The organism is Betaproteobacteria bacterium (genome assembly GCA_009377585.1).
In the GTDB taxonomy this organism is placed as follows: Bacteria; Pseudomonadota; Gammaproteobacteria; order Burkholderiales; family WYBJ01; genus WYBJ01.
Genome location: WHTS01000024.1, coordinates 1 through 57,671, shown reverse-complemented (window position 1 = coordinate 57,671; position 57,671 = coordinate 1). Strand labels below are relative to the sequence as shown.

The window sequence follows — 57,671 nt, the reverse complement described above, 5'->3', positions numbered from 1 at the left end:
TGCGCAAGAGTAGCGCATGGGCGGATTACTGCGAGGCGGAGCGATCGTTGCGCGCGGCGATCGAACGATTGGGCAAGTCGCGCGCCACAGCCTGAAGCTGCGTGGCACGAGCACGCGGTTCGTGCGCTGGCGGCCGGACAAGTCGCCGCGGCAAGGCACCTTCGTGCAGATCGCTCCGGTGCGCTCAAGTTCCGGACGATTCCGTCGATAACGCAGGTTTGCCGACAGGCGCCACACGGTGGTGGTGCGGCCGCGGCGGATGGTTCGGGATCGACGAACGGTGTCGGGCTCGGTGGACGGTGGCGGGCGCCACCGGTATGTCGAGCCCGACGGATGGTGTCGAAAATCCGTCCGTCGAATTGTCGAGCCGACTCGAGTCGTTTCGGGCGTGGCGAACGGCCGAAAACATGTCATCATTGCGGTGCCGTGCGCGTGCCATCATGCGTGCGCGGCGCATCGGGGGGCGCAAGTCGCGTGCGTGCTGCGGTCGTTGCAATGACGAGCGAGAGAGTAAACATCAAAACCGGCCTGTCCATTGCCGCTGCGGGGATCGTCGATGTCGGATAGCAACCGCGTCGCGTGGACCGAGGGCCTGTTCCTGCGGCCGCAACATTTCCAGCAATCCGAACGCTTCCTGGAAAAGCTGCTGCGCGATACGACCAGCCATCTGCTGGCGTATGCGTACGGCTTCACCCAGCTCGCCATCGACCAGGAGCTCGCCAAGCTCGGCAAGCTGGGACTGTCGGCTGCAAGCGGAATACTGCCCGACGGCACGCCGTTCGATATCCCGCGCGATTGCGATATTCCGACTCCGCTCGATGTCCCGGACGGCGCGAAGGATGCGCTGGTCGTGTTGGCCGTGCCGGTCCACCGGCCGGGCATGGGCGCGCTGGGGCTCGAGCGTACGCCCTCGAATGCGCTGGTGCGCTATTTCACCGCGGACTTCGAAGCGCGCGATGCCATCGCGGAGCTCGACAGCACGGCCGAGCTCAAGGTCGGGCGTCTGAATCTTTCGCTGCGCCTGGAGCAGGATCTGTCGGGCGCCTATGCCAGCCTGGGCGTGGCGCGGGTGGTGGAGAAACGCCCCGACGGGCGCGTGCTGCTGGACGAGGAATACTATCCGCCGGTGCTCGATTGCCGTGCCGCGCCGAAGCTGTTCGACTGCGTGAAGGAAGTGTACGGGCTGCTGCGCCATCGCGTGCAGGCGCTGTCGGAGCGCATCGCGCGCCCGGGAACGCAAGGCGTTGCCGAGTTCGCCGACTTCCTTCTGTTGCAGTTGTGCAACCGCATGCAGCCTGTGCTCGAACATCTGTGCAACCGCGCGCCGCTGCATCCCGAAGAGTTCTATCGCCCGCTGGTCGCTCTGGCCGGCGAGCTCGCGACTTTCGCCCGTAAGGACAAGCGCGCGCCGGAGTTCGAACCGTATCGGCAAGCGGCATTGTGGGAGACGTTTCGGCCGGTGATGGAGGAAGTGCGCGCCGGATTGACCGCGATCCTGGAAGCATCGGCGCTGGCGATTCCGCTCGAAGATGTCTCGCAAGGCTACTTCGTCGGCCGGGTGCAGGACGTGGAACTGCTGCGCAACGCCGTATTCGTGCTCGCAGTGAACGCGCAAGTGCCGCCGGAAATGCTGCGCGCGCGCTTTCCGCGCGAGGCGCAGATCGGCTCGCGCGAACGCATCCGCCCGCTGGTCGAATCGCAGCTTCCCGGCATCCCGCTGCGCCCGCTGCCGGTGGCGCCGCGGCAGATTCCGTATCACGCCGGCTACACCTACTTCGAGCTCGACAAGACGCGCCGGCTGAGCGATCCGGTGGATTACTGGAAGGACCTGGAAGCGTCGAGGATGCTCGTGATGCACGTGGCCGGCGACTTTCCCGAGCTCAAGGTGCAGCTGTGGGCGATCCGCGGCGGCGCGTGATGGGCAAGATGCGACCTTCGATTGTTACGTGGTGGATGATGGGTCGCTCCCCTCTCCTCCTGGGAGAGGGGCTGGGGGATGAGGCCGGGAATTCGCGGACCATGGTCCGCGCCGGCCGAACGGCATCGGCCTGCATGCCGATGCGCGCCCTGCAAGGGAGGGAAGTCGTGAGCACGACGCATGTCCCTCACCCTCGATCCCTCTCCCGAAGGGAGAGGGAAGACAAGCATATGGGCGCTGACAAGCGGGGCGCGCAGTGACCGAGGCCAGCCTGCCGAACGAAGATTCGGACGCGACCATCATCGCGAAACCGCAAGGGCGCAAGGTCTTCCAGCGCTCCGCGCTGCAGACCGAGGCCACCGTCGAGGCGGCCGAATCGCACACCATGGATCTCGCCGCGCTGGCGGGCATCAATGCGCTGGTGGCGGCCGCGAACCCGATCCTTTCGCTCGTCCCGCAGCTGCGCTCGTCGGTGTCCTATTCCGACGTGAACGGCTTGCGCGAATTGTTGCTGCGACAGGTGAGCGAGTTCGAAAAATCCGCGCGCGCGCACGCGTTGCCGGAGGAGCACATCCAGGCCGCGAAGTACGCGCTGTGCACGCTGGTCGACGAATCGATCTCGCTCACGCCCTGGGGGCATACCGGGCAATGGGCGCGCATGAGCCTGCTGGTCACGCTCTATCGCGAGACCTGGGGTGGCGAGAAGTTCTTCCTGCTGCTCGGCAAGATGGCCGAGGATCCCGCGAGGCACCTCGCGCTGCTGGAACTGATGTACGTGTGCCTCGCGCTCGGGTTCGAGGGCCGCTATCGCGTCGCCGACAACGGCAGAGCGCAGCTCGAGGAAGTGCGCGAGCGGCTCTACAACATGATCCGGCGTAGCCGCGGGGGTGCGGAGAGCGCGCTGTCGGTGCATTGGAAAGGGCTGCAGACGAGCATCGGGCGCACCGTCCGGTTCCTGCCGCTGTGGGTATCGGCTGCGGTAGCCGCACTGGTGCTGGCGGGCGTGTTCTTCTGGTTGAGCCTGAGCATCAACCAGCGCTCCGACGCGGCGTTCTCGGCCTTGGCCGCATTGAAGGCGCCGGCGCCGCCCGCGCCGCAGGTCACGGTGGTGCCGAAGCCGGTGCCGCCGCGGCTGAGCCGCTTCCTCGCCGAGGAGATCAAGCAGGGCCTGGTGGAAGTGATCGAAACGGAAACGACCAGCCTCGTGCGCATCCGCGGCGACGGCCTGTTCGATTCCGGCGCCGCCTCGGTCGAGCCCAAGGCCGAGGGGCTGCTGCGCCGGATCAGCCAGGCGCTCAACGAAGTTCCGGGGCAGGTGGTCATCACCGGGCACACCGACAGCCAGCCGATCCACTCTGTCCGCTTCCCGTCGAACTGGCACTTGTCGCAGGAGCGCGCCACCTCGGTGCTGCAGCTGATGAACAAGACGGTAACCGATCCCGGCCGCATGAAGGCGGAGGGCCGAGCCGATTCCGAGCCCATCGCTCCCAACGACACGCCGGCCAACCGCGCGCTCAACCGGCGGGTGGAGATCATTCTCAAAGTGGCCGAACAATGAGGCGTTCATTCTTTGCGACTCGCAGCAGGGCTGCAGGTTCGGCGCGCAGCAGGGCTGCAGTTGCGGTCTGCAGCAGGGCTGCAGTTGCGGTCTGCAGCAGGGCTGCAGTTGCGGCTCGCAGCAGGGCTGCAGTTGCGGCTCGCAGCAGGGCTGCAGTTGCGGCTCGCAGCGCCTGCGACCCCGGTCGGGGCAGTCCTTGTGATAGATCCGGGCGCAGGGCTGCGCGCCCCGGTAGTGGCATTCCATGCGCAAGCTGATCAAGAATCGGTGGTTCCTCGGCACCCTCATGGTGCTGGCGATCGCGCTGGTGGTGTGGTTCATCGGGCCGGCGATCGCGATCTTCGATGCGCGCCCGCTGGAACGCGCCAGCGTGCGCTTGATCGTCATCATCGCCGTGGCCGGCGTCTGGCTCGGCATCGAGCTCGGGCGCCTGCTGGCGGCGCGGCAAGCGAACAGGAAACTGCTCGACGGCATTGCGGGCGGCGGAGATGCGCCCGATCCATCGGCCGCGAAGTCCGCCGAAGAGGTGGCGTTGCTGCGCAGCCGCTTCGAGCAGGCCGCCGTCACCTTGAAGAAAGCGAAGTTCACCGGACGCAGCGGCGAGTCCCAGTTCCTGTACCAGCTGCCCTGGTACGTCTTCATCGGCGCGCCGGGCTCGGGCAAGACCACGGCCCTGGTCAACTCGGGCCTGCGCTTCGCGGTGGAGGAAGGCGCCGAGGGGCACTCGGTCAAAGGCGTGGGTGGCACGCGCAACTGCGACTGGTGGTTCACCGACGAAGCCGTCCTGCTCGATACCGCCGGGCGCTACACCACCCAGGAAAGCGAGCAGAAGGCCGATGCCGCCGCGTGGCTCGGCTTCCTCGACCTGCTGAAGAAGCACCGGCCGCGGCGCCCGCTCAACGGCGCCATCATCACCGTCAGCGTGTCCGATCTGCTCGCCTGGAGCGAGCCCGAGCGCATGCGCTATATCGATGCCGTGCGGCTGCGCGTGCTCGAGCTGTATTCGCGGCTTGGCGTGCGCTTCCCGCTGTACGTCATGGTGACCAAGTGCGACCTGCTCGCTGGCTTCAACGAGTTCTTCGCCCAGTACGGGCGCGAGGAGCGCGCGCAGGTCTGGGGCATGACTTTCCCGCACACGCCGGATGCCACCGCGAGTGTCAACTACGCGGCGCAGTTCGGAACCGAGTTCCAGGCGCTCGACGAGCGCTTGAACGGCCTGGTGGTCGATCGCCTGCAGCAGGAGCGCGACCAGCAGCGCCGCGCGCTCATCTATAACTTTCCGCAGCAGTTCGGTGGCATCAAACCGATGCTGGAGGAATTCGTCTCCGCGGTGTTCTCCGGCACGCGCTACGCCGAGCAGCCGATGCTGCGCGGCATCTACTTCACCAGCGGCACGCAGGAAGGCAGCCCGATCGACCGCGTGCTCGGAACGCTGGCGCGAAGCTTCCGGCTCGAACGCAAGATTCTGCCGCCGTCGGTGTCGAGCGGCCGCAGCTACTTCCTGACCGCGCTGCTGAAAGAAGTGATTTTCCCCGAAGCCGGGCTCGTGGGCGCCAATGCGGCGCTCGAGCGGCGCTTGCGCCTGCTGCTGTACGGCGGCTACGCGGTGCTCGCGCTTTTATGCATCGGCCTGCTGGCGCTGTGGGGCACGAGCTACTTCGGCAATCAGCAGCTGATCGCCGAGCTCGAAGACAAGACCAAGGCGGTGCAGGCAAAGATCGAGTCGCTGCCGCCGCCCCAGACCGGCGACCTGCCCGCGGTTTCCGCGCTCCTGTCGGACATGAGAACGCTGGGCGAGCCTTATTCGGATCCCAAGCACGACGTGCCGTGGTCGCTCGGCTTCGGCCTGTACCAGGGCGAGAAGCTGGGCTCGCAGGCGCGGCGCGCCTATGACAGCGCGCTGCGCGATGCTTTCCTGCCGCGCATCGCGCTGCGGCTCGAGCAGCTCATCCGCGAGGTGCCCAATCCGGTCGGCCTGTACGAGTTTCTCAAGGCGTACCTGATGCTCTATTCGGACAAGGTGCTCGATCCGAAAGGGCTCGAGGCACTGCTGGCGCTCGATTGGGAGCGCAATCTGCCGACCGGCGACGGCGGCCAGCTCGCGCAGAGCCTGCAGGGACATCTGCGCGCAGCGCTCGCGAATCGGCCGCTCGACATGACGCGTGCGCAGGAAACGCAGCTCGTGGCCGACGCGCGCGAGAAGCTCGCACGCGCTTCGCTCACCGACCGGATCTATTTCCGCCTGCGCCAGGAAGCCGAGTACAGCGATATCGCGGCGTTCTCGTTGAGCGACGCGGCCGGGCCGAGCGCAGCGCAGGTGTTCGAGCGCCGCTCCGGCGCGCCGTTGACGCAGGGCGTGCCGGGCTTTTTCACCTTGAACGGCTACTACAAGGCGTTCAAGCCCGCGGCCGCGCGCACCACGCAGCGCCTGGCCCAGGAGGAATCGTGGGTGCTCGGGCGCAAGAGCGCAGTCGCCGCGGTCGCCGAGTCGCCCCAGGCGCTGGAGGAAGTGCGCCGCCGCTACCTCGAAGACTACATCCGCACCTGGGACGAGTTCCTGAGCGACATCCGCTTGAAGCGGCCGCAGAATCTGTCGCAGACCGTTGCGCTGGTCCGCACCCTGTCGGGATCGGATTCGCCGCTGCGCCGGCTGGTGGTCGCGGCTGCCAAGCAAGTCTCGCTCTCCGAGGGCGACGGTTCGGTCAAGTCGGCCGCCACCCAGGCGATCACGGACAGCGTCGTGGATTCCACCAAGAAGGCGCTCTCCGGCATTCTGGGATCCGCGACCAAGATCGACACCGGCGCGCGAGAGCGGCCCGAGGCGATCGTCGACGATCATTTCCGCGAGCTGCGGGCGCTTGCGGAGGGCAAGGAAGGCGCGCCGTCGCAGATCGACCAGGTGATCGCGAAGCTGCGCGAATACTACAGCCAGCTGGTGGCGATGGAGGAGTCCGAGCGCCGCGGCGAGCCGGTGAAGCCGCCGCTTGCAGCGCGCGAGCTCGAAGGCGACGCATCGCAGTTGCCCTCGCCCGTGCGCGAGGCGCTGCGCGGCGCGGCACAGGCGGGATTGTCGCAGGGCGACCGGGCGAGCCGCGAGAGCGTGATGAAGTCGATCATGGCGGCGTCGGACTTCTGTCGCAAGGCGATCGCGGGCCGCTACCCGTTCAACAAGCAGGCCGCCAACGAAGTCACCGTGGACGATTTCAGCCGCGTGTTCGGCCCCGGCGGGGATCTCGACGAGGTGTTCAAGAGCCAGGTCGCGCAGTACGTCGACACCTCGGGGGCGACCTGGCGCAGCCGCGGGCGCGAAGGCGTGCAGGTCCCCGCCGGCGTCATCGCTCAGTTCCAGCGCGCGGCGATCATTCGCGACGCGTTCTTCCGGCCGGGTTCGAAGATGCCCGCCGCCGCAGCCGATCTGCGCGTGCTGTCGATGGACGAGCGCGTGAGCCACGTCACGCTCGAGATCGACAACCAGGTGATGCGCTTCGATCGCATCGCCGCCATCGCGGTGAAGATCGGCTGGCCGAGCCAGCGCCCCGGCGGAACGGTGCGCCTGCAAGCCTATCCGAGCGGCGCGGCGCTCACGCTGGAAGGCACCTGGGCGCTGTTCCGGTTGATCGATCGCGGCAACCCGCAGGTCGGCGCACAGCCCGACCGTCTGCAGCTGGCCTACAACTTCGGCGGGGCTCCGGTCACTTATGAATTGCGCGCGACCAGCATCTACAACCCGTTTCGCCTGCGCGCATTGGAGGAATTCCGATGCCCCGGGAGTTGAGCATGCAGGATCGCGGCCAAACCGGCTTCTACGGCAAGATGCCCGATCAGGGCGATTTCGTCAGCCGCCGGGTCGCGCACGTGTTCGTGCAGCACTGGGACGAGTGGCTGCAACACTGTCTGACCCATTGCCGCACGGCGCTCGCTGCGGATTGGGAGCGCCTGTATCGCGATGCACCGGTGTGGCGCTTTCTGCTCGCGCCCGGCACCTGCGGTGCGCCGGCGTGGGCCGGCCTGGTGCAACCGAGCGTGGATCGCGTCGGGCGTTATTTTCCACTCACCGTGGCGGCCGAATTGCCGAGCGATGTGGAAGTGCTCGACACCATGGTCCGCGCCAGTGCGTGGTACGAGGCGATCGAGCGCATTGCCGCACTGGCGTTCGACAACCAGATCACCGTGGACGGCATGGAGCGGCAGTTGTCCGCGGTCGCGTTTCCGGCGCACGCGATCGTGCACGCGGACAGTGCCGAGGACACCTTGCCGATTGCCGCGCGCGAAGTGAGCGCGCTGAAAGTGGGTTGCCCGAACGGGAGTGGCCTCGTGAACGTTGGCAACGCATTGCGCGAGGATCAGGTGAGCGTGGGCCACGATCATTGCGTATGGTTCAACGCCAACCCGGGCGACGTGGAGCGTGTCGTGCTCGTGACGCGGAGCTTGCCGCCGTCCGCGCTGTCGCAAGCGTTGTTCGACGGCCGCTGGGCCGCGCACGGCTGGCCTTCGGCGCGCTCGGACGCGCAGATTCCCGTATGAAATCGAAGGCGCGGACCGAGTCTTATTGCCTTGCGGCCCCATTTTGCCGGGCGTACACTTGTTCGACTCTGCTGCCGTGGCAAGCGTGCGCTGTGGCATGTCGGCAGAATGATCAGGGACGGCCGACGTAGTGCTCTCAGACGGAGATATCGAACAGCTGCTTGCTCCGGTAAGCGCGGAAGCTCCGGCTGGCGACAACCTCGAATACGACGCAGGCTTCTCCGAGCTGGAGCGCGCGGGCGCGGGCAAGGAAGAACGTTACTCGGGCGGGGAGCTCATCCCGGCAGAGGAGCCCGAATGGAGAACGGTGCGTGAGCTTGCCGTCGCGCTGTTCGCGCGAACGAAGGATTTGCGCGTCGCCGTACAGCTCGCCAAAGCGGAGACCGCGCTTTCCGGCATCGCCGGATTGCAGGCGGGCATGCAGCTGATGCGCGCGCTGCTGGAGCAATGTTGGGACGAGGTCCACCCCAAGCTGGAAGCGGAGGAGGACTACGACCCGGTGTTCCGCATCAACGCGCTCGCAGCCATCGACGATCCGCTCGGTCTGCTCGGCCTGTTGCGCAAGACCGCCCTGGTGGAGGCGCGCTCGGTCGGAAGCTTCACCTTCCGCGACCTGGATGTCGCCGAGGAGCGCGCCACGGCGGCGGAGAATGCAACCGCGCCGTCGCTCGATCTGCTGAAGGCGGCGTTGCGCGAGGCGGGTTCGGCCGAGGCCGGGTCGCGCCTCGGCATTCTGCAGAAGGTGCGCGAGGATCTGCGCGCCGTCGAAGCCATCTTCCGCAGCCGCGCATCCGGTGGCCAAAGCCCGGACATCGAAAAGCTCGACACCACCCTCGCTCATGGCATCGCGTTCCTGGAAACCGGAGTCGAGCGAGCCGAATCCGGCGCAGGAGCCGGCGATGCGGATGTCATGAGCTCGGGGCCGCAGGCCGGGGCGGGTGGCGCGGGTCCGGGCCTGGGTGCGTTGCGCAGCCGCGAGGACGTGAAGCGCGTGCTCGAGCAGGTGTGCGAATACCTGGAAAAGGTGGAGCCGAGCAATCCCGCGCCGCTGCTCATCCGGCGTGCGCGCCGCCTGCTCGATCGCAGCTTCATCGACATCATTCAGGACCTGGCCCCCGATGCCTTCGGACAGATCGAGAAGCTCGCCGGCACCGAGCAAGGGGCTTCGCAGGAATAGCGCGCCGGCCGCAAGAACGGTGAAAGCGCGGTGAAAACCCGGCGCGGCCACGCAACAGCAGTCGTCATACTTTTGCAACAAGGAGACAGGCCATGGCCCAGAGCAGCCAGAAGTTCATTGCCCGCAATCGTGCGCCGCGCGTGCAGATCGAGTACGACGTGGAGCTCTATGGTGCGGAGAAGAAGGTCCAGTTGCCGTTTGTCATGGGCGTCATGTCGGATCTCTCGGGGAAGCCCACCGAGCCGCTGCCGCCGGTGGCGGACCGCAAGTTTCTCGCGATCGACGTCGACAACTTCGACGAGCGGCTGAAGTCGATGAAGCCCAGGGTCGCCTTCCAGGTGCCCAACACCCTCACCGGCGAGGGCAACATCAGCGTCGACATCACCTTCGAGAGCATGGACGATTTCTCGCCGGCGGCGGTGGCGAAGAAGGTCGATGCGCTCAACAAGCTGCTGCAGGCGCGCAACGAGCTTGCCAATCTGCTCACGTACATGGACGGCAAGACCGGTGCCGAGGAGCTCATCGCCAAGGTGTTGCACGACCCCGCGCTGCTGCAGTCGCTTGCTCAAGCGCCCAAGCCCGAAGAGAGCGGCCAGGCCTAGTGCACGGCTCAACAATGAACTCATTCTCGAAGGTGGCATATGGCTGAAGCTCAGACCCAGACCCAGGCGACAACCGGCGAAGCGCAGCTGGACGAGTTCTCCGCGCTGCTCAACAAGGAATTCAAGCCCAGGACCGATCAGGCCAAGGATGCGGTCGAGAGCGCGGTTCGCACCCTCGCCGCGCAGGCCCTGGTCGACACCAAGCTCGTCTCCAGCGACGCGATCAAGTCGATCGAAGCGATCATTGCGGCGATCGACAAGAAGCTGACCGAGCAGATCAACATGATCATCCATAACGAGGACTTCCAGAAGCTGGAAGGCGCATGGCGCGGACTCAACTACCTCGTCAACAATACCGAGACCGACGAGCAGTTGAAGATCCGCGTGATGAACATCTCCAAGGCGGAATTGGGGCGCACGCTCAAGCGCTACAAGGGCACGGCCTGGGATCAAAGCCCGATCTTCAAGAAAACCTACGAAGAGGAATTCGGGCAGTTCGGCGGCGAGCCGTTCGGCTGTTTCGTCGGCGACTACCACTTCGACCATACGCCGCCCGACGTCGAGCTGCTCGGCGAGATGGCCAAGGTGTGCGCGGCGTCGCACTCGCCGTTCATCGCCGGGTCCTCGCCCACCGTCATGCAGATGGAATCGTGGCGCGAGCTGGCCAACCCGCGCGACCTGACGAAGATCTTCAGCTCGCCCGAGTACGCACCGTGGCGCTCGCTGCGCGACTCGGAGGATGCGCGCTACATCGGGCTCGCCATGCCGAGGTTCCTGTCGCGCACGCCCTACGGAGCGAAGACCAACCCGGTCGAGGAGTTCAACTTCGAAGAGGACGTGGAAGGCTCGCAGCACGATCGCTACACCTGGACCAATGCGGCCTACGCCATGGCGGTGAACATCAACCGGGCCTTCAAGATGTACGGCTGGTGCACCCGCATCCGCGGCGTGGAATCGGGCGGTGCGGTCGAGAACCTGCCCTGCCACACCTTCCCCACCGACGATGGCGGCGTCGACATGAAGTGCCCGACGGAAATCGCGATCAGCGACCGGCGCGAAGCGGAGCTGGCGAAGAACGGCTTCATGCCGCTCATCCATCGCAAGAACTCCGATTTCGCGGCCTTCATCGGCGCGCAGTCGTTGCAGAAGCCCGCCGAATATTCCGATCCGGATGCAACGGCGAACGCCAATCTGGCGGCGCGCCTGCCTTATCTGTTCGCCACCTGCCGCTTCGCCCACTACCTGAAGTGCATGGTGCGCGACAAGATCGGCTCGTTCAAGGAGCGCTCCGACATGGAGCGCTGGCTGAGCAACTGGATCAACCAGTACGTCGACGGCGATCCGGCCAATTCGAGCGAGACCACCAAGGCGCAGAAGCCGCTGGCGGCCGCCGAAGTCATCGTGGAAGAGGTGGAGGGCAATCCGGGCTATTACAACTCGAAATTCTTCCTGCGGCCCCACTATCAGCTCGAGGGGCTCACGGTCTCGCTGCGACTGGTATCGAAGCTGCCCTCGGTGAAGGGCGGTTGATGCGTTTTTCGCGGCAAGTCGTGACAGGAGTGCTTGTGTAGCGGTGCCGCCCGCAAGCCTGCAAAAGACGGCTATTTTTGGCGGCTAATTCTCAATTTGCATAGGAGTTGTACCCATGGCAGTCGACATGTTCATCACGCTGGGCTCGAAGATCAAGGGCGAAACCCAGGACAAGGAGTTCAAGGCCGCCGGTGCCTGCGATGTGCTGGCCTGGAGTTGGGGGATGTCGAATTCGGGCTCGTTCCACGCGGGCGGCGGCGGCGGTGCCGGGAAGGCCAACTTCCAGGACGTCTCGTTCACCAAGTATGTCGACAAGGCGACCCCGGCGCTCATGATCGCCGTGGCGAAGGGCTCGCACATCGACGAGTGCAAGCTCACCTGCCGCAAGGCCGGCGAAGGCCAGCAGAAGTACATCGAGGTCACGATGAAGAAATGCCTCGTGTCGTCCGTGTCCACCGGCGGCAGCGGCGGCGAGGACCGGTTGACCGAGAACGTCACCCTGAATTTCGCCGAAGTCACCTTCGAGTACTTCACGCAGAACGAGAAGGGCGTGACGGCCTCGGGCGGCAAGCTCGCCTATGACATCTCGAAGAACGCGGACATTTGATCGTCGCGCCGCGTGGCCTGCCGCCAGCGATTCGGGCCTATCCGCCTCGATCGAATGTCGGCACGCTGCCGCCCAGCGCGATTGGCCGCGACACTCGAGCGTTGCGCGCCAGCGCAGTTGCCGACGGGGTGACCGTGAATCGGGCGCCGAAGCCACGGTCACCGGTCGCGTGCCTGTCAGGTAGCGCAAAAATTCAGAGCTCGCGGGCCTGCGTCGCCCTTCAGGCGAACGCAATCCCGCAGCGGCTGCTCGAGGCGCCTCGCCGAGCCGAGGCTGCCGAACTAAAAGGAAGCGGATGACTGCTGAAGACAGCCTGCGCGAAGGCAACGTGGAGCAGGCCTTGGCGCAGTTGCAGGACCGGGTTCGGAAGAATCCGGCCGCCGCCAAGGAGCGGATCTTCCTGTTCCAGCTGCTGTCCGTGCTGGGGCAATGGGAACGCGCCGCCAGCCAGCTTGGGGTCGTCGGCGATCTGGACGCAAGCGCGGCTCCGATGGTGCAGACCTATCGGACAGCACTGAACTGCGAGGCCTTTCGCGCCACCGTGTTCGCCGGGGAAAAGACGCCGCTCGTGTTCGGCGATCCCGCCGATTGGGTGGCGAGAATGGTGGAGGCGCTGCGCCTGGCCGCTCAGGGTCGCCACGCCGATGCCGAGCGCCTGCGCGCCGAGGCCTTGGAGCAGGCGCCTGCCGCCTCGGGCGAAATCGATGGTCAGGCCTTCGACTGGATTGCCGATGCCGACAGCCGCCTCGGACCGATCTGCGAGGCGATCGTCAACGGCAAGTACTACTGGATTCCGTTCAATCGCCTGCACGTCGTCGCCGTCGAGCCGCCCGAGGACCTGCGCGATTTCGTCTGGATGCCGGCCCGTCTCACCTTCGCCAACGGCGGCGAATCCGTGGCCCTGATTCCCACGCGTTACCCCGGATCGGAAAGCCATGCCGAGGGCGCGATCCGGCTTGGCCGCAAGACCGACTGGGTGCAGGTGTCGCCGGAGAGCTTTCATGGCCTCGGACAACGCATGTTCGCGACCGAGGCGGGCGAATACCCCTTGATGGCCATGCGCCGGATTCAGATCGGCGAACCCGTTGCAGACGCAAGCTAGTGTGATGAATCATGGGTTCGTCGTACATCCGTCATTCCCGCGCACGCGGGAATCCAGAGCGAGGTTTCGCCTGGACCCCCGCGTTCGCAGGGGTGACGAACATCTGATTCTGGATGCTATCGAGCGTTCCCTATTTCATGTCACGCTCGTCCCTCACCCCCAACCCCTCTCCCGGGGGGAGAGGGGAGCGTCGCGTCCGTATTGGACTGTCGTCCAATACGGAACGATCAATAGATGTCGATGCGGCGATGGCAGCGAGACCTGCTGCCGAGCGGCGCTTGGCGCACCCGCGCACCGGTCCTGCGCGTAACGCAATGGCCGAACTGCTGCCCCAGGATCGTTTGCAGCCTGCGCTGCTCGATCGTCTGATCGACGACGAGCCGGAGAAGAAGACGGAGCCGCCGGAGCGCCGGGTGCTTACCCTGAGCCGCTTGCGCGAATCGGCGCTGCGCGATCTGAACTGGCTGTTCAACGCCACCCAGATGGCAACCGCCGAGGCGCTGGAGGACCATCCCTACGTGGCGGGCTCGGTCGTTAACTACGGCCTGCCGGCGTTCTCCGGCACGACCGCCTCGGGCATCGACGTGCGCGCGATGGAGAGTGCGCTGCGCCAGGCGATCCTCGACTTCGAGCCGCGACTGCTCGCTCACAGCGTGCGGGTCAAGGCGCGGCTCATCGAGCGCGAAGAGAACACGCACAACCGGCTTTCGTTCGACATCGAGTGCAAGCTGTGGGCGCAGCCCGCGCCGATTGCCCTGCTGCTGCACTCGGACGTCGATCTGGAGAGCGGGCAGACCACCGTCGCCGAGACGGGAAGGCGCTGATGGATCCGCGGCTGCTCGACTACTACGGCCAGGAGCTGCAGTACATCCGCGAGATGGGCGCGGAGTTCGCGCAGGAGTATCCGAAGATCGCCGCTCGCCTGGCGCTTTCCGGTCTCGAATGCGCCGATCCCTACGTCGAGCGTCTGCTCGAGGGCTTCGCGTTCCTCACCGCGCGGGTGCAGTTGCGGATCGATTCGGAATTTCCGCGCTTCACCCAGCAGCTGCTGAGCATGGTGTATCCGGACTATCTGTGCCCGATGCCGTCGATGATCGTGGCGCAAGTGGCGCCCGATCTGACCGAGGCGGGGCTGGCGAAGGGGTTCGAGATCCCGCGCGGATCCGCGCTCACCGCACAGCGCAGCATCGAGGCAGCCACGGCGTGCGAATATCGCACCGCGCACGCGCTCTCGCTGTGGCCGCTGCGCATCGCGGGCGCTTCGTACCGGGCCTATGCGGGCGATCTGCCGCCCGGCCTGCCGCTCGCGAAAGCACCGCAAGCGGTCTTGCGCCTGCGCCTTGCCGCGACCGCCAATCTCAAGCTGAACCAGCTGGCCTTGGGCACGCTGGCGCTGTACCTGGCGGGGGCTGAGAATGTCGCTTACCGCCTGTACGAAACGATACTCGCCGATGCGCAGGGTGCGTTCCTGTCCATTCCCGGCGAGCGCAAGATGGTGGGGCCATACCTTTCCCGCGACCATATCGGCGAGCTCGGATTCGGCGACGACGAAGCGCTGCTGCCGCCGGGCCCGAGAACCTTTCAGGGCCATCGGCTGCTGCAGGAATATCTCGCCTTTCCGGCCCGCTTCCTGTTCCTGGCGATCTCGGGGCTCGAACGCTCGATGGCGCAGGCCAATGTCTCGGAGCTCGAGCTCACCATACCGCTCGCGCATCACGAGCGGATGCTCGAAGACAGCGTCTCGGCGGACGATTTCGCCTTGCATTGCGTGCCGGCGATCAATCTCTTTCCCAAGCGGGCCGATCGCATGCACACCGATACGCCGCGCGCCGAGTATCACGTCGTGCCCGATCGCACCCGGCCGATGGATTTCGAAGTCTATCGCGTGCAATCGGTGATCGGCTACGGCGAAGGGGTCGAGGCGCAGCGCGAATTCCTGCCCTTCTACGCGATGTACGACGAGCGCATCGACGCACAGTCCGATGCCTACTTCACGCTGCGGCGCGAGCCGCGCGTGCTGTCCGAGAAGCAGCGCCGCACCGGGCCGCGCACGAGCTATGTCGGCAGCGAAGTGTTCCTCTCGCTGGTGGATGCGCGCGAAGCGCCGTTCGAGGCGGACCTGCGCCAGTTGGGCGTCGAGACGCTGTGCACCAACCGCGATCTGCCGTTGCGAATGCCGCTGGGCTCGCCGCGAGGCGATTTCGGGCTCGAAATGGCGGGGCCGGTGGAGGCGGTGCGCTGCCGCAAGGGGCCGACGCCCCCGCAGCCGGCGCATCTGGCCGGCGAGTCGTCGTGGCGGCTGATCGGGTTGCTGTCGCAGAACTATCTATCGCTCGTGGACAGCAATCCGCGCGAGGGTGCCGATGCGCTGCGCGAGTTGCTCGGGCTGTGTGCGGCCCAACTCGAAATGTCGTCGCGCAAGCAGATCTCGGGGCTGCGCAGCGTGGCCTGCGGCCAGATCGTGCGCCGGCTGCCGACGCCGGGGCCGGTTGCATTCGGCCGCGGCATCGAGGTCACGCTCGAGATCGATGAGAGCGCACTGGGTGGCATGGGGGCGTATCTGTTCGGCGCCGTGCTGCGCCACTTTCTGAGCCGGCACGTTTCGCTCAACAGTTTCGTCGAGGTCGTGCTGAGAATCACGGGACGCGGGGAGGTGATGCGGTGGCCGCCGATCATCGGGGCTCGGCCCGTCATATGAAAAAGAGCAACAGCCTGCCGCCATGGCAACGAATCCCGGACTGAGGGCACTAACGCTGTTCCAGGCGCTGGCCGAGAATCCGCACGCGTTCGATTTCTATCGGGCGCTGCGCGAGATCGAATGCGCGTTTCCCGACAAGCCGCGCATCGGCGAGGCGCGCCGCCCGCAGGACGAGCCCGTTCGCTTCGGCCAGGATGCGTCGCTCGCCTTCGCCCCCGCCACGCTCGCGGCTTTCGTGCGCGGCGAGGACGGCAGGCCGCCGCGGCTCATCCAGAGCTTTTTCGGTCTGCTGGGCCCCAACGGAGCGCTGCCGCTGCATCTCACCGAGTTCGCGCGCGACCGCATGCGCAATTCCGGCGACCCGACCCTGGTGCGCTTCCTCGACATATTCCATCATCGCCTGATCGCCGTCTTCTATCGCGCCTGGGCGCGCGCCCAGCCCGCGGTGAGCATGGACCGCTCCGAGCGCGATCGCTTCATGCTCTACCTGGGCGCGTTCGTCGGTCTGGCCGAAAAGCGGCTGCGCGGGCGCGATGCGCTGCCCGATGCGGTGAAGCTCTCGTTCGCGGGCCTGCTCGGAAGGGGCGTGCGCAATGCCGATGGGCTGGTTGCGATCCTGCGCGAGTTTTTGGGCGTGCCGGTCGCAATTCAGCAATGGGTCGCGCACTGGATGGCGCTGCCCGATTCGCTGCTCACGCGCCTCGGCAACGAGGCGGTGTGCGGGCTCGGCATCACCGCGGTCGCCGGCGCCCGCGTGTGGGATTTGCAGAGCCGGTTTCGCGTCGTGGTGGGGCCGCTGTCGTTCGCCGATTACGAACGCTTCCTGCCCGGGGGCGAGAGCTACCGCAAACTGAGCGACTGGGTGCGCAACTACGTGGGCTTCGAGTACAAGTGGGATTCGCGCGTGATGCTCGAGGCCGATCAGGTCCCGCCGCTGCTGCTCGGCTACAACGGCCGCCTGGGATGGACCAGCTGGCTTGGAACGCGATTGAACGAAGCGCCTGCCGCGGACCTGCTGCTCGCCGGTCATTAGTCGCCGGCCTTCACTCCCCTCTCCCTTCGGGAGAGGGGCTGGGGGGTGAGCACGGGAATTCGCGGACCATGGTCCGCGCCGGGCGAACGGCATCGGCCTGCATGCCGATGCGCGCACTGCAAGTGAGGGAAGTCGTGCGCATGACGCATAATTTCCCTCACCCTCGATCCCTCTCCCGAAGGGAGAGGGAAGACAACCATGCCCCTTGGGACAAATTCAAGTGGCGGGGTGTGAAAGGCGATTGGGTGAGCGCGCTAGGCCGCAGCCGCGCATAGGCTGTACGATGTAACGAATGCTTGCAGCGACCGCGCGCAACGCCGGGTCGCAACGAAGGGAGAATGCAATGTCCGAGATAAGCCGGGTAGCACTGTTTGGAAAGCTCAACTCGCTCGGTTACAAGGCGATCGAAGGTGCGACGGTATTCTGCAAGCTGCGCGGAAATCCGTATGTCGAGATGGTGCACTGGCTGCACCAGATCCTGCAGAATCAGGACAGCGACCTGCATCGCATCGTGCGTCACTTCGGCATCGATCACTCCCGCCTCGCATCCGATATGACCGCGGCGCTGGATGCGCTGCCGCGCGGATCGACCGCCATTTCGGATCTGTCGGAGCACATCGAGAGCGCGGTGGAGCGCGGCTGGGTGTACGGCACGCTCAAGTACGGAGAGGGCGCGGTTCGCACCGGGCATCTGCTGGTCGGGTGCCTCAAGACCACGACGTTGCGCAACGCGCTCTACGCGATGTCGCGCCAGTTCCAGGCGATCACGCCCGACGTGCTGGCCGACGACCTGGCGAAGATCGTGGCCGGTTCGCCGGAGGACGGGTTGGCGGCCCGCGACGGCTCGCAGGTCGGCGGCGGCGCGGCGCCGGGCGAAGCGAGCGGTGCGATTGCGCCCGCGCAGATGGGCAAGCAGGAGGCGCTCGCGCGCTTCACCATCGACCTCACCGAGCAGGCGCACAGCGGCAAGCTCGATCCGGTGGTGGGGCGCGACGAGGAGATCCGCCAGATCGTCGACATCCTGATGCGCCGGCGCCAGAACAACCCGCTGCTCACCGGCGAGGCGGGCGTGGGCAAGACCGCCGTGGTCGAGGGCTTCGCGCTCAAGATCGCGGCGGGCGATGTGCCGCCGCCGTTGAAGGAGGTGTCGCTGCGCACCCTCGACGTGGGGCTCCTGCAGGCGGGCGCGAGCATGAAGGGCGAATTCGAGCAGCGCCTTCGCAGCGTCATCGAGGAAGTGCAGGCTTCGCCCAAGCCGATCATTCTGTTCATCGACGAGGCGCACACGCTGGTGGGCGCGGGCGGCGCGGCCGGAACGGGCGATGCGGCCAATTTGCTCAAGCCCGCGCTCGCGCGCGGCACACTGCGCACCGTGGCGGCCACCACCTGGGCCGAATACAAGAAGCATATCGAGAAGGACCCCGCGCTCACGCGCCGCTTCCAGGTGGTGCAGGTGGCCGAGCCTGGTGAAGAGAAGGGCATTCTCATGATGCGCGGCATCGTCACCACCATGGAGAAGCATCACAAGGTGCAGATCCTGGACGAGGCGATCGAAGCCGCGGTGAAGCTCTCGCACCGCTACATCCCGGCGCGTCAGCTGCCCGACAAGGCGGTGAGCCTGCTCGATACCGCGTGTGCGCGAGTTGCTATCAGCCAGTATGCCGTGCCGCCCGAGGTCGACGATTGTCGCAAGCGCATCCAGGCACTGGAGAACGAGCTGGAAATCATCGGCCGCGAGACCGCCGTGGGCATCGATACGGCCGAGCGGGAAGCGGCCGCACGGGAAAAGCTCGCCGCGGAGAAGGGCCGCCTGGCCGAGCTCGAGCCGCGTTGGGAGGCGGAGCGGGCGCTGGTGGAGACGATCCTGGCGTTGCGCGGAAAACTGCGCGCCGCTTCGGGCAAGGTCGAAGGTACGGCGAGCGAGCTGGAGGCTGCGGCCGCGGCGGCTGCGGCCAGCACCTCGGTTCAGAGCGCGAACCCCGAGGCACCCAAGACCGCGGCGCCGACCCTGAGCGAGGAAGAGCGCGGTGGGTTGCTCGAGCAGTTGCGCAAGGCGCAGTCGGAGCTGCATCAGTTGCAGGGCGAGCGGCCGCTCATCCTGCCGACGGTCGATCACCAGGCGATCGCCGCCGTGGTGGAAGACTGGACCGGCATCCCGGTCGGGCGCATGGTGAAGAACGAGGTAGAAGCGATCCTCAAGCTCGCCGACACGCTCTCGCAGCGCATCATCGGCCAGCGCCATGCGCTCGACATGATCGCACGGCGCATCCAGACTTCGCGCGCCAAGCTCGACAATCCGAACAAGCCGATCGGGGTGTTCATGCTCGCCGGCACGTCGGGCGTGGGCAAGACCGAGACGGCGCTGGCGCTCGCCGAGGTGCTCTACGGCGGCGAGCAGAACATCATCACCATCAACATGAGCGAGTACCAGGAAGCGCACACGGTCTCGACCCTCAAGGGCGCGCCGCCCGGGTACGTGGGCTACGGCGAAGGCGGGGTGCTCACCGAAGCGGTGCGCCGCCGGCCCTACTCGGTGGTGCTGCTCGACGAAGTCGAGAAGGCGCATCCCGACGTGCACGAGATTTTCTTCCAGGTGTTCGACAAGGGCTGGATGGAAGACGGCGAGGGCAGGGTGATCGACTTCAAGAACACCGTCATCCTGCTCACCACCAACGCGGGCACCGATCTCATCATGAGCCTGTGCAAGGACCCGGAGTTGATCCCGGAGGCCGAAACGATCGCCAAGGCGCTGCGCGAGCCGCTGCTCAAGGTGTTTCCGCCGGCGCTGCTCGGGCGCCTGGTGGTCATCCCGTACTATCCGCTGAACGACGAGATGATCGGCTCGATCGCGCGCCTGCAGCTCGGCCGCATCCAGAAGCGCATCCAGGAGAACCACAAGGTTCCGTTCAGCTACGACGACGAGGTGATCAAGCTGATCGCCAGCCGCTGCACCGAGCTCGAGAGCGGCGGGCGCATGATCGATGCGATCCTGACCAATACCGTGCTGCCCAGGCTGAGCGAGGAGTTCCTCAAGCGCATGATGGAAGGCAGGCCGGTCGAACGCGTTCGCGTTCGCGTCGACAACGGGGATTTCGGCTATGCGTTCGATTGAGCGCGCGGCGCGCGTTGGTTCGATTGAGCGCGCGGCGCGCGCTGTCGCGGCGGCAGGCAAGCTCGCCGCCGTGGCGGACAAGCGCCGCTGCAGCGGCTGCCGAGGCCTGAAGCCCCGCCTCGCTGCGGGTTGCTCGAAGCGTGCGGCTCTAGTCGGAGGAGGGGAGCGATGAATGAAGGCGGAGCTAGCGGGCGCTATCGAGCCGCCCAGATCGCGACCAAGCTCGGCGCCGATGCGCTCGTTCTGACCCGGGTCACGGGCCGCGAGGAGCTCGGGCGGCTGTTCGAATACAGCGTCGAGGTGGTCAGCGAGCGCGCCGACATCGCACCGGAATCGATCCTCGCCACCAACGCGACGCTGGTCTTCGAAACCGAAGACGCGGGGGCGCCGCGCTACATCAACGGCGACGTCACCCGCTTCTCCCAGCTGGGGGAGGTGCGCACGCCCGCCTACAAGACCGGCATCGGCTACGGCTATCGGCTGCTGCTGCAGCCGCGGTTGTGGTTCTCGACCCGGCGTGCCGATTGCCGCATCTTCAACGACATGTCGGTTCCGGACATCATCAAGCAGGTGCTCAACATCTATGGCGGGAGCGTGCTCGACAAGCTTTCCAGCCCGCATTCCGTGTGGAAGTACTGCGTGCAGTATCGAGAGTCCGATTTCGACTTCGTCAGCCGGCTGATGGAGCAGGAAGGCATCTACTACTACTTCGTCCACGCCGACGGCAAGCACGAGCTCACGCTTTCCGATTCGCAGAGCGCGCACATGCTGCACCCCGATTGCAGCGAGCTGCGCTTCTTTTCGGAGGATCCGGGTGATGTGAGCTACGACGTCGTCGACCAGTGGTCGGCGGTCACTTCGGTGCAGCCCGGAAAGTACCGGTACAAGGATTACGACTTCTTCAAGGCGCGCACCGAGGAAGCAGGCGTTGCCAACACCCGCTCGCATACCTACGGCGATCTCGAAGTCTACGACTACACGGCGCAGGGGCTCGACATCGGCGGCGACAAGAGCATCACGGGCCGGACCGCCGCTTACGTCAACGTGCGCATGGAAGAGCTCCAAAGCCGTTATCGTATTCTGAACGGAGCCGGCAACGTGCGCGGGCTTCGCGTCGGCTACCGCTTCAAGCTGAAGGGGCATTACGACCCGGCGGTGAACGCCGAGTACCTGGCAACCGCGGCCGAACTCGATCTCAAGGTCAACGACTACACGGCAGGGCTTTCCGGCGGCGGCGGGGCGGAGTTCCGCGTCACCTTCAGCGCGCTCAAGGCCGACCAGGCTTTCCACTCCCAGCGGCTCACCCGCAAACCGCTCATCCACGGTGCGCAAACCGCCATGGTCGTCGGCAAGGGCGAGATCGATACCGACGAGTTCGGACGCGTGCAGCTCCAATTCCATTGGGATCGCGTCGGCGGCAAGTGCTGGGCGCGCGTGACCCAATCCATTGCGGGTAACAAGTGGGGCGCATTCTTCATTCCGCGCGTCGGCCAGGAAGTGGTGGTGGAATTTCTCGAAGGCGATCCGGATCTGCCGATCGTGACCGGCGTGGTATACAACGGGCTGGCGAAGCCGCCCTACGCGCTGCCGGGCGAGAAGACCAAGTCCACGATCAAGACCAATTCGTCCGAGGGCGGCGGCGGTTTCAACGAGCTGCGCTTCGAGGACAAGAAGGGCTCGGAGCAGATCTTCATCCACGGCGAGAAGCAGCTCGACGTGCGCATCAAGAAGGACCGCCTGTCGTGGATCGGCCAGGACAGCCATCTCATCGTCAAGCAGGATCGCAACGAGCTGGTCGAGAAGGATCAGAGCCTGAAGGTGAAAGGCGATCTGAACGAAGAGGTGACCGGCATCGCTTCGCTCAAGGTGAATCAGAGCCTGCAGTACAAGGTGGCGCAGAAATCCGCGCTCGATTCGGGCCAGGAGATCCATTTCAAGGCCGGCATGAACATCATTCTCGAAGCCGGCACGCAGATCTCGCTCAAGGTCGGCGGCAACTTCATCAACATCACGCCCGCGGGCGTCGACATCCTGGGCACGCTCGTCAAGATCAACAGCGGCGGCTCGGCGGGCAGCGGCTCGGGCGCGTCGCCGGCCGCGCCCAAGGCGGCGAAGGAGGCCGATACCGGCGAGCCGGGCAAGAAGGACGAAGCGCCGCCGAAGCCGGCGCCGCCGCCGGTGCAGACTTACAGTCCGCAGGCGGTGGCGCTGAAGCAGGCCGCACAAAGCGGCGCGCCGTTTTGCGAGATCTGACGTGGCCGCTCGATACGCGGCGCGGCCGCTCGATCGGGTCGTAGCCGGGGAGTTCCGATGCTAGGGCAAGAAGCGCTGAACGCGCTCAAACAGCTGCTTTGGGTTGCACCCAGGGACCGTGTGTACGCGCTCCTGGATGGCGCCAGCATCTCTAACCTGCTGGAGCGCCTGCACGGTGCTGCCGGGCCGCAGTTCGAATGCCTTCTGCATGGTGAGCTTGCGCCGGACATCGCGGAAGTGGCGCCCTATCTGGTTCAGCTGGAACGCGACAGCGAGCTCGCGGACTGGGTCATCGCGCACGGCTGGGGAAACCATTGGGCGTCGTTCGCCGTGGCGCAATGCGACCTGCGCACCGTTTGGTTCCATCTGCGCACGCTGAACATCGTTTATGGCCCGGACGGCAAGCCGATGCTGTTTCGTTATTACGATCCGCGCGTGCTGCGCATATTCCTGCCCACCTGCAACGCCGAGCAGGTCATGCAGATGTTCGGTCCTGTTGCGAGCTTCGTCGCCGAAGGCGAGTCGGCAGGCTCCGCGCTGGTGTTCGCGCATTCCGCCGGCGAGCTGCAGCGTAGCGCGCGCCCGATCGTCGGCATCGCATCCTGAGCTTCGCTTGCCCGCCATGCTGGTCATCCGCACATCCCAGTTGGCCGCGTTCGCGGACGCTTCGCAAGCGGGCCTGGAGCGGCAGCTGCGTGCCGGGCTTGCGGAGGCGTTTCCGCAGTGCTCCATTCAATTCGGCGAGCCCGCGCTCGCGGCCGTGGTGAGCCTGGGGATCGAGAAGGCAAGAGCGCACGGGCTCGAGGCGGCGGCCGACGTTCAGCGCTATCTCTGCTTGATGCTGCTCTTCGGCAGTCATTGGGAGCACGATCCGCAGTCGGCCTGGGCGGCTGCGGTGCTGGCCACGAACGACGAGAGTACGCTTTCGCGGCGCCTGAATCTTCTGTGGGAACGGGCGCAATCGTGGCGCCAGCGCGTCATGGGCGAGGGCGATAGCCAGCATGTGGCGGCGGTTCGCTACGTGCTCGGCCGCTCGGTGGAGGAGTTGTGCAAGAACTCCAGCCGCTCGCAGCGCGACCTGCTCATCCAGTTGGCTGCGGTCTACCCGCGCAAGTTCGCCGAGGTCGGCGAACAAACGCTGTACGACCTGACCCGGCTCGCCGTCGAGGGCTGCAAACGCTTCGATCTGGCGGATCGTTGGGCGGTGGTGCTGATGACCCAGTTCATGTTCCTGTTCGGTGCGGGCGTGCTCGCCGATCCGCTGTACGCCTGGGCGCAGCAGGCGCTGCAGGATGCGGGCGGCGCGAACGTGGACGAGAAGCTGGATCGGTTGCTGCGAGCCGCGCGTGCGAATGCGAGAATCTGAGTGTCCCTTCGGGAGAGACGCCACGACGCATATGTCGCGGCTTGCGCCCTGGAACCTTGTCGTGGCGTCTCTTCCCTCACCCCCAACCCCTCTCCCAAAGGGAGAGGGGAGCGTCGCGTGCCCGCTGATGCGGGCAGGTTCATGGAAAGGGGAGTTCGAGCGCGCGCGCTCAAGGAATCATGTGCGTCGTCTGTCCCGGGTACTGCACCGAGATTACGCCGCCGTAGACGCACATCAGCTTGGACGTGTTGTTGAGGCTCGGCTGGTTGGCGAGCAGCACCGTGGGCGAGCCGGGCGCCCAGGGCGCGGGCGTGTTCGGAACGCACGGCATGGGGGTGAGCACGCCGAGCGCCGCGGAGGTGGCCGAGGCCACGGTGGGATTCGCCAGGCTGCTGCACACGCCGAAGGGCATGACGTTCACCATCGGCTTATGATCCATGATGTTCGCGGCCGGCTGATTGCTGGTGAGCATGCGATTGATCGGCAGTACGACGAAAGTGCTGGGCGCGGCGCCGAAAGTACATTGCAGCAGCGCCCCGTTGCAGACGTGTAACGGCATCGTGCCTCCTCGGTGCCGATGATTGTGAGAATGCGACAGACGATGCTCGTCATTGTCTTTAGTGAGAAGCCAAAACGCAAGGTCAAAAGATCCTTGTCCGGGCAGCACGCGACGAGCGCGCGAGGCCGTCAGCCGGTGTCGCGCTCACTCGATGGTCTGCAGCTGCCAGAATCCCGCGCTCACCAGGCGCGGCCGCACGACAGGCTTCCAGACGTTCTCCACGAAATGACGTTGCGTGGTACTCATGCGCCCGCCCGGGAGATTGTCCGACGGAGCGAGCGCGGGATCGTAGTATCGGGTGAGGCGCGCCCATGCGCCATCCGGATCCTGTGTAGCCGCACGCGCGACGGAATCGAACAGTCCGCGCATCGGAACCGTGCGCGGGACCGCGACTTCGGCAGCCGGAGGCTCGGCCGCCTGCATTTGCGACCACTGCGCCCGCAACGCGCGCGTGCCGGCCACGAGCACGAGATTCATCGGCGGCAGGACGGCATGGGCGCCGAGCCGGGCGGGCGCGCCGGGCGCGCAGAACATGTCGAACAAGGCGAGCGCTGCGGCATGCTGCGGCCGCTGCCGATATTCATCCACGAGGAACACGAACAGCGGTTCCATCGTGACCGACTGCACGCAGTGGCGCAGGAGATCGATTCGGCTGCGGCCGCCGGCATGAAGGGCCTCCTCGACGGAAAACTTGCGCCGCCTGCGTGGCTTCATGTGCCCGGGTCCTCCCATCTGTGCTGGTCGATCCAGCGTAGCACAGCTCGGTTGCGACGCGCGCCGCGGCTTTTCGACAACGTGGACGAAGTAGCCGCATGAGCACGGAGCATCAGACGCGCACCGTCACGATCGAGGAGGCCGTGCGCGCCGCGATGGAGTTGCATCGCAACGGCCAGCTCGACGAGGCCGAAGCGTTGTATCGACAGATTCTGGATGCGGCGCCGGAGAATGCCGATGCGCTGCATTTCCTCGGGTTGCTGATGCGCCAGTGCGATCGCGATGCTGAAGCGCTCGCCTTGATGCGCCGGGCCGTGGCGGCCGCACCCGATTACGCGAGCGCGCACAACAATCTTGGGAACCTGTTGTGCGAGGCGGGCAAGCTGGACGAGGCGTCGCGGCATTTGCGGCGCGTGCTCGCGCTCGCCCCGCACGATCCGCGGGCATTGAACAACCTGGGCAACGTCGCGCACGCGTCCGGGCAGGCCGACGAGGCCATCCGCTGCTTCGAGCGGGCCATCGCGCTTTCGCCCGAGTTTTCGCTGCCGTACGAAAACCTGGGCCGCATGCGCCTTCGAGGCGGCGAGGTCGCGCAAGCCTATGCTCTGTTCTGCAAGGCGGTCGCACTGGACCATACCCGCACGCGCTCGCGCGCGTTCGTCGGCCTCGCGCTCTGCGAGCTCGGTCGCTACGACGAGGCGCGCGACCATTACCGCAAGTGGGCCGAAGCGGAACCGGACAATGCCGAACCTCGCCACTTGCTCGCTTCGGTCGAAGGCGGGACTGCGCCGACGCGTGCTTCCGACGACTACGTGCGCTCGGTCTTCGACGGCTTCGCCCGCACGTTCGATGTCCATCTGCAGAAGCTGCAATACCGCGCCCCCACGCTGGTGGTCGAGGCGCTGCGTGCGGCTGGTGCGCTCGACGCGATCGCAGTGCTCGACGCCGGCTGCGGCACGGGACTCTGCGGGCCGTTGTTGCGCCCGCTGGCGGCGAAGCTCGACGGTGTCGATCTTTCGCCGAAGATGCTGGAACACGCGCGCGCGAGCGGCCACTACGACGCGCTGTACGAAAGCGAGCTCACCGCCTTCATGCGTTCGCGGCCGGGGCACTATCACGCCATCGCGTGCGCCGACACGCTGTGCTACTTCGGCGAGCTGGACGAGGCTGCGCAGGCGGCCTTCGCCGCCCTGCATCCGGGCGGCCTGTTCGCCGTCACGCTGGAAGCGCTTGCCGCCGATTCGAGCGAGCGCTATCGGCTCACCCACACCGGGCGCTATGCGCACGGCAGCCAGTACGCGCAGCTGGCGCTGGCGCGTGCGGGTTTCGAGCGGGCGAGCATTCGCGGCGAGTGGCTGCGCATGGAGGCCGGCAACGAAGTCGCCGGTCACGTCGTGGTTGCCCGCAAGCCTGCAGCCTGACATGGCGCGGGTCTTGCAGGTTTTTGTCATGTCGATTGTTTCCTTGCCTGCCCATGCCATCGCGCGCACCATGGATACAGCGCGCCGGGGGGCTCGCGGCAGACGATGGGGGTTCAGCTCATGAAGGCGAAAGCGCGCTATCTGGTTGTCATGGCGATGGCATCCGCGCCTGCGGCTGCGGTCGACTTCATGGACGTGGCGCCGGTGATCGCGGTAACGCCGCTTTACGGGCCGGTCGTCGATGGGCGCGAGTGCGTGCCGGGCGCGCCGGGCGCGCCGATGGCGCCGCAAGTGGTCGCGGCCGTGCCGCAGCCGTTGCCGCCCGGGGTTCCGATGCAGCCCGCGCCGCCTCAGGAGCGCAACATGGTGGCGCCCGCGGTCGGCGGCGTGGCCGGCGCTCTGCTCGGCAGCCAAGTCGGTTCCGGACGTGGGCGGGATGCGGCCAGCGCAGTCGGTGCGGTCGCCGGCACCGTGATCGCCGATCGAATGGCGAATCCGAACGCGCCGGCATCCACCACCGGCGCCGTGGTCGGCGGCGCAGCCGGTGCACTGCTCGGCAATCAGGTCGGCCAGGGGTCGGGCAGAACTGCGGCTACGGCTGCCGGAGCGATCGGCGGGGCGATGATCGGCGATCGCGTCATGGCCGGCACGGCGGCGCCCGCGCCCGTTGCAGCGGCGCCCATGGCATACGCACCGATGGCGGCTGCACCGATGGCGCAACCGTGCCGGGTCGTGGACGGCGTAACGCGCGAGGCGATTCGCGGCTATTCGGTGGTATACCGTTACGCCGGCCGCGACATCACCACCACGCTGCCTTATCACCCGGGCAGCAGCATACGCATCGCCGTGGGCGCGGCGGACAGCATGGTTGCACGGCCCGCGCCACCGCCCGGCTATGCGCCACCGCCCGCGGGTTATGCACCACCACCCGCCGGTTACGCCCCGCCGCCTGCGGGTTACGCGCCACCGCCACCCGCAGGCTATGCAGCACCGGGTTACGCGCCGTACGCCCAACAACCCGCCCAACCCCAGCAGCCCGTTGGTGGCACGTATCCACAGCAATAGCGTTCGCTCGGCGGGGACATGCGGCTGCGATCGCGGCCGCGCCGACGTTGTTCGCCACAACGCGGCCGACGCTTCGTTCAGGGTGAGGTGCTATAGTCGGCGCCAATCCCGTCGTCCAACGTAACACGTCATGGTTTTGGCCATCTACGCAGCGCGGCATGCCGGCGAAGAATTCTCCGAACCGGTCACCACGGTTCTGAGCGCCGCGCAATACATGATCGGGCGCGGCCAGGAATGCGACATCGTCCTGGAGGATCACAGCCGGCGGGTATCGCGCAAGCACGCCACCATCCTGCGGCGCCCTGAGGGTTACCTGCTGCACGTGATCTCGCAGATCAATCCGGTGGTCGTCAACGGCGAAGTGGTCGGGCCGGGCGCTCAGCAACCGTTGCACGCGGGCGATCGCATGGCCATCGGCGAATACGAGTTCGGTTTGGTTGCGGTGGAGGAAGGCGAGCCGCTGAGCATTTTGCCTGCGAATCCCGTTTCGTCACGGGGGCAGCCGGCCGACCTCGATCGGCTCTTCGGCGCGCAACCGCTGCAGCCGCGTGCACCTGCGGCGCCGAAGACGCCGTCCGCGCCGTCCGGGGATCTTCTGCAGGATCTCTTCGGCAACCGCGATGCGCGTGCGCCGGCGGCACCGAAGGCGCCGCCCAGCGATCTGCAGGACCTTCTCGGCAAGCGCGACACCCATGCGCCCGATCCGCTGCTCGACATCCTGGGCCGGCCCGGCGATGCGAGCCGTCGTCCCGGCACGGCACCGGCGTCCGATCCGCTCGCAGGGATACTCGGACGCGATTCGGCATCCACGCCGGCCACTACCGGGTCGCCGGACGAATTCCTGCATGGCGCCGGCACCGAGTCGCCGATCGATGCGTTGCTGCAAGGCCCCGGGGTGCGCGGTGCCGACCCGCTCGGCCTTTCCCCTGAGCTGTCGCCAGGGCATGGGCGCGGCCAGTTCGGCGGCGGCAGGGGTGGCAGCGACGAGCTCGACCACGTGCATGACTTCAACTTGCCGCTTCCCGCGCCCGCCGCTGCGCCGCCTGCGCCACGTGGACGTCAGCCCGCTGCGCCGCCTGCGTTACCCGATCCGTTACAAGCGCCAGCCGCGAACGACGATCCGCTGGCAAAGCTGCTGGGAGAGAGCCCCTCGCGTGCGCCCGCGGACGATCCGCTGGGCATTTTCGGCGCGATGGCGCCGGCATCGCCCGCGCCGGCGCCATCGCCTGCGCAAGAGGCTGCGCCGCTGCCTTTCGATGTCGTCGGGGCAAACACCGAGCCCAGTATGTTGCTGCATGCGGCAGCGATTCGCGCGCGCGCCGCGCCGGCACCGATGCCGCAGGCTGCCACGCCGTCCGACGTGCAGGGCGCGATCGCCACTTTCCTGCGCGGGGCGGGCATGCAGGGCGTCGACACGGCCCAGGTCGACGCCGATCGCTTCCTGGAAGAGTGCGGGGCCACCGTGCGGGCAGCGATCGAAGGCCTCATGGGCATGCTGCTCGCCCGCTCCAAGGTAAAGGAAGAACTGCGGGCGGTGGATCGCACCATGGTGGCCGCGCGCGAGAACAATCCCTTGAAGCTGTCCGAATCGGTGGACGAGGCGCTGCAATTCGTGTTCGATCCGGTCACGCGCACCGATGCGTTCCTGCCGCCGGCCAAGGCAGTCGCGGACGCCTGCAACGACCTGCAGGCGCACGAGCTGGCGCTGGTGGCCGGCCTGCGCGCCGCGCTGATCGGCGCCATTCAGCGCTTCGATCCCGACACGATCGAGAAGCGTCTGCAAAAGGAAGGCGGCAAGTCGCTCCTCGCCAACCGCAAAGCGCAGTTGTGGGACTGCTTCGTCGCCTACTATCGGCAGACCCAGGCCGATGTCGACGACGATTTCGACCGGGTGTTCGGCGCCGCATTCCTGCGTGCCTATCAGGAGCAGGTCAGACGCCTCGGACGGTAGCGGTTATCTCGCCTTGTTCATGTAAGGATTGATAACCAGAACAATAACTTGTTGTCGAAATACAACAAGCGCACGATGACTCGTCTGCTACCCCGGTTGCGGGTAGCCGTGCAGCCGCCAATGGCCTTACAGTAGGCCGTTGCGGCGAAATGACGGCGACGTACGGCTCATTCCGAGCCGCCCGCCGCTCCGATGGCACGATGGCGTTCGACGACAAGACGAGCAGGGAGAGCAGGGCATGACGCAAAGGTCTGCAATGCGGCCGGCAGGCCGCTTGGGGGCCGCGGGTCTGCTTCTGCTCTCGCTTTGTTCTCACGCTGCCGAGCCGGTGCGGCCGGACGCGGGAACGATCCTCGACACGGTGAAGGAACCCCCGGCGCAGAAGCGGCCCTCCACCGGAATCGAGATTCCGCCCGCGCGGCCTCGCATGGAGGCGCCCGCCGGCATCAAGGTGCTGGTGAAGGGCTTCCGCATCAGCGGCAACACGCTCTTCACCGACGCCCAGATCCAGCCCGTGCTGGACGAGTTCGTGGGCAACGAGCTCGATTTCGACGGCTTGGACGAAGCGGTTCGAGCAGTCACCTCGTTCTATCGCAGCAAAGGCTACTTCCTGGCCCAGGCCTACCTGCCGCGCCAGCAGCTCTCCAGCGGCATCGTCGAGATCCACGTGCTCGAAGGCCACGTCGGCAAGGTCCATTCGAAGCAGGGGCCGAGCGCGCGCCTCAAACCCTGGATCGTGGAAGGCTACCTGCGCCGCATCGAGCAGGGTGCCATCGCCACCGAACAGGGGGTGGAGCGGCCGCTGCTGCTGCTCGGCGACCTGCCTGCCACCACTGTGCAATCGACCCTGGGCCCCGGTGCGAACGTCGGCGAGGCCGACCTGACGGTGGAGATCGGCGACGACGGGCGCCGCGTCACGGGCGTGGTCGAGGCGGAGAACTACGGCAACAAGTACGCTGGTGCGATTCGCTTGAACGCCCAGGTGTTTGCGAACAACCTGCTCGGCTTGGGCGATCAGCTCTCGGTGCGCGGACTGATCGCGAAAGACAAGCTGACCGACGTGGCCGGCCTGTCGTACTCCATGCCGGTGAGCTACTGGGGCACGAAAGCCGGCTTCAGCTTCGCGCACATGAACTACGAGCTGGGGGGCAGCCTGGCCGATCAGCGCGCCAGCGGCGATGCCGACCTGGCCTCGATCCTGGTCGTGCATCCGTTCATACGCACGCGCGGTTTCAACGTCTTCGGCCAGCTCACGGGCGAGCTGAAAGAGCTCGAGGACCGGGTCGCGGCCGTCGGTTCGCTGGAGCAGCGGCGCATCAAGTCGGTCCGGCTCGGCGTGTTCGGCGACCTGCGCGACCTGTTCCTGGGCGGCGGGCTCAATACCTTTGCCGTCTCCGTGACGCGAGGCAACCTCGATCTGCTCAACGAGGAGCTGGTGGAGAACGATGCGCTGTCGTTCCAGACCGCGGGTCGGTTCGACAAGATCAACATCGACCTGCAGCGGGTGCAGCGGATCACCGATAACCTGCACGCCCTCGGGCGCTTTTCCTACCAGTCGGCATCGAAAAACCTGGCCTCGGTGGAGAAGATGAGTATCGGCGGGCCCTTCGGCGTGCGTGCCTACCCGGTGGGCGAGGGACTGGCGGACGATGCCGCGATATGGAGTATCGAAGGCCGCTACACGCTGCCGGGGTTCAAACCGTTCAAGAGCGACGTGACGCTCGCGGCGTTCGTCGACGGAGCGCAGGTGCGGCGCTTCAAGTCGCCGAATCCGACTTTCGACGTGGACCCGGCGACGTTCGAGCCGAACGAAAACGATCGCACGTTATGGGGCGCGGGCGTCGGGATACGGGTCGGGCGCGTGGGCGATTTCAGCGTGTCCGCGGATTTCGCCTGGCGCATCGGATCGGAGCTGCCCACGTCGGACGTTCCGCGGCATCCGCAATTCTGGATGCGCGCCGTGACGTGGTTCTAGCCCGATTTCCTTGGAGCTGGGCCAGTGTGGTAAATCGTAGATTCGTTGTAATTCGTCATTCCCGCGCAAGCGGGAATCCAGAACGAGACTCCGCCTGGACCCCCGCGTTCGCGGGGGTGACGAACTTCTGACTCAGGACACTAGCGCATTTGCACGCTGTGGTGCGGGCGGGCTTCGACGGCAAGCTGCGGTAGATCGAGTCGAGCGATGTGACGCCCGTGAGGGAGAATCGAGATATGGTCAGGACAACCCGAATCACCTTGGGTGGCGCACGGGCGGGGCACCGGCGCAGGCGCGTCGCTTCGACGCATTCCTGGCCACTCAACGCGCTGGCCGCTGCGCTGCTCGTCGCCTGGGCCGGTCATGCCAATGCGCTGCCGACCGGCGCCCAGCCCGTAGCCGGCAACGTCTCGGTGGCGCGGCCGGATGCACGCACGCTCAACGTCACCCAGCGTTCGGACAAGGCGATCGTCAACTGGACGGCGTTCAACGTGGGCGCCGGCGAAGCGGTCAACTTCGCGCAGCCCGCCGTGACTTCCGTCATTCTCAACCGCGTCATCGGCGGCAGCTACTCCGAGATTCTCGGGCGCATCAGCGCCAACGGCCAGGTGTTCCTGGTCAATCCCCTGGGTGTGACGCTGGGGACCGGAGCACAGGTGGATGCGGCCGGCTTCGTCGCCAGCACGCTCTCGATCAGCGACAGCGATTTCCTCTCCGGCCGGTACGTGTTCTCCAACGCCGGCAATGCGGGTGCGGTGATCAATCGCGGCGTCATCAATACGGAGAGTCTCGCGGCATTGCTTGCGCCGCAGGTGTCGAACGAAGGAACCATCACGGCGCGTCTCGGTACGGTCGGGCTCGCAGCAGGTGATCGCGTCTCGCTCGATTTCCGTGGCGACGGACTGGTGAAGTTCTCGGTCGACAAGGCGGCGGTGGATGCGAGCATCAGCAACCAGGGCGCCGTCATCGCCGAGGGCGGTCAGATCGTCATGACCGCGCAATCAGCCAACGCGATGCTCGATACCGTCATCAACATGAAAGGCGTGGCGCGCGCCACCGCGCTGGCCGAGCGCAACGGCACCATCGTGCTCGACGGCGGGCCCACCGGCGTGGTGGCCGTGACCGGGACGTTGGATGCGAGCGGGCGCCACGCGGGCGAGCAGGGCGGCACGGTGAAGGTGCTCGGCGACAAGGTCGGCGTCTTCGACGGCGCGCGCATCGACGCCTCCGGCGATCGCGGCGGCGGCACGGTGCTGGTCGGCGGCAACTGGCAGGGCAAGGGTCCCGAGCGCAATGCCAGCGCGACGTTCGCGAGCGCCGAGGCAGCCATTGCCGCCGATGCGATCACCGAGGGCAACGGCGGTAAGGTGGTTGTCTGGTCCGACGGCGTGACGCGCGCCGGCGTCGACATCAAGGCGCGCGGCGGTGCGAGCGGCGGCGACGGCGGCGCGGTCGAGGTTTCGGGCAAGGAGACGTTGCAATTCGCGGGGCGGGTCGATACGAGCGCGCCGGCCGGGAAGCACGGCATGCTGCTGCTCGATCCGTGGAATTTGACGGTCAGCAACGACCCTCAACAGAACCTCGACGGCATTACCGGCGATTCTGGAGACCCCTTCAGACCAAGTGGCAACGCTTCGGTCCTCAACTGGGGCACTTTGGAAGCGATTACCACGGCCGACATCTTCGTCACAACCGTGACCGGCCCCGGTGCGCAGGATGGGGACATCAACATCACGGATTCGCCGGGCGCGTACAACAACAGCGGAACGTTGACTTTCACGGCAGCGAACGACATAACGATCGGCGCTGCGGTCACCAACATAGGCAGCGGCGGCTTCACGTTCACGGCAGCTGGCAACGTCAATGTGAACGCCCCCGTGGCCTTGTCGACTGCGGGCACTGGTGCGATCTCCTTCACCGCCGGTGGCGCTAACAGCGTCAATCTGGGCGCCAATCTCACGACCGCAGGCGGGAGTGTCAACTTCAACAGTCCGGTCCGCCTGACCGGAAGCCCGACCATCTCCACGGGTGCCGGTGCAGTGAATTTCGGCAGCACGCTGAATGCATCAGTCGCCGACACGCAAACCATGAGTATCTCGAGCACGGGCACGACGACCTTCACTGGCGCCGTCGGCAGCACGGCGAGGCTTGGCGCATTGACGACAAATCCCAGCGGCGCGACCCAGGTGAACGGCGGCTCGATCAATGCAGTGACGCAGACCTACCAGGATCAGCTGACGCTGGGTGCGGACACGGCGCTTACAGGCACGACCGGTAATCTCACCGGCTCGGTCGTCGGCACAACCAATGATTTGACATTGACGTTCTCCGGGGTGACTAGCCTGACTCCGACGAGCTTTTCCGGAGTGGGGGCCTTGTCGATCGACGGTGGTGTGACGACGAACTTGAGCGGTACGATCACCACGACCGGAGCACAGACGTATAACGATCCGGTGATCTTGACCGGTACGACAGTGCTGACCGCCGGTGCAGACATCGGGTTCGGCAGCACCGTGAACGGTGCGCAAGCGTTGACCGTCAACACGACCGGAACGACGACGTTCGCTGCTCCGGTCGGGGGCGGCGTGGCGCTCGCCTCCCTGTTGTCGAATCCCGGCGGCGTGACCCAGGTGAACGGCGGTTCCATCAATGCGCTGACGCAGACCTACCCGGATCAGTTGACGCTCGGCTTGAATACGACGCTCACGGGCACTGACGGCAATCTGACCGGCTCGGTCGTCGGTGCGAACAATAACCTGACGTTGACGTTCGGCAACGTTACAACGCTGGCTGCTGCGAGTTTTTCCGGCGTGGGTACCCTGCTCGTCAACGGCGCAGGTACGACCAACCTCAGCGGCACGATCATCACCAATGGAGCTCAGACGTATGGCAACGCGGTGACCCTGACCGGCCTGACGGTGCTAACCGGCGGTGCGGGGATCACGTTTAGCAGTACCGTGAATGGCGCGCAGTCGCTGACAGTGAACACACCGAGTGCGACGACGTTCGTTGGGGCGGTCGGAGGAGGCACGCCGCTGGCCTCGCTTGAGACGAACGCTGGCGGTACGACGCAGGTTAACGCTGGCGCGATCAACGCGGGTACGCAAACCTACGGTGATACGCTGACTCTGGTCGCGCCGACCACGCTCGCCGGAACGAGCGGCAGCTTTTCCGCGGGCGTTACCGGCGGCGGCAATGATCTGACGCTGACCTTCAGCGGCGCAACCGCATTGAGCGGTGGCAGCTTCACGGGCATTAACAATCTCATCACCGATGGTGGCGGCAGCACCAGCCTCTCCGGGAACATCACGACCACCGGAACCCAGACCTATAACGAGGCCGTGTCGCTTACCGGTCCGACGACGCTGACGGCCACGGGCATCACTTTCGTTGGCCTTGTTGGTGCAGGTCCAAATGCGCTGACGTTGACCACCGATGCATTGAGTTTCCTGGGGGGTGCCGGCAGCGTAACGGGAACCGGCGCGTTGACCATGCAGCCGAGCCTCGCGGGAACTTCGATCGGAATAGCGGGCGGCGCGGGTGTACTGCAGATTTCCAACACGCTGCTCGATGCGCTTAGCAATGGCTTCAGCTCGATCACGATCGGCCGCGCGGACGGTGTCGGTTTGACGACGGTCAATGCGCGCAGCTTTCAGGATCCAACGACGATTCGCCAGGGCACGGGCGGAACGATTGTGGTCGCTGGAGACATCACCGGTACCGGCGATGCGGGCATAACACTGAATGCCGGGGCGGCAGGCAACATCAATATCAACGATGCCGATGTCAATGCGATCTTCACGACGGCAAATCAGGCGGCGGATTTCACGGGGCGTGTGAATCTACTTGGCTCGGTGCTCACTCTGAGTACCGGAGGGGGCGACGTGACGTTCAACCAGACGGTTGATGGATCGCAAGCCCTGACCATCGCGTCTTCCGGGACGACGATCTTCCAACAGCCGATCGGATCGATCACGCCGCTCATCTCGTTGACAACCGATGCGGGCGGCACGACGCAGGTCAATGGCGGTTCCATCAATGCGGCGACGCAGAGCTACCAGGACCAGTTGACACTGGGCAACCCGACCGTCTTGGCCGGAACGACAGGTAACCTCATTGGCTCGGTTGTTGGTGGGGGAAACAACCTGACGTTAACCTTTTCCGGAGTGACAACGCTCACGCCGACGGCATTTTCAGGCGTAAACAACCTGCAAGTCGATGGGGGCGGTACGACCAACCTGGGCGGCACGATCACCACAACAGGCACGCAGACCTATACCGATGCGGTGACGCTGACCGGCCTGACGGTGCTGACCGGCGGTGCGGGGATCACGTTCAACAATACGGTGAATGGCGCGCAGTCGCTGACGGTGAATACGACGGGTGCGACGACGTTCAACGGAGTGGTCGGAGGCGGTACGCCGCTGGCCTCGCTCGACATAAACCCTGGCGGTACGACACAAGTTAACGGTGGCGCGATCAACGCGGGTACGCAAACCTATGGCGATACGCTGACTCTGCTGGCGCCGACCACGCTCACCGGAACGAGCGCCAGCTTTCCCGCGGGGGTTGCCGGCGGCGGCAATAATCTGACACTGACCTTCAGCGGCGCAACCGCATTGAGCGGCGGCAGCTTCACGGGCATTAACAATCTCATCACCGATGGTGGCGGCAGCACCAGCCTCTCCGGGAACATCACGACCACCGGAACCCAGACCTATAACGAGGCCGTGTCGCTTACCGGTCCGACGACGCTGACGGCCACGGGCATCACTTTCGTTGGCCTTGTTGGTGCAGGTCCAAATGCGCTGACGTTGACCACCGATGCATTGAGTTTCCTGGGGGGTGCCGGCAGCGTAACGGGAACCGGCGCGTTGACCATGCAGCCGAGCCTCGCGGGAACTTCGATCGGAATAGCGGGCGGCGCGGGTGTACTGCAGATTTCCAACACGCTGCTCGATGCGCTTAGCAATGGCTTCAGCTCGATCACGATCGGCCGCGCGGACGGTGTCGGTTTGACGACGGTCAATGCGCGCAGCTTTCAGGATCCAACGACGATTCGCCAGGGCACGGGCGGAACGATTGTGGTCGCTGGAGACATCACCGGTACCGGCGATGCGGGCATAACACTGAATGCCGGGGCGGCAGGCAACATCAATATCAACGATGCCGATGTCAATGCGATCTTCACGACGGCAAATCAGGCGGCGGATTTCACGGGGCGTGTGAATCTACTTGGCTCGGTGCTCACTCTGAGTACCGGAGGGGGCGACGTGACGTTCAACCAGACGGTTGATGGATCGCAAGCCCTGACCATCGCGTCTTCCGGGACGACGATCTTCCAACAGCCGATCGGATCGATCACGCCGCTCATCTCGTTGACAACCGATGCGGGCGGCACGACGCAGGTCAATGGCGGTTCCATCAATGCGGCGACGCAGAGCTACCAGGACCAGTTGACACTGGGCAACCCGACCGTCTTGGCCGGAACGACAGGTAACCTCATTGGCTCGGTTGTTGGTGGGGGAAACAACCTGACGTTAACCTTTTCCGGAGTGACAACGCTCACGCCGACGGCATTTTCAGGCGTAAACAACCTGCAAGTCGATGGGGGCGGTACGACCAACCTGGGCGGCACGATCACCACAACAGGCACGCAGACCTATACCGATGCGGTGACGCTGACCGGCCTGACGGTGCTGACCGGCGGTGCGGGGATCACGTTCAACAATACGGTGAATGGCGCGCAGTCGCTGACGGTGAATACGACGGGTGCGACGACGTTCAACGGAGTGGTCGGAGGCGGTACGCCGCTGGCCTCGCTCGACATAAACCCTGGCGGTACGACACAAGTTAACGGTGGCGCGATCAACGCGGGTACGCAAACCTATGGCGATACGCTGACTCTGCTGGCGCCGACCACGCTCACCGGAACGAGCGCCAGCTTTCCCGCGGGGGTTGCCGGCGGCGGCAATAATCTGACACTGACCTTCAGCGGCGCAACCGCATTGAGCGGCGGCAGCTTCACGGGCATTAACAATATCATCACCGATGGTGGCGGCAGCACCAGCCTCTCCGGGAACATCACGACCACCGGAACCCAGACCTATAACGAGGCCGTGTCGCTTACCAGTCCGACGACGCTGACGGCTGCAGGCATCACTTTCGGCAATCTGGTCGGCGCCGGCCCGAACACGCTGACGCTGACCGCCGATGCCATGATCTTTTCGGGCGGCGCCGGCAGCGTGATGGGCACCGGGGCACTGACGCTGCAGCCAAGCGCTGCGGGTGTTTCGGTCGGCATAGCGGGCGGCGCGGGCGCCTTGCAGATTTCCAACGCGCTGCTCGCTGCCATTGCCGACGGCTTCGGCTCGATCACGATCGGGCGCGCGGATGGCACGGGTCTGACGACCGTCAACGCTGTTACGTTTCGCGATCCGACTACGATCCATCAGGGCGCAGGTGGCACGATAGCAGTCGACGGCGACATCACTGGTACCGGCGACGCAGCCATAACGCTGAATGCTGGACCCGCAGGCAACATCAATATCAACGATCCCGACGTCAATGCGATCGTCACGACGGCAAGTGAGGCGGTGGGTTTCACGGGACGTGTGAATCTACTTGGTTCGGCGCTCACTCTGAGCACCGGAGCGGGTGACGTGACGTTCAACCAAACGGTCGATGGATCGCAAGCCCTGACCATCGCGTCTTCCGGGACGACGATCTTCCAGCAGCCGGTCGGATCGATCACGCCGCTTGCCTCGCTGACGACCGATGCGGGAGGCACCACACAGGTCAACGGTGGCGCGATCAATGCCGCCACGCAGTCTTATCAGGACCAGTTGACACTGGGCAACCCGACCGTTTTGGCCGGAACGACAGGCAACCTCACCGGCTCGGTTGTTGGCGGGGGGAACAACCTGACGCTAACTTTCTCCGGGTTGACGACGCTCACGCCGACGGCATTTTCAAGCGTAAACAACCTGCAAGTCGATGGGGGCGGTACGATCAACCTGGGCGGCACGATCACCACGACGGGCACCCAGACCTATACCGATGCAGTGACGCTTGCCTCGAATGTCATGCTCGCAGGCACCTCGGGGACGTTTACGGGCGGCATCACCGGAGGCAGCAACGATCTGACGCTCAACTTCACCGGACCGACGGCGATCGGCGGTACCAGCTTTACCGGAGTAAACAACTTCTCAAGCGGCGGCGGCGGGACCACCACGCTTAGCGGGCTGATCGCCACGGATGGTTCGCAAACATACGACGACCCGGTGATCCTGGCCGGGAACACGACCCTGGCGAGCAACGGCAACCAGGCGATTGCCTTGAACGGTACGGTGAATGGAACTACAGCGAATACCGAAGCACTCGCCATCAATACGACCGGAACGACGACCTTCGGCGGCGCCGTGGGCGGTACGGTTCCCCTCCTTTCGCTGCAAACCAATGCAGGTGGGACGACGCAAATCAATGGCAGTTCCATCCAAGCGGCGACGCAGATCTACGAGGATCAGCTGACTCTGGGCAGCGCCACCGTTCTCGCCGGCACGACGGGCACGCTTTCCGGCTCCGTGGTCGGCGGTGGAAACAGCCTTACGCTCACCTTCTCCGGGGTAACGACGCTGACACCGACGGCGTTTTCGGGAATCGGGAACCTGCTGACGAACGGCGGCGGTACGACCAGCCTCAGCGAGACCATCACGACGACTGGGATGCAAACGTACAACGACGCCGTGATGCTCGTGGGCAATACAACATTGACGGGAAGTACGGGAATCTTCGCCGGCGCCATCACCGGCGGCGGCTTCGATCTGGCGCTGAACTTCTCCGCCGCCACCACGGTCGACGGCGCCACCTTCAGCGGGGTGAACAACTTCTCGACGGGCGGCGGCGGGACGACCAACTTGAGCGGTACCATCAGCACCGCAGGATCGCAGACGTACGACGACGCAGTGACGTTGACCGGCGCGACGGTATTGGCGAGCAGCGGCAATCAGGCGATCACGCTCAACGGTGCCGTGAACGGCGCGCAATCGCTTGCGGTCAATACCGCGGGGGCGACGACGTTCGGCGCAGCCGCAGGCGCCACCACGGCACTCGCTTCGCTTGCGACCGATGCGGGTGGAACGACGGCGATCAATGGCGCTAGCATCCGTACCGCCGGCGCCCAGACCTACAACGACGGCGTGATCCTGAACGCGAACGCAACCCTCACCAGCACCAGCGGGGGTGCGGTTGCGTTCAACGGCACGGTAGACGGTCCCGGGTCGCTCAACGTGAATACCTCGGGCGCGACCACTTTCAACGGCGTCGTCGGCGGCACGACGGCGCTGGCGTCGATCGCGACCGATGCGCCCGGAACCGTCGCGCTCAACGGCGGCGCGATCACCACCGCCGGCGCGCAAACCTACAACGAGGCGGTGTTGCTCGGCGCCAGCACCACCTTGACGAGCACCGGCGCAGGCAGCATCGGCTTCGCCGGGAGCGTGAACGGCGCCCAGGCGCTCGCGGTGAACACGGCTGGCGTCACGACCTTCGGTGCGGCTGTCGGCAGCACCGCGCCCCTGGCCTCGATCGCGACCGATGCCGGTGGGTCGACTGCCATCGATGGGGCCAGCGTGGCGAGCAGCGGCGGACAGAGCTACGGCGACGCGGTCGTTCTCGCCGGCGCGACGACAATCTCGACGGCAGGGGGCGTGCTCGATTTCGGCGGCACACTTACCGCGCCCAGCCCCGTGACGGTCAGCGGGGCGGGCGCCGTGACGGTCGCCCAAGGCGTCGGCAACCTGGCGCTCACGCTTGCAACCCCCACCACGGCCAGCGTGAATGCCAGCGGCAATCTGAGCGTACAAGGCACCGCCGATCAGACCATCGTGCTCGGCAATTCGTCCGCCGGCGGCACGCTGAATGTCGATGCGGCGGGCAGCGGCAGCATCACGCAACTCGCCGGTACGACGCTCTCGAGCGGAGGGAATTTGCGACTGCGCGCCCCGAACGGCGAGATCACGGTCGGCGACGTGAGCTCCACCACCCGCATCGAGCTCAACAATACCGGCCCGGCGCCCAACCTCGCCGGCGAAGGCAAGGCCATCATGCAGCACGCCGACACCAAGCTGAGCGCCCCGTTCGTGCGCCTGCTCGGCGGGTTCAACGGCCTCGGCCCGGACGGCAACGCGCTGGGCGAGCGCACCGCGCCGATCCGCTTCGGCGACAACGTGCAGCAGGTCGATTACGCCGCGCCGGTCGATTCGCTGGTTTTCTTCGCGGGCCCGATCCAGCTGCAGGAATCGAAGCGCATCTTCCTCATCAATCCGCCCGGGGGCACGGAGACTTTCGACTACAACGGCGGCTCGGGCCGCGTGGCGAGCAACGTCGCCGGCGAGGTGGTCGGCGGCATCACCTCGCAGATCACCGACCAGGTGGACGAGAGCTTCCGGCCGGGGCGCATCGATCAGGCGATCCTGTTCGGCTTCCAGGGCGATCTTTCGATTGCGACGCTGCCGGTGTTCGGCGCCATCAAGGGCGTTCTGCTGCCTCCGCTGAGCGCCGACGAAGAGGCCGAGCGCAAGCGGCGCCAGTAGGCACCGGCGCCGGCTTTTCGCCTGCGCGTCCATGATGCCCGCCGCCATGCCGATGGAATTTTCCGGACTGGATCGAGCCGGGCCGCGCGAGCAGGCGAGCCGAGCGCTTGCCCGATGCCCAGTCGCGATCGGTCCGCGCCCATCGTGACCCGCCCGATTCAGCAGGCCGTTCTGTTCGCCGACGTGAGCGGCAGCACTCGCCTGTACGAACGCCTCGGGGATCGTCTGGCGCTGGCGCTGATCGAGCGTTGCGTGGACGTCATGCAGCAGGCAACCCGCCGCTACCAGGGCTCGGTGGTCAAGACCATCGGCGACGAGGTGATGGCGGTGTTCGCCGACGCGGTCGTCGCCTGTCGCGCCGCGGCCGAAATGCACATTATGATGTTGAGCTATCAGGGCCGCGAGTACCGCGTGGACGACGATCATCCCACTCTGTCGCTCGGTCGCGATGTCCGCGCCGACATTGCCCTGCAGGACAAGCTCGCCTCGCGCAATCATTGCCGGATCGAAAAGACGCGCGACAAGTTCACGTTCTTCGATTTCAGCTCGAATGGCTCCTACGTCCGTATCGGCGAGGGCGAAGAGCTGCTGGTGCGGCGCGAATCGATCGCGCTGCGCGACAGCGGCGCCATCTGTTTCGGCCGCCCCGTGGACGAGGAGCCGGCTGCAGCCGTTCGCTTCGAGGTGGTCGTGAAAGGCTGATCGCGCCGGCCGCGACGGCAAAAAAACCGTGTCTTACCGTGGCCATTGACGGCAGCTCGAGGATCAACCGCGCTTGAGCGCTTCCCGGCGCCTTTCGATGATGGCCTTGACCTCCGGTCCGCCCAGCCTCGCGGCCTCGTTGTACCAGCGGGTCGCCTCGATCACGTCGCGGTTGTTGATGTAGTAGTCGCCCAGCTCGAGCGCAGCCTGCGCGTTTCCCGCGCGTGCGGCTTGCGTCAGGGCCCGGATTCCTTCGCGCGTCTTGCCTTCGGCCATGAGCGCTCTTGCGAGCTTGTAGCGCTCGGGCCCGGATACCTGCGCCTGTTGTTCGCGTTTCTGGCGCTCCGCATCTGCCTGCTTCTCGGCTTCCTGCTGCTTCTGTTTCTGCAACTCGCTCTGGCGCTGTTTTTCCTGACGCTGGCGTTCGGCTTCGGCCTGACGCTGGCGTTCGGCTTCGGCCTGGCGCTGGCGTTCGGCTTCGGCGCGCTGCCTTTCCGCTTCGGCCTGACGCTGGCGTTCGAGCTCCGCCTGGCGCTGGCGTTCGAGCTCCGCCTGGCGCTGGCGTTCCTGATCCTGGCGTTTCTTTTCCAGCTCGGCCTGGCGTTGTTTTTCGAGCTCCTGCTTTTTCTTCTCCGCTTCGGCTAGGCGCTGTCTTTCGAGCTCTTGTTTCTTCTTTTCCGCATCGGTTTGGCGCTGCTTCGCCTGTTCTACCGTCTTCTTCCGCTCCGTCTCGGCCCGAGCCTGGTTTGCCGCCTCGGCCTGCTTCTGCTGCTCGAGATCTGCCTGTTTCTGCTTGTCCAGCTCGGCCTGCTGTCGTTGCGCTTCCTCGGCTTGACGTTGCTTCGTCAGTTGCTGCTCCGTGTCGGGCTGTGCCTCGGTCTCGCGTGCGCCCGGGGCCTGCGTCGTGGTCTGCGGGCTCGTCGATGTCGTCGTGTCCGGTGCCGACGCCAGCCATACGCCCCCGCCGATGGCAACCGCCAGCGCGGCGCCGATCATTGCGGCCAGCGGAATTTTCCTGCTCGCGGGTGCGGGTAGCGGTTCGCGGGCCGCCGGCCGTTCCGGCGCGACCGCGGGTTGCACACGAGGCGTTGTCGCGGGCTCAGCGACCGTTTCGGCGACCGGCTCGGTAACCGAAGCGCGCACTGGCCGTGTGAGGCCGCCGACGGGCGAAGTCAGGCCCGTGGCGAGATCCATCGCGACCGTGGCGTCGTGATCGTTGCGAGCCGAGTCGCTTCGCTCTGTCGCTGGCGCGGCGATGGGGCTGGGCGCTTCCGGCCGCTCCGCCGTCGTCCCGGAGGGTTTCGGGGTGGCTTCCTTTTGCGGGCGTTCGCGCTCGGCTTCATCGCGCTGCTTGCGCTCGCCGGCCTCGCGCTTGGCGCGTGCCTGCTCGTGCTTGCGCGCACGCGCTTCCTCGGCAATGCGCCGGGCATTGTCCTCGGCTTCCTTGCGGGCGCGCTCGTCGGCTTCCTTGCGCGTCCGGGCCTCGGTGGAGGCGCGTTCCTCGGCTTCGCGCTTGGTCTTGGCCTCGGCTTCCTGTGCCGCACGTTGTTCCGCCTCGCGCTTCGCCTTCGCTTCGGCCTCCCGGCGTGCGCGCTCTTCCGCATCACGCCGTGCGTGCTCCTCGGTCTCGCGCCGTTCGCGTTGCTCGGCTTCGCGCTTTGCCTTGGCCTCGGCTTCCTGTCGTGCGCGTTGCTCGGTGTCGAGGCGCTGCCGTTCCTGCTCCTCGCGCTGCTTCTTCTCCTCGGTCTCGCGCCTGGCCTTCGCTTCGGCTTCCTGCTGCGCGCGCTCGTCGGCTTCGCGCTTCGCCTGCGCTTCGGCTTCGCGCCTGCGCCGTTCCTCCAGCTCGCGGCGCGCCTTCTCTTCGGCTTCGCGCCGTTTCTGCTCGTCGGCCTGACGGCGCGCCTGGGCTTCGGCCTCCTTGCGCGCCCGCTCCTGCTCGGCGAGGCGCGCCTTCTCTTCGGCCTCGCGGCGTGCGGCCGCTTCGGCTTCGGCGCGAGCACGCTCGGCGGCTTCCTGGCGTGCGCGCTCCTCGGCTTCCTTGTTCGCTTTTGCTTCGGCTTCCAGCCGCTTGCGTTCCTGCTGCTGCTTGCGCAGCTGGTCGGCTTCCGCGTTCGCGCGCTCTTCTGCTTCGCGCCGCAGCCGGTTACCCGATTCGGTGTTCGGCGCGATGCGGATCTTGCTCGGCTGGTGAACGACGGTCGTTTCAGGTTGGAAGGGCTGCGCCTCGGCCTGCAGCCGTGTCATCCGGCGGCGAGCAAGCGCAGCGAAGCGGCTCGCCGGGAATGCCTGCAGGAACGCGTCGAAATCCGACAGCTCGCTGCTGTCCTTGATCTCGCGCCAGAACTCGAGCTCGGCCTGCAGCGAAATGTCGGATGCGGTTGCGCTGGTGTCCGTGGTCTTGCGGGGCGCTTCGGCCGGCGTCGGCGCTAGGTTGCCGATATCGGCCGGGAGCGCCTTTGCGTCGAGCACGAGGTCGAGCGCCTGCTCGCCGGTCGCAGCCTTGCGCAGCGCTTCGGCGAACGCCCCGGCCGTGTCAAATCGATCCTCGGCCCGCTTCGCCAGCGCCTTGCCCACCACCAGGTCGAGCGTGCGCGGAATGGAGAAATTGATCTCCGAGGGCGGAATGGGATCCTGCTTGAGAATCTGCTGGATGATCGTGTAGCCGCCGCCGGTGAACGGCCGTTCGCCGGTGAGAAACTGGTACGCCATGACGCCGGCGGAAAACACGTCGGAGCGGCCGTCGACCGGCAGGCCCTGGTGCTGCTCGGGCGACATGTAGGCCGGCGTTCCGATGCGGGTTCCGACTTGGGTCATCATCGACGATTCGATGCGCGCGACACCGAAGTCCGCCACTTTGACGCGGCCTTCGTCGGTGATCATGATGTTCGCCGGCTTGATGTCGCGGTGAACGACGCCGTTGCGATGCGCATGATCGAGCGCATCGAGCACGTCGCACATGATGCGAACGGTCTGGGCGAGGTCGAAGCGCTGGTCGGACTCGAAGAACTTGCGCAGCTCCTTGCCCTTGATGTACTCCATCGCGATGAAGGCAAGACCCAGTTCCTCGCCGTAGTCGTAGATGGAGACGATGCCGGGGTGGCTGAGCCGTCCGGCGGCCTGGGCTTCGCGCTTGAACCGGCCGAGCAGCTCGACGGCCTCGTCCGGGTCCATGGTGTCTTTCGCGATCGTCTTGATCGCGACCCGGCGCTCGATCATCGGATCGAAACCGTCATACACGATCCCCATCGCACCTTTTCCGAGCGTGCCACGGATCTCGTATTTGCCGAGTTTCTTGAGGGCTTCTGCTGCCACCGAGGATCGTTGTTAGGGGTTCAAGCGCTGCCGGGACGAGCGCAGTCCTGACACACGGCAAGATTTGTGCCGTCCGCGTCGGGATTATTTTGTGCCCGAAGCCTTATGTCAATCGTCCAAAACAATGACAAAGAAGGACTTATCGGCGTTTTGCGGGCCGGCTTTACGGCCCGGCGAGCGCCGCTGCCCCGGGAAGCGGGGCGGCCGACGACAAGAAGCCTCGCGGCGCCGGAAGTTCGTCGACCGCCGCAGCCGAGACCTGCGCGGCCGCCCTCGGATGCCTGTAGTTGCGGTGGTACTATGCGACGGTGTCCGGCAATAGCCGGACGACAATACCAAGGGGGACCATGACCGGGGCACGCATCCACGCCCGCGCTGCGCCGCCGCCCGCCGTTCCGGCCGGTATGCCTGGCCGTCGCATCGAATAGGGCGAGCCATGGCCGGCGACGGTTCGCATCCCGATCGTCTGCACGCGGCCGAGGCGCCTCATGCTGCGCCTCTCGACGGCCAGCCCGAGATGGTTTGCCGTTTCCGCTTCGACGGAACGATTCTTTTCGTCAACGGCGCTTACGCGCGGGCCCGCGGCAGCACGCCCGAGGCGATGGCAGGGCGCAACTTCTGGGATTTCATCGCGGAAGACGATCGCGCATCGGTGCGCTCGATGCTGGAGGGCCTGACGCCGGAGCTGCCCGAGGCTCGCATCGAAAACCGGTTTCACACCGCAGACGGCGATCGCTGGACCTTGTGGGCGAACCGCGCGTTGAAGTTCGACCCGCGCGGGGGTCTGCTCGAAGCCCAGTCCACCGGCATCGACATCACCGAGCGCAAGCGGGCGGAGGAAGCACTGGCGGTGAGCGCGCGGCGCATGGGTGCACTGTACCAGCTGACCGACCGGATGCAGCACGCGGGGCTGCTCGGCGAGATCTACGAGGCCGCACTCGACGCCTTGGTGCAGGCGCTCGGCTGCGACCGGGCCGCGATCCTGCTTTTCGACGCATCCGGCGTGATGCGCTTCGTCGCCTGGCGTGGGTTGTCGCAGACACATCGGAACGCCGTCGAACGCTACGCTACCGGTCGCCTCGACGACCCCGATGCAACGCGCCCCTTCGGTCTTGCCGGGCTTGCGCAGGCCGAGCTGTCGCAGGACCTGCTCGCTGCGCTTGCCGCGGAAGGCATACGGGCTGGCGCTTGCGTTCCGCTGGTGAGCGAGGAGCGGCTCATCGGCAAGCTGATGGTCTTCTTCGACGCTGTGCACGCGCTCGCCGACGACGAATTTGGCGTCGCGCTGACCATCGGCAATCAGGTCGCATTCGGTTTGCAGCGCCTTCGGGCAGAAAGCGAACGGCGCGATGCCGAGAAGCGCCTGCGGGCGAGCGAGCAGGAGCTGTCGGACTTTTTCGAGACCGCTGCGATCGGCCTGCACTGGGTCGGGTCGGACGGCACCATCCTGCGCGCCAACCAGGCCGAGCTCGCCATGCTGGGCTATGCGCACGAAGAATATGTCGGCCGGCATATCGCGGAGTTCCATGTCGATCGCGTGATCATCGACGATATGCTCGCCTGCCTGCGCCGGGGCGAGGCCGTGCGCGATCGCGCCTCGCAGATGCGGCACAAGGACGGCTCGATCCGGGACGTGCTGATCAATTCGAGCGTGCTGTTCGAGAACGGCGAGTTCGTCCATACGCGTTGCTTCACGCTCGACATCACCGAGCGCACGCGCTCGGCGCAGGCGCTGGCCGAGAGCGAGCGCAGCCTCCGGCTCGTGTCCGACAACGTGCCTGCCCTCATCAGCTACATCGACAAGGACCATCACTATCGCTTCGTCAACGCACGTTACCGCGACTGGCTCGACATCGACCAGGATTCGCTGTCCAACATCCACATGCGCGACATGCTGGGCGGGGAGATCTACGAGGGACGCCTGCCGTATGTCGAACGGGTACTCAAAGGCGAAACCGTGCGCTTCGAAAGCGTCACGCCGCATCGGGCGTCCGGATATCGCGCGACCGACGTGAGCTACGTGCCGCACATCGACCGTAACGGCGTGGTGCAGGGTTTCTATGTCCTCGGCTTCGACATCACCGATCGCAAGCGCACCGAGGAGGCATTGAAGGAAACCGACCGGCGCAAGGACGAGTTTCTCGCCACGCTTTCGCACGAGCTGCGCAATCCGCTCGCGCCGCTGAAGAACTCGCTGCATCTGCTGCGCCTGCTGTCGAGCCCCGACGCGCGGACGAGCGCGGTGCACGAGATGATGGAGCGCCAGGTGAACCACCTGGTGCGGCTCGTGGACGATCTGCTGGAGATGTCGCGCATCAGCCGTGGCGTGCTGGAGCTGCGTCCGGAGCGGGTGGACCTGAGCGCCATCGTGCGCAATGCGGTCGAAACCAGCCAGCCGTTGATCGAGCGCGCGGGGCATCGCCTCGAGCTGACGCTGCCGCAACGCACCTTGTGGCTCGACGGTGATCCGGTTCGCCTGGCGCAAATACTTTCCAACCTGCTCAACAACGCGGCCAAGTACACCCCTGCCGGCGGGCGCATTGCCTTGCACGCCTGGGAGGACGTCGCCGAGATCGTCATCGTCGTCAAGGACAATGGCATCGGCATCGCGCCCGAGGCTCTAGTGCGCATCTTCGAGATGTTCAGCCGCGGCGAACACACCGACGAGCCGGGCGATTCGAGCTTAGGGATCGGCTTGCCGCTCGCGCGGCGGCTGGCCGAAATGCATGGCGGTTCGATCGAGGCGCGAAGCGAAGGCCGCGGCCAGGGCGCCGAGTTCCTGCTGCGCCTGCCGCTCGCCGCCGAGCAGCAACCCGGTGCGGCGGCCGAGCGGCCCGACGAGGTCTGTGCGGCGAAGAAGCGCGTGCTGGTGGTCGACGACAATCGCGATGCCGCCAGCAGTCTCGGCATGCTGCTCGAAGTCCTGGGCGCGCAGGTGAGCGTGGTGCACAGCGGCCCGGATGCGCTGGAGGCGTTCGCGCGCTTCGCGCCCTCGCTCGTGCTGCTCGACATCGGTATGCCGGAGATGGACGGCTACGAAGTCGCGCGCCGCATTCGAGGTTCGTTTCCCGAGCGCCGCGCCTCGATCGTGGCGCTCACCGGATGGGGACAGGAGGAAGACCGGCGCCGGGCGAGCGCCGCCGGCTTCGATCATCACCTGACCAAGCCTGCCGACATCGAGGACCTGCAGCGGCTGCTCGCCTCGGACGATGCCACGGGTAATAATGCCGATGCTGCCACGCAGTACCGCATGTCGATCGCGTCCCGCCGCCCTGAGCGGAAAACCTGAGAGGAGAAAAGCCATGCCGTTCTATCAGCTCGACGAATTGGAGAAGAAGCCCTCGCGGACCAACGGCAAGGTCGAGTCGGGGGCCGTTCCCGGGGAGTTCATGAAATTCGGGATCGTCACCAAGCCCGAGGGCGAAGGCCCGCCCCTGCACGAGCATCCCAACGAGGAGCAGTTCACCGTCGTCCTTTCGGGCGAGATGCATTTCGTGCTCGGTGACGAAGACCGGGTGGTCGGGCCCGGGACGCTGGTTCACATCCCGCGCAATACGCGCCACCGCTCGCGCCCGGTGAACGGGCCGGCGACGTTCATCACCGTGAAAAGCCCGTGCGGGGATGGGGACCTGACGCAGGATTACAAGATGCGCCCGGAGGCGAAGGAGATCGAAGCTTTGTATCCGGGCAAGCGGTGAGGTTCTGATCGCTTTCTTTCAGCCGCTGCGGGTCGCAAGAGAGTGAGAATTCGAACGAGGCGAAGCGCCTCAACGTCTCGCAGCGAACCTGGAACCACTACTTGAGCTCGACCTCGATGAACGAGAACTCATAGGCATTGCTGTTCACCACATTGTGAGCAACCCCGGCGAGGCGTGCATAGGACACGCCTGCCTCGAGCTCAACCTCGCGGGTACCGTTCGGTTCCACGAGCCGGAGTGTACCGGTAGTCATGGGTACGACCACGTAATCATGGGCATGAACGTGGTACTCGGTCTCGGCACCTGGCGCAAAGCGCCACTCTGTGACAATGACGCGTTCATTGTCGATCTGGACCGTGGGGATTGCCTTCATGGTCTCTTGGTCAGTTGCCGTGTGCGTGCTGCTAAACGGTGCGCATCACCTGCCCGACGACAGCACGCGAAGTGCGCCCTGTCCTGGCACTCTTCCATTCTTGATGCCGGAGCCAGCAAACAGCAACGTGCAATGGCGCTCCTGCCCATGAACTGCCCCTTGCGTTCGATCGCCCCGGTGATAGTGGCATTGCGCGCACGCGCCGGCAAGCTGCGGGCTAGCGTCGCGGCGTTCGTACCGGACGGCGGTTGCATCGCCGGACCCGGGTGGAACGACGGTTGCGAATGGTTCCGCATAGGGTATCAAGGAGGTATCGTCATGTTGAGCGAAAAGAAGGTCGCCATCCTGGTGGCCGAGGGTTTCGAGCAGGCGGAAATGACCGAACCGCGCAAAGCCCTGGAGGCGGCGGGCGCACACACCGAGATTGTTTCCCCGGCCCAGGGTCACGTGCAAGGTTGGAACCATTTCGACAAGGCGGATCGATTCCGCGTCGATGTTCCGATCGATGCCGCGTATGCGGACGACTACGATGCGCTGCTGCTGCCGGGTGGCGTTGCCAATCCCGACCAGTTGCGCACCAATCCCAAGGCGGTGCAATTCGTCAAACGCTTCGTCGAGAGCGGCAAGCCCGTGGGTGTCATCTGCCACGGACCGTGGACGTTGATCGAAGCCGGGGTGCTGAAAGGCCGTACGATCACCTCGTGGCCCTCGCTCAAGACCGATTTGACGAACGCCGGCGCTTCGTGGGTCGACCAGGAAGTGGTGGTGGACAAGGGCCTGGTTTCCAGCCGCAAGCCGGACGACATCCCGGCGTTCAGCCGCAAGCTCATCGAGGAGATCGACGAGGGCCAGCATCGGCGCGGGAAACAGGTGGCCTGACCATGCGCATCCGGCGCATGCTCGCAGTGCTCGGCATCGCGGTTGCGTTGGGCGCGCCGACAGCGTTCGGGGCGGAAGGCGGTCAGCCCCGCGGCTCGGTGCCGCCGGGGGCGAGTAAAGACGGAAGCCGTCCCAACGAAGGCGCGATCAAGGGCGGCTCGATCGAGCGGAAGAAAGATGCCGATCGCGCGCCCGAGGCCAGCCCGGATATCGAACGCTGTCGCGATCTCGAAGGCACGCTGCGCAGCCAGTGCGTCGCCGATGCGCGCAAGAACGAGCGCTCCGATCCGGGACGAAGCAAGAATCCTTGATTCCGCTACGTGGCTCGGCCGGGCGTAGGGCCTGCTCCGGTGCTCGGGGTGGGGGATTGCGGGGGAATCAAGCGAAGCCAGGCAACGCGTCCTATCAGGGAAGCGGAAGCATGGCCGCTACAGGCCCGCAACGAACTCCTCGATCAGCGCGTTGACCCGGGCCGGGTCTTCGGTGGGCGGAAAATGCCCGACCCCGGAGAGCTTGACGTAGCGCGAGCCGGCCACGGCCTGGTGGATTTCCAGCTCGTACTCCGGCGGCTGCCCCGGGTCGTCCAGGCCACGCAGGAGAAGCAGTTTCGGCTTCAGCGACGCGACGCGATCGCCCACGTCGAACGCGTCGATGGTCTTGAGATCGTGGTATTGCGACAAGGGCCCCACCTGGCGATGGCGCTCCATCAGTCGCTCGCGCAAACCCGGCTCGACGAATTTCATGGCGTGACGCTGGAATGCGATCCATTCCTCGTACACGGCCGGGTCTTCGAGCGCACGCAGGCGCAGCTCGTAGGTTCCGGGCTTGCGGACCTTCGGCCGTGCGGCGACGGTCATGATCACGAGCCCTGCGACTTCGTCGGGATAGTCGAGCCCGTACTGCAGTGCGATGGAGGCGCCGAGCGTATAGCCGACGAGGACGAGATTCTTGTTGAGGCCCTGGGCCCATAGCCACCCGCGCACCCACTCGGTATAGCGGGCAACATCGGGGCAACGTGTGCCTTCCAGGTGTCCGGGCAAACTGGGCGCGACGCTGCCCTTGAAGTGCTGCAACTGATGGGTGTAGGCGTCGGCGCATGCACCGGCGCCCGGTCCATGAATAAAAACGAGTTGTGCCATTCGATCCTCCCTTTTTTACTGCCAGCACCCGGCATTGGGCGCCTCCAATCCGGGCACGCCACGTGCATAACACGCATCCACTGCCCAAAAGTCAGCTACCAAAGGTTGTACAAGAAAAGGGTGCGCGATCCGATGCGACACCCGCGCAGTTTCAGGTTGCGGCGGTGCTCTTGCCGTTCGCCGCCTGAAACCGGCGCGAACGCCCGCGGTAGCCTTTCCTAGCCTGCCAGCGCCTCCCCTTGCTGGCTTGCCAGCGTCTCCTTTGGCTGGCTTGCCCGCGTCTGTTTCGGCCGCACTCCCTGCTGCTCCAGCACCGACTGCAGCACTTCGTAGTAGTGCCAGCCGTTGATGCGCGTGCGGCCGAGAAAAATCGTCGGCGTATTCATGATGCCGATGCGGCGCGCGCCGTTGACTGCATCGAGCGCCCGCTCGAGATACTCGCCGCCTTCGAGCGCTGCCTTCATCTCGGCCGGCTCGATGCCAACGCGCTCGCCCGCCGCCACCAGGGTGTCCTGCTCGGCGATGTCGGCGTCCTGCGTCCACATCAGATCGTACAGCGCGGTCTTGAACTCCAGATCGAGGCCGCAATCGTAGGCGAGCTCCAGGGCCTCGAACGCACGGAAGCTGTACTGGCGCTTCTCCGGAAAACGAATGCGCGGATACTGCTCGGGGGCCATCTCCTGGATCCAGGCCTTCAGGCGCTCGCGCTTGGCCTGCGCTTCCGGCGTTTTCTCGCGCGGCGCGCCCTCGAGCGGCGTTTCGGGATGCAGCCAATGCGGCCGCCACAGCGGTTTCAGGTCGTACTCGCGCGCGAGCCGGTCGATCTGATCGACGGCAAGATAGCTGTACGGACAGACGAAATCCGCGAACACCACCACGCGAAAACCTGCATCCGCTTGCACGTTCTCCGTCATTTCGCGTCTCCTTCCGAAATGGTGAAATCGCCTTCAGCCACTTGCCACGTCACTTCCCCGCTCCCTCCGAGCCAGGGGTGAGGATGGTCGATGTCCAGCCGTCAAATCGCCCGCGCCATGGCCTCCGCCGCTTCTACCGCCATCGCCTCGTCGGTGATGCCGCCTTCGAGGGCATCGCGATCGAAGGTCAGGAATGCCACGCATGCGCCGGCGGGGCCGGTGACGAGCGGCTCGGCCTCGTCCTCGCCGCAGCTATAGCGCAGTCCCGGGGCGCCGATCTCTTGCGCTTGCATGATAACCGAACCGTCCAGAACGACCTCGTAGCGGCCATAGGGCGCAGGCGGCATGCCGAGCTGGGCGTGTGCCGGTGCGCGCACCACCACCGCCGCCGGGCCAAACCCAGGCGGCATGAGGTGCAGGAAGGAACCGCTTTCGGCCTGCGGCAAGGGCAGCCACTCCTGTTCGGATGCCAGCGCGGCGAACAAGCGGCCGCGCAGGTTGATGCGACGGCGCGCATCGAGGTTCACCATCGAAATGATGCCGCCGGCCTTGGGATGCAGCACGAGCATGTCGTGGCCTCCGGACACGGCGAACGGCCCATAGGGCACGTTGTGATCGGTGTAGTGGATGGCGAGCGCTTCCAGGTGCTTCACGCCGCGCGGAAAATCCATCGCTCCGTGGAGCAGCAGCTGGAATTGCGCGGTCAGATGCATGTGGGCGTACACGGAGGGGCAGTCGTCGAAGCGGAACCGGAGCGCTTCCGGTCCGCCGTCCTCACCGGGGAGCAGAACCTGGCAGGCGAAGGTGATGCCTTCGGTTTCGCCGCGCTTCCAGGGCGCCTTGGCGGCATCGACGACGTAGCACGCTGGCATGACGGGTCTGCGGCGAGATTGCGCAGCCAGTTAGCGTCCCGCCGCCGGCGGCTCGAAGCGCACGGCAATCGCGGCCGAGGCGATGACGATCTCGTCGTGAGCGCCTTCCTGCGGCACGTCGAGCCCGCCCTTCACCGCCCTGACGCTGACTTGTCCGCGCGGAAGGGACTTCTTCACGGCCTCGAGGTCGACCTTGTCCGGCTGCTGGACGCCGATCGTGACCTCCACCTGGATCGCGTTCCGATCCAATCCGAGCGAGCCGACGAAGGCGAGCGACGAGTGGTGCAGGGCATCCTGCACGGCGCGCAGCGCCGCCGTGGTGTAGTTGCTGCCGTGCAGGTCGTTGCCGGTGCCGAGCTCGAGGATTGCGCGCTTGAGTGCCATGGCGGTCTGCTCCTCAGATGTCCAGCCGGACGATGGCGGCGGCGCTGGCGATCACGGTGGAGCCGGTGCCTGCGTCGTTCGGGATCTCCAGGCCGCCTTCGATCACGTGCACGGTGCCGGTGCCGTGCGGCAGGACGGCCAGGATCTGTTTCTTGTCCACCTGCTCGGGCTTCGGCACGCCGATGTGAATTTCCACCTGCATCGAGTCGGTCGGCTTGCCGAGCGCATCCGCGATGCCGAGCGAGTTGTGCCACAGCGCATCGCGCAGCGCCCGCACCGCCGCCTTGGTGTAGTCGGCGCCGCGGATGTCGGTGCCCATGCCGATCTCGATCGCCACGCGCTTCATTGTCATCACCGTCGCCCCATCACCGTTGCCTGATTCGGTTCTTGCCCGAGTTCGTGCCCGTATCATGCCACAGGGCTCGCGCGGGGAGGGAAATTGGGACGCACACGGAGGGAAATTGGGACGCACACAATTTTCTTTCGCTGGCGGTTACGGTACACACACACCGTGAAAATTGTGTGCGTCCCAATTTCCCCACCAATTTCCCAATTTCCGCGGCTGCCGGGGTCGCTGGGCTAAACTCCGTAGTCGATGCAAACCGAGCTTTTCACCGCGACGCCGCCGTTGCCCGAAAGTAAACGCCGGCAGCACAGCATCGCGCCGGCGCAAGAGCTGCGCTATTCGATTACCTTGCGAACGGCCAGGCGCGTTCGTGGTTAAGCTCGAGCGCGGCTTCTACGACCGCGACACGATCCAGGTCGCGCAGGAGCTGCTCGGGAAATTGCTCGTGCGGGTGATCGATGGAGCCGAACGGATCGGGCGCATCGTCGAGGTCGAAGCCTACCTGGGACCGCACGACCTCGCGGCGCACTCGGCGCGAGGGCTCACGCCGCGAACCCGGGTGATGTTCGGTCCGCCCGGTCACGCCTACGTGTATCTGATCTATGGCGTCTATCACTGCATGAACGTGGTGACGCAGGCCGAAGGCACTGCGTCGGCCGTGCTGTTGCGCGCGCTGGAACCCGTTCGCAATGTCTGCGCACGTACTCAGGGTCCGGGCCTGCTGTGCCGGGCGCTGGAGATCGACAAGCGCCTGAACGGTCACGACCTGCTGAGCGAGGACTTCTTCGTCGCAGCCGACGGGCCGGCACCGCGTTTCTCCATCGCAAGGCGCCCTCGCATCGGCGTGGACTATGCCGGCTTGTGGGCGCGCCGGCTGCTGCGCTTCTATATCCGGGGCAATCCGTATGTTTCGCGTAAATGAGGAGGTGCAGTCTCGGAGGAGGGGCGGCGCAAGAGTACCTTGAACAAAATGGACATACTGATTTTCCCTGGCTTCGCAGTTAACGGCCAATGAGCCTGCAATAATTCAGGCACGTGAAATAGGGACGCACACAATTTCCGCAAGTTATGTGTGTTCCCCGGAAATTGTGTGCGTCCCTATTACAGGAGAGGCTCGATGAAACTCGGTTACTTCACCATGCCCATGCACCCGCAGGGGCGCAGTCCGACCGAGACCCTGCAAGAGGACCGGCAATCGATCATCCTGGCCGACAAGCTGGGTTTCCACGACGCCTTCGTCGGCGAGCACCTGACCGAGAAGACCGAGAACATCGTGAGCAGCATGCTGTTCCTGGCAACGCTCATCAGCGACACCAGGAACATCAAGCTCGCCACCGGCACCAGCAACCTGTCGCAATGGCACCCGGTCATGATCGCCTCGCACGCCGCGATGTTCGACCATCTCGCCAAAGGCCGCTTCGTCTTCGGCATCAGCGCGGGCGCGCTGCGGTGCGACGCCGAGGCGCTCGGCACGCTGAACGAGAATCGGCAGAAGATGTTCGAGGATTGCATCGAGGTCGTCCTCGAGCTGTGGAAAGGCGAGTATCCGTACAACATCGACATCCCGGGCAATCGCTACAAGGTGACCACGGCCACGCAGAGCAACCTGGAGATCGGCCGCGGGTTCCTTTACAAACCGTATCAGAAGCCTCGGCCCGAGATCGTCGGCACGGTGGTCGCGCCGTTTTCCAAGGGCGTGATCGCGATGGGCGAGAAGGACTTCCATCCGCTGTCGGCCAACTTTCTGCTCTCGAAGTGGCTGCCCAGCCACTGGCAGAACTACAGCGAGGGCAAGCGCAAGGCGGGGCAGGTCGCCGATCCCGCTGATTGGCGCATCGCGCGCACGATCTTCGTCGCAGACGACGAAACGACCGCGCGCCGCTACGCGATCGAGGATCCAAGAAGCCCGTATCGCTTCTACTGGAAGATGATGTACACCAAGATGCTGCTGGGCGGGCGTCATGCCGTGTTCAAGTCTCATCGGGAGCAGCCCGACTCGGAGCTCACGGAAGACTACGTGCTCGACAACCTGGTGATCCACGGCACTGTCGACCAGGTGGTGGACCAGATCCTGGCGTTGCGCGAGGAAGTCGGGGATTTCGGCGAGCTGGTCTACGCCGGCATGGACTGGGTCGATCCCCAGCTCACCACGCGCTCGATGGAGCTCATGGCCAACGAAGTCATGCCGCGCGTGAATGCGGCGATAGAAAAATCGAGCCCGCGCGCCCACGCCACGGCCTGAACGACTGCAACCGAAGGAGGCAGGAGAAGGCATCATGCGTAAACTCACCGCATTTTTCATCGCGGGGACGCTGCTCACCCTGTGCGGCCCGGTCTGGTCCGCGCAATCGGACGCGTACCCCGTTCGGCCGATCCGTCTGGTAATCGCCAACATGTCCGGCTCGGCGCCCGATACGGTCGGGCGTCTGATCGGCCATGGGCTGAGCGAGCTCTGGGGCCAGCAGGTGGTCGTCGACAACCGCCCGGGCGCGACCGGTCTGATCGCCGCCGACGTGGTGGCGCGCGCAGCGCCCGACGGCTATACGCTGTGGCTGCCGACCATGACGCAGCTCATCGCCACGCTGAAGGCGCAAAAGCACATGCTGGTGCGCGACTTCGCTCCCGTGAGCCTGGTGGCGTCGACGCCGTTCGTGATCGTCGTCGGCTCCCAGGTTCCGGTGAAGACGTTGCCGGAATGGATCGCCTACGCCAAGGCGCGGCCGGGGAAGCTCAGCTACGGCTCCTCCGGCATGTGGGGGTCGTCGCACCTGTGCATGCACACGATCAACGAGCTCGCCGGCATCGACGTCGTCCATGTCCCGTACAAGGGCAGCGTAACGATCCTGAACGACATCGTCGCCAGCCGCATCCAGGTGTACTGCCCGGCGGCGCCGTCGCTGCCCGCGTTCACGCAGAACGGCCGCGTCAAGATGCTGGCCGTGACCTACACCAAGCCGACCAAGCTGGTACCCGACGTGCCGCCGGTGGCCGAAACCCTGCCCGGGTTCGAGCTGCTCGGCTGGTACGGTCTGCAGGCTCCGGCCGGGACGCCCGCGCATGTCGTTGCGAAGATCCATGCCGGCCTGGCGAAGGTGTTGCACAAGCCGGAGCTCGCGCAGAAGCTACTGGCGGTCGGCGCCGAGGCGGTCGGGACCTCGCCCAAGGAATTCACGACCTTCCTCCAGGAGGAGACCAAGCGCTGGGAGAAGGTTTTGCGCCAGGGCGGCGTGATCCTGGGCGCGCAATCGAACTAGGATTCTCTCCAGGCGCGAGCGTAGCCTGCGGAATCGAAGTCTGGCACGGCGCGTGAAAGGCGGCGCATGAGACTACCGGGCGAGGGGCCCCACTTGTGGGGATCGACCGCAAGTCGAACTGCGGCCGAGCCGCTAGAGGCTTGGCGGTTGATCATCCTTGCGGGTTCGGAGGCGGCCACCATCGTTCGATGATGGAGAGCGCCATGGGCACGAAGGCAAAGGGCAGGAAGCAGGCGCCGGTGAAGGAGCCGCCGGAGAAGCGTCCGCCGGTGAAGGAGCCGGGCCGCAAGCCGGCGCCTGCGAAGGCGAAATAAGCGCGTCATTCCCGCGCAGGCGGGAATCCAGGGAGGCGAAGCTGTACGTGGCGAGCGTGGTCTTCGCGTCCGCCCAGCTACGAGTGCGCGGCGACTGACACCAGCCGTTTCGGCCGCTTCGTTCCGCGCGTGCGAGAGAGCAGGAACAACACGATCGCCACGTTCAGCAGATTCCACGCGGTGCCGTTGAGGAACGCGGCGCGATACGAGCCGGTCATGTCGAAGATTGCTCCGGACATCCAGCCGCCGAGCGCCATGCCGTAGAGCGAGCACATGAGCACCGTGCCGACCCGGGTGCCGGCCTCCTTGGGGTCGAAGTGCTCGCGAACGATCAGCGCATAGCTCGGCACGATGCCGCCCTGGAACAGGCCGAACATCCCGGCGATGATGTAGAGCGATGCCAGGCCGTCGGCGACGAGAAAGCCGAGCAGCGCGATCCCCTGCAGCACCGAGCCGAGCAGCAGCGTCTTCAAGCCGCCGATGCGATCCGAGATCCAGCCCGAGATGAGGCGGCTCGCGATGCCCATGCCGAGCATGAGCGAAAGCATCTCAGCGCCGCGAGCCGCGCCGAATCCGAGGTCGCCGCAATAGGCGACGATGTGCACCTGGGGCATCGACATCGCCACGCAGCAGGCGACACCGGCGATGCCCAGCAGCGATTGCAGCGCGCCGGGCGACATACCGAGCGGGCGGCTGAAATGGCTTGGCGCCGGCGTGACGGCGGCG

General features: G+C 65.8%; 40 protein-coding genes (1 of these 40 running past the window's edge). 30 read left to right on the top strand and 10 right to left on the bottom strand.

Going from position 1 to position 57,671, the window contains the following annotated elements; all coding sequences use genetic code 11:
- The 17 genes from GEV05_10490 to GEV05_10410 all read left to right on the top strand — a co-directional run.
- Nucleotides 1–95, top strand: the end of a protein-coding gene (locus tag GEV05_10490; protein ID MPZ43815.1) for a hypothetical protein. The gene continues 1,828 nt to the left of window position 1, outside the view; only the last 95 of its 1,923 coding nucleotides appear in the window; its start codon lies beyond the left edge, outside the window; its stop codon occupies nucleotides 93–95.
- A 461-nt stretch (nucleotides 96–556) separates the two neighbouring features.
- Nucleotides 557–1,918, top strand: a complete 1,362-nt coding sequence (gene tssK, locus GEV05_10485) for a type VI secretion system baseplate subunit TssK (GenBank protein MPZ43814.1) — start codon at nucleotides 557–559, stop codon at nucleotides 1,916–1,918.
- A 256-nt stretch (nucleotides 1,919–2,174) separates the two neighbouring features.
- Nucleotides 2,175–3,476 carry a DotU family type VI secretion system protein gene (locus GEV05_10480; protein ID MPZ43813.1) on the top strand — a complete coding sequence of 434 codons (1,302 nt, stop codon included), beginning with the start codon at nucleotides 2,175–2,177 and terminating at the stop codon, nucleotides 3,474–3,476.
- Nucleotides 3,477–3,720: 244 nt separating this feature from the next.
- Nucleotides 3,721–7,251: a type VI secretion system membrane subunit TssM gene (gene tssM / locus GEV05_10475; protein ID MPZ43812.1), complete on the top strand. Its 3,531-nt coding sequence runs from the start codon at nucleotides 3,721–3,723 to the stop codon at nucleotides 7,249–7,251.
- The gene (gene tagF, locus GEV05_10470; GenBank protein ID MPZ43811.1) at nucleotides 7,236–8,000 is read left to right on the top strand and encodes a type VI secretion system-associated protein TagF; all 765 of its coding nucleotides are present in this window, start codon (nucleotides 7,236–7,238) and stop codon (nucleotides 7,998–8,000) included. Before tssM ends, tagF begins: the two co-directional genes overlap by 16 nt.
- A 130-nt stretch (nucleotides 8,001–8,130) precedes the next feature.
- Nucleotides 8,131–9,177 carry a type VI secretion system protein TssA gene (gene tssA / locus GEV05_10465; GenBank protein ID MPZ43810.1) on the top strand — a complete coding sequence of 349 codons (1,047 nt, stop codon included), beginning with the start codon at nucleotides 8,131–8,133 and terminating at the stop codon, nucleotides 9,175–9,177.
- A 92-nt stretch (nucleotides 9,178–9,269) separates the two neighbouring features.
- A complete protein-coding gene (gene tssB / locus GEV05_10460) occupies nucleotides 9,270–9,779 on the top strand; it encodes a type VI secretion system contractile sheath small subunit (GenBank protein ID MPZ43809.1) in 510 nt (169 codons plus the stop codon).
- 39 nt (nucleotides 9,780–9,818) lie between these two features.
- Nucleotides 9,819–11,309, top strand: a complete 1,491-nt coding sequence (tssC, locus tag GEV05_10455; GenBank protein ID MPZ43808.1) for a type VI secretion system contractile sheath large subunit — start codon at nucleotides 9,819–9,821, stop codon at nucleotides 11,307–11,309.
- A 115-nt stretch (nucleotides 11,310–11,424) separates the two neighbouring features.
- Nucleotides 11,425–11,916: an Hcp1 family type VI secretion system effector gene (locus GEV05_10450; protein MPZ43807.1), complete on the top strand. Its 492-nt coding sequence runs from the start codon at nucleotides 11,425–11,427 to the stop codon at nucleotides 11,914–11,916.
- 295 nt (nucleotides 11,917–12,211) lie between these two features.
- Nucleotides 12,212–13,018 (top strand): virulence protein SciE type, encoded by an 807-nt coding sequence (locus GEV05_10445; GenBank protein MPZ43806.1) that lies wholly within the window; start codon nucleotides 12,212–12,214, stop codon nucleotides 13,016–13,018.
- A gap of 314 nt (nucleotides 13,019–13,332) precedes the next feature.
- Nucleotides 13,333–13,842 (top strand): type VI secretion system baseplate subunit TssE, encoded by a 510-nt coding sequence (gene tssE, locus GEV05_10440; GenBank protein ID MPZ43805.1) that lies wholly within the window; start codon nucleotides 13,333–13,335, stop codon nucleotides 13,840–13,842.
- Nucleotides 13,842–15,716 carry a type VI secretion system baseplate subunit TssF gene (gene tssF, locus GEV05_10435; GenBank protein MPZ43804.1) on the top strand — a complete coding sequence of 625 codons (1,875 nt, stop codon included), beginning with the start codon at nucleotides 13,842–13,844 and terminating at the stop codon, nucleotides 15,714–15,716. Before tssE ends, tssF begins: the two co-directional genes overlap by 1 nt.
- Nucleotides 15,717–15,738: 22 nt before the next feature.
- Nucleotides 15,739–16,749 (top strand): type VI secretion system baseplate subunit TssG, encoded by a 1,011-nt coding sequence (gene tssG, locus GEV05_10430; protein ID MPZ43803.1) that lies wholly within the window; start codon nucleotides 15,739–15,741, stop codon nucleotides 16,747–16,749.
- 343 nt (nucleotides 16,750–17,092) lie between these two features.
- Nucleotides 17,093–19,861, top strand: a complete 2,769-nt coding sequence (tssH, locus tag GEV05_10425; GenBank protein MPZ43802.1) for a type VI secretion system ATPase TssH — start codon at nucleotides 17,093–17,095, stop codon at nucleotides 19,859–19,861.
- Between the two features lie 168 nt (nucleotides 19,862–20,029).
- The gene (gene tssI / locus GEV05_10420) at nucleotides 20,030–22,114 is read left to right on the top strand and encodes a type VI secretion system tip protein VgrG (GenBank protein MPZ43801.1); all 2,085 of its coding nucleotides are present in this window, start codon (nucleotides 20,030–20,032) and stop codon (nucleotides 22,112–22,114) included.
- Between the two features lie 57 nt (nucleotides 22,115–22,171).
- The gene (locus GEV05_10415) at nucleotides 22,172–22,720 is read left to right on the top strand and encodes a DUF4123 domain-containing protein (GenBank protein MPZ43800.1); all 549 of its coding nucleotides are present in this window, start codon (nucleotides 22,172–22,174) and stop codon (nucleotides 22,718–22,720) included.
- 7 nt (nucleotides 22,721–22,727) lie between these two features.
- Nucleotides 22,728–23,480, top strand: a complete 753-nt coding sequence (locus tag GEV05_10410) for a hypothetical protein (GenBank protein ID MPZ43799.1) — start codon at nucleotides 22,728–22,730, stop codon at nucleotides 23,478–23,480.
- A 169-nt stretch (nucleotides 23,481–23,649) separates the two neighbouring features.
- Here GEV05_10410 and GEV05_10405 read toward each other — a convergent pair whose 3' ends face one another.
- Nucleotides 23,650–24,039: a DUF4280 domain-containing protein gene (locus GEV05_10405; protein MPZ43798.1), complete on the bottom strand. Its 390-nt coding sequence runs from the start codon at nucleotides 24,037–24,039 to the stop codon at nucleotides 23,650–23,652.
- A 144-nt stretch (nucleotides 24,040–24,183) separates the two neighbouring features.
- Nucleotides 24,184–24,753, bottom strand: coding sequence for a hypothetical protein (locus GEV05_10400; protein MPZ43797.1), 570 nt, complete (start codon nucleotides 24,751–24,753; stop codon nucleotides 24,184–24,186).
- Nucleotides 24,754–24,851: 98 nt separating this feature from the next.
- Here GEV05_10400 and GEV05_10395 point away from each other — a divergent pair, with 98 nt between their 5' ends.
- The 6 genes from GEV05_10395 (at nucleotide 24,852) to GEV05_10370 (ending at nucleotide 41,460) form a co-directional block, all read left to right on the top strand.
- Nucleotides 24,852–26,174, top strand: coding sequence for a tetratricopeptide repeat protein (locus GEV05_10395; protein ID MPZ43796.1), 1,323 nt, complete (start codon nucleotides 24,852–24,854; stop codon nucleotides 26,172–26,174).
- Nucleotides 26,175–26,660: 486 nt separating this feature from the next.
- Complete coding sequence (locus tag GEV05_10390; protein MPZ43795.1) at nucleotides 26,661–27,239, top strand: glycine zipper 2TM domain-containing protein; 579 nt, start codon at nucleotides 26,661–26,663, stop codon at nucleotides 27,237–27,239.
- Nucleotides 27,240–27,369: 130 nt separating this feature from the next.
- On the top strand, nucleotides 27,370–29,190 hold the full coding sequence (tagH, locus tag GEV05_10385; protein ID MPZ43794.1) for a type VI secretion system-associated FHA domain protein TagH: 1,821 nt from the start codon (nucleotides 27,370–27,372) through the stop codon (nucleotides 29,188–29,190).
- Between the two features lie 238 nt (nucleotides 29,191–29,428).
- Nucleotides 29,429–31,165, top strand: coding sequence for a hypothetical protein (locus GEV05_10380; protein ID MPZ43793.1), 1,737 nt, complete (start codon nucleotides 29,429–29,431; stop codon nucleotides 31,163–31,165).
- A gap of 236 nt (nucleotides 31,166–31,401) precedes the next feature.
- Nucleotides 31,402–40,758 (top strand): filamentous hemagglutinin N-terminal domain-containing protein, encoded by a 9,357-nt coding sequence (locus GEV05_10375; protein MPZ43792.1) that lies wholly within the window; start codon nucleotides 31,402–31,404, stop codon nucleotides 40,756–40,758.
- Between the two features lie 114 nt (nucleotides 40,759–40,872).
- On the top strand, nucleotides 40,873–41,460 hold the full coding sequence (locus GEV05_10370) for an FHA domain-containing protein (GenBank protein ID MPZ43791.1): 588 nt from the start codon (nucleotides 40,873–40,875) through the stop codon (nucleotides 41,458–41,460).
- A gap of 63 nt (nucleotides 41,461–41,523) precedes the next feature.
- Here the strand turns inward: GEV05_10370 and GEV05_10365 are convergent, their stop codons facing one another.
- The gene (locus tag GEV05_10365) at nucleotides 41,524–44,706 is read right to left on the bottom strand and encodes a protein kinase (GenBank protein ID MPZ43790.1); all 3,183 of its coding nucleotides are present in this window, start codon (nucleotides 44,704–44,706) and stop codon (nucleotides 41,524–41,526) included.
- Between the two features lie 502 nt (nucleotides 44,707–45,208).
- Here GEV05_10365 and GEV05_10360 point away from each other — a divergent pair.
- Both GEV05_10360 and GEV05_10355 read left to right on the top strand, forming a co-directional pair.
- Entirely contained in the window at nucleotides 45,209–48,061 is a 2,853-nt protein-coding gene (locus GEV05_10360; GenBank protein MPZ43789.1) for a PAS domain S-box protein, read from the top strand.
- Entirely contained in the window at nucleotides 47,982–48,470 is a 489-nt protein-coding gene (locus GEV05_10355) for a cupin domain-containing protein (GenBank protein MPZ43788.1), read from the top strand. Before GEV05_10360 ends, GEV05_10355 begins: the two co-directional genes overlap by 80 nt.
- A gap of 97 nt (nucleotides 48,471–48,567) precedes the next feature.
- On the opposite strand, the gene GEV05_10350 is transcribed toward GEV05_10355, so the two are convergent.
- Entirely contained in the window at nucleotides 48,568–48,843 is a 276-nt protein-coding gene (locus GEV05_10350; protein MPZ43787.1) for a cupin, read from the bottom strand.
- A 318-nt stretch (nucleotides 48,844–49,161) separates the two neighbouring features.
- Here GEV05_10350 and GEV05_10345 point away from each other — a divergent pair, with 318 nt between their 5' ends.
- Both GEV05_10345 and GEV05_10340 read left to right on the top strand, forming a co-directional pair.
- On the top strand, nucleotides 49,162–49,722 hold the full coding sequence (locus GEV05_10345; GenBank protein ID MPZ43786.1) for a DJ-1/PfpI/YhbO family deglycase/protease: 561 nt from the start codon (nucleotides 49,162–49,164) through the stop codon (nucleotides 49,720–49,722).
- A gap of 2 nt (nucleotides 49,723–49,724) precedes the next feature.
- Nucleotides 49,725–50,033, top strand: a complete 309-nt coding sequence (locus GEV05_10340; GenBank protein MPZ43785.1) for a hypothetical protein — start codon at nucleotides 49,725–49,727, stop codon at nucleotides 50,031–50,033.
- A 117-nt stretch (nucleotides 50,034–50,150) separates the two neighbouring features.
- Here the strand turns inward: GEV05_10340 and GEV05_10335 are convergent, their stop codons facing one another.
- The 5 genes from GEV05_10335 to GEV05_10315 all read right to left on the bottom strand — a co-directional run bounded on the left by GEV05_10335 (nucleotide 50,151) and on the right by GEV05_10315 (nucleotide 53,383).
- Complete coding sequence (locus GEV05_10335; GenBank protein MPZ43784.1) at nucleotides 50,151–50,861, bottom strand: alpha/beta fold hydrolase; 711 nt, start codon at nucleotides 50,859–50,861, stop codon at nucleotides 50,151–50,153.
- Nucleotides 50,862–51,079: 218 nt separating this feature from the next.
- A complete protein-coding gene (locus GEV05_10330; GenBank protein MPZ43783.1) occupies nucleotides 51,080–51,775 on the bottom strand; it encodes a thioredoxin domain-containing protein in 696 nt (231 codons plus the stop codon).
- A 101-nt stretch (nucleotides 51,776–51,876) separates the two neighbouring features.
- The gene (locus GEV05_10325) at nucleotides 51,877–52,647 is read right to left on the bottom strand and encodes a hypothetical protein (GenBank protein ID MPZ43782.1); all 771 of its coding nucleotides are present in this window, start codon (nucleotides 52,645–52,647) and stop codon (nucleotides 51,877–51,879) included.
- 30 nt (nucleotides 52,648–52,677) lie between these two features.
- On the bottom strand, nucleotides 52,678–53,031 hold the full coding sequence (locus GEV05_10320) for a hypothetical protein (GenBank protein MPZ43781.1): 354 nt from the start codon (nucleotides 53,029–53,031) through the stop codon (nucleotides 52,678–52,680).
- A 13-nt stretch (nucleotides 53,032–53,044) separates the two neighbouring features.
- Nucleotides 53,045–53,383 carry a hypothetical protein gene (locus tag GEV05_10315; GenBank protein ID MPZ43780.1) on the bottom strand — a complete coding sequence of 113 codons (339 nt, stop codon included), beginning with the start codon at nucleotides 53,381–53,383 and terminating at the stop codon, nucleotides 53,045–53,047.
- Between the two features lie 364 nt (nucleotides 53,384–53,747).
- On the opposite strand from GEV05_10315, the gene GEV05_10310 reads away from it, so the two are divergent.
- The 3 genes from GEV05_10310 (at nucleotide 53,748) to GEV05_10300 (ending at nucleotide 56,631) form a co-directional block, all read left to right on the top strand.
- Nucleotides 53,748–54,299 (top strand): DNA-3-methyladenine glycosylase, encoded by a 552-nt coding sequence (locus GEV05_10310; protein MPZ43779.1) that lies wholly within the window; start codon nucleotides 53,748–53,750, stop codon nucleotides 54,297–54,299.
- Nucleotides 54,300–54,494: 195 nt separating this feature from the next.
- Nucleotides 54,495–55,619 (top strand): LLM class flavin-dependent oxidoreductase, encoded by a 1,125-nt coding sequence (locus tag GEV05_10305; protein ID MPZ43778.1) that lies wholly within the window; start codon nucleotides 54,495–54,497, stop codon nucleotides 55,617–55,619.
- Nucleotides 55,620–55,653: 34 nt separating this feature from the next.
- On the top strand, nucleotides 55,654–56,631 hold the full coding sequence (locus tag GEV05_10300; GenBank protein ID MPZ43777.1) for a tripartite tricarboxylate transporter substrate binding protein: 978 nt from the start codon (nucleotides 55,654–55,656) through the stop codon (nucleotides 56,629–56,631).
- A 391-nt stretch (nucleotides 56,632–57,022) separates the two neighbouring features.
- Here the strand turns inward: GEV05_10300 and GEV05_10295 are convergent.
- Nucleotides 57,023–57,671, bottom strand: a 649-nt coding sequence (locus tag GEV05_10295; protein ID MPZ43776.1) for an MFS transporter, incomplete at its 5' end; no start/stop codon positions are given.

Excerpts from the sequence above, each read along its gene's own strand:
- tssK (MPZ43814.1), top strand. The coding sequence starts at position 557 with ATGTCGGATAGCAACCGCGTCGCGTGGACCGAGGGCCTGTTCCTGCGG.
- tssM (MPZ43812.1), top strand. The coding sequence starts at position 3,721 with ATGCGCAAGCTGATCAAGAATCGGTGGTTCCTCGGCACCCTCATGGTG.
- tagF (MPZ43811.1), top strand. The coding sequence starts at position 7,236 with ATGCCCCGGGAGTTGAGCATGCAGGATCGCGGCCAAACCGGCTTCTAC.
- tssB (MPZ43809.1), top strand. The coding sequence starts at position 9,270 with ATGGCCCAGAGCAGCCAGAAGTTCATTGCCCGCAATCGTGCGCCGCGC.
- tssC (MPZ43808.1), top strand. The coding sequence starts at position 9,819 with ATGGCTGAAGCTCAGACCCAGACCCAGGCGACAACCGGCGAAGCGCAG.
- GEV05_10450 (MPZ43807.1), top strand. The coding sequence starts at position 11,425 with ATGGCAGTCGACATGTTCATCACGCTGGGCTCGAAGATCAAGGGCGAA.
- GEV05_10445 (MPZ43806.1), top strand. The coding sequence starts at position 12,212 with ATGACTGCTGAAGACAGCCTGCGCGAAGGCAACGTGGAGCAGGCCTTG.
- tssE (MPZ43805.1), top strand. The coding sequence starts at position 13,333 with ATGGCCGAACTGCTGCCCCAGGATCGTTTGCAGCCTGCGCTGCTCGAT.
- tssF (MPZ43804.1), top strand. The coding sequence starts at position 13,842 with ATGGATCCGCGGCTGCTCGACTACTACGGCCAGGAGCTGCAGTACATC.
- tssG (MPZ43803.1), top strand. The coding sequence starts at position 15,739 with ATGGCAACGAATCCCGGACTGAGGGCACTAACGCTGTTCCAGGCGCTG.
- tssH (MPZ43802.1), top strand. The coding sequence starts at position 17,093 with ATGTCCGAGATAAGCCGGGTAGCACTGTTTGGAAAGCTCAACTCGCTC.
- tssI (MPZ43801.1), top strand. The coding sequence starts at position 20,030 with ATGAATGAAGGCGGAGCTAGCGGGCGCTATCGAGCCGCCCAGATCGCG.
- GEV05_10415 (MPZ43800.1), top strand. The coding sequence starts at position 22,172 with ATGCTAGGGCAAGAAGCGCTGAACGCGCTCAAACAGCTGCTTTGGGTT.
- GEV05_10405 (MPZ43798.1), bottom strand. The coding sequence starts at position 24,039 with ATGCCGTTACACGTCTGCAACGGGGCGCTGCTGCAATGTACTTTCGGC.
- GEV05_10400 (MPZ43797.1), bottom strand. The coding sequence starts at position 24,753 with ATGAAGCCACGCAGGCGGCGCAAGTTTTCCGTCGAGGAGGCCCTTCAT.
- GEV05_10395 (MPZ43796.1), top strand. The coding sequence starts at position 24,852 with ATGAGCACGGAGCATCAGACGCGCACCGTCACGATCGAGGAGGCCGTG.
- GEV05_10390 (MPZ43795.1), top strand. The coding sequence starts at position 26,661 with ATGGCGAATCCGAACGCGCCGGCATCCACCACCGGCGCCGTGGTCGGC.
- tagH (MPZ43794.1), top strand. The coding sequence starts at position 27,370 with ATGGTTTTGGCCATCTACGCAGCGCGGCATGCCGGCGAAGAATTCTCC.
- GEV05_10380 (MPZ43793.1), top strand. The coding sequence starts at position 29,429 with ATGACGCAAAGGTCTGCAATGCGGCCGGCAGGCCGCTTGGGGGCCGCG.
- GEV05_10375 (MPZ43792.1), top strand. The coding sequence starts at position 31,402 with ATGGTCAGGACAACCCGAATCACCTTGGGTGGCGCACGGGCGGGGCAC.
- GEV05_10370 (MPZ43791.1), top strand. The coding sequence starts at position 40,873 with ATGCCCAGTCGCGATCGGTCCGCGCCCATCGTGACCCGCCCGATTCAG.
- GEV05_10365 (MPZ43790.1), bottom strand. The coding sequence starts at position 44,706 with ATGGGGATCGTGTATGACGGTTTCGATCCGATGATCGAGCGCCGGGTC.
- GEV05_10360 (MPZ43789.1), top strand. The coding sequence starts at position 45,209 with ATGGCCGGCGACGGTTCGCATCCCGATCGTCTGCACGCGGCCGAGGCG.
- GEV05_10355 (MPZ43788.1), top strand. The coding sequence starts at position 47,982 with ATGCCACGGGTAATAATGCCGATGCTGCCACGCAGTACCGCATGTCGA.
- GEV05_10350 (MPZ43787.1), bottom strand. The coding sequence starts at position 48,843 with ATGAAGGCAATCCCCACGGTCCAGATCGACAATGAACGCGTCATTGTC.
- GEV05_10345 (MPZ43786.1), top strand. The coding sequence starts at position 49,162 with ATGTTGAGCGAAAAGAAGGTCGCCATCCTGGTGGCCGAGGGTTTCGAG.
- GEV05_10340 (MPZ43785.1), top strand. The coding sequence starts at position 49,725 with ATGCGCATCCGGCGCATGCTCGCAGTGCTCGGCATCGCGGTTGCGTTG.
- GEV05_10335 (MPZ43784.1), bottom strand. The coding sequence starts at position 50,861 with ATGGCACAACTCGTTTTTATTCATGGACCGGGCGCCGGTGCATGCGCC.
- GEV05_10330 (MPZ43783.1), bottom strand. The coding sequence starts at position 51,775 with ATGACGGAGAACGTGCAAGCGGATGCAGGTTTTCGCGTGGTGGTGTTC.
- GEV05_10325 (MPZ43782.1), bottom strand. The coding sequence starts at position 52,647 with ATGCCAGCGTGCTACGTCGTCGATGCCGCCAAGGCGCCCTGGAAGCGC.
- GEV05_10320 (MPZ43781.1), bottom strand. The coding sequence starts at position 53,031 with ATGGCACTCAAGCGCGCAATCCTCGAGCTCGGCACCGGCAACGACCTG.
- GEV05_10315 (MPZ43780.1), bottom strand. The coding sequence starts at position 53,383 with ATGACAATGAAGCGCGTGGCGATCGAGATCGGCATGGGCACCGACATC.
- GEV05_10305 (MPZ43778.1), top strand. The coding sequence starts at position 54,495 with ATGAAACTCGGTTACTTCACCATGCCCATGCACCCGCAGGGGCGCAGT.
- GEV05_10300 (MPZ43777.1), top strand. The coding sequence starts at position 55,654 with ATGCGTAAACTCACCGCATTTTTCATCGCGGGGACGCTGCTCACCCTG.